At 32.8% G+C, this 57,671-nt stretch carries 58 protein-coding genes (2 of these 58 only partly in view); 19 read left to right on the forward strand and 39 right to left on the reverse strand.

All coding sequences use genetic code 11. The annotated features are described in order from the left end of the window. Nucleotides 1–699, reverse strand: partial view of a sensor histidine kinase gene (locus CXF54_RS00700; protein ID WP_232782558.1) — the 5' portion only. Its footprint begins 351 nt before the window's first position; the window shows 699 of its 1,050 coding nt (coding positions 1–699); the start codon lies at nt 697–699; its stop codon lies off the left edge, out of view. Further along, complete coding sequence (locus tag CXF54_RS00705) at nt 699–1,382, reverse strand: response regulator transcription factor (RefSeq protein WP_101202037.1); 684 nt, start codon at nt 1,380–1,382, stop codon at nt 699–701. Before CXF54_RS00705 ends, CXF54_RS00700 begins: the two co-directional genes overlap by 1 nt. Nucleotides 1,383–1,661: 279 nt before the next feature. Here CXF54_RS00705 and CXF54_RS00710 point away from each other — a divergent pair, with 279 nt between their 5' ends. Then, nucleotides 1,662–2,426: a T9SS type A sorting domain-containing protein gene (locus CXF54_RS00710; RefSeq protein WP_101202038.1), complete on the forward strand. Its 765-nt coding sequence runs from the start codon at nt 1,662–1,664 to the stop codon at nt 2,424–2,426. Between the two features lie 80 nt (nt 2,427–2,506). Continuing rightward, entirely contained in the window at nt 2,507–3,487 is a 981-nt protein-coding gene (locus CXF54_RS00715; RefSeq protein ID WP_101202039.1) for an acyl transferase, read from the forward strand. Between the two features lie 123 nt (nt 3,488–3,610). On the opposite strand, the gene tyrS is transcribed toward CXF54_RS00715, so the two are convergent. Beyond that, nucleotides 3,611–4,921 carry a tyrosine--tRNA ligase gene (tyrS, locus tag CXF54_RS00720; protein WP_101202040.1) on the reverse strand — a complete coding sequence of 437 codons (1,311 nt, stop codon included), beginning with the start codon at nt 4,919–4,921 and terminating at the stop codon, nt 3,611–3,613. 87 nt (nt 4,922–5,008) lie between these two features. On the opposite strand from tyrS, the gene CXF54_RS00725 reads away from it, so the two are divergent. Further along, nucleotides 5,009–6,016 carry an NAD-dependent epimerase/dehydratase family protein gene (locus CXF54_RS00725; protein WP_101202041.1) on the forward strand — a complete coding sequence of 336 codons (1,008 nt, stop codon included), beginning with the start codon at nt 5,009–5,011 and terminating at the stop codon, nt 6,014–6,016. 8 nt (nt 6,017–6,024) lie between these two features. On the opposite strand, the gene CXF54_RS00730 is transcribed toward CXF54_RS00725, so the two are convergent. Genes CXF54_RS00730 through CXF54_RS00740 form a run of 3 tightly spaced genes read right to left on the reverse strand, consistent with a single transcriptional unit; the run spans nt 6,025 to nt 8,537 of the window. Beyond that, a complete protein-coding gene (locus CXF54_RS00730) occupies nt 6,025–6,456 on the reverse strand; it encodes a DUF4296 domain-containing protein (RefSeq protein WP_143067766.1) in 432 nt (143 codons plus the stop codon). Nucleotides 6,457–6,461: 5 nt separating this feature from the next. Next, entirely contained in the window at nt 6,462–7,808 is a 1,347-nt protein-coding gene (locus tag CXF54_RS00735) for a dihydroorotase (RefSeq protein WP_101202042.1), read from the reverse strand. Between the two features lie 3 nt (nt 7,809–7,811). Next, nucleotides 7,812–8,537, reverse strand: coding sequence for a polyprenol monophosphomannose synthase (locus CXF54_RS00740; RefSeq protein WP_101202043.1), 726 nt, complete (start codon nt 8,535–8,537; stop codon nt 7,812–7,814). Nucleotides 8,538–8,645: 108 nt separating this feature from the next. Here CXF54_RS00740 and CXF54_RS00745 point away from each other — a divergent pair, with 108 nt between their 5' ends. After that, complete coding sequence (locus CXF54_RS00745; protein WP_101202044.1) at nt 8,646–9,293, forward strand: DUF4271 domain-containing protein; 648 nt, start codon at nt 8,646–8,648, stop codon at nt 9,291–9,293. Between the two features lie 17 nt (nt 9,294–9,310). After that, nucleotides 9,311–10,060: a uroporphyrinogen-III synthase gene (locus tag CXF54_RS00750; protein ID WP_101202243.1), complete on the forward strand. Its 750-nt coding sequence runs from the start codon at nt 9,311–9,313 to the stop codon at nt 10,058–10,060. A gap of 613 nt (nt 10,061–10,673) precedes the next feature. Here CXF54_RS00750 and CXF54_RS00760 read toward each other — a convergent pair. The 6 genes from CXF54_RS00760 to CXF54_RS00785 all read right to left on the reverse strand — a co-directional run bounded on the left by CXF54_RS00760 (nt 10,674) and on the right by CXF54_RS00785 (nt 15,040). Then, nucleotides 10,674–11,138: a hypothetical protein gene (locus CXF54_RS00760; RefSeq protein WP_101202046.1), complete on the reverse strand. Its 465-nt coding sequence runs from the start codon at nt 11,136–11,138 to the stop codon at nt 10,674–10,676. A 3-nt stretch (nt 11,139–11,141) separates the two neighbouring features. Then, on the reverse strand, nt 11,142–11,456 hold the full coding sequence (locus CXF54_RS00765) for a hypothetical protein (RefSeq protein WP_101202047.1): 315 nt from the start codon (nt 11,454–11,456) through the stop codon (nt 11,142–11,144). A 156-nt stretch (nt 11,457–11,612) separates the two neighbouring features. Further along, a complete protein-coding gene (locus CXF54_RS00770) occupies nt 11,613–12,377 on the reverse strand; it encodes a hypothetical protein (protein WP_101202048.1) in 765 nt (254 codons plus the stop codon). Further along, entirely contained in the window at nt 12,337–12,606 is a 270-nt protein-coding gene (locus CXF54_RS00775; protein ID WP_101202049.1) for a hypothetical protein, read from the reverse strand. The genes CXF54_RS00770 and CXF54_RS00775 overlap by 41 nt, the downstream gene beginning before the upstream one ends. A 349-nt stretch (nt 12,607–12,955) precedes the next feature. Further along, nucleotides 12,956–14,572, reverse strand: a complete 1,617-nt coding sequence (pckA, locus tag CXF54_RS00780) for a phosphoenolpyruvate carboxykinase (ATP) (RefSeq protein WP_101202050.1) — start codon at nt 14,570–14,572, stop codon at nt 12,956–12,958. Between the two features lie 78 nt (nt 14,573–14,650). Beyond that, entirely contained in the window at nt 14,651–15,040 is a 390-nt protein-coding gene (locus CXF54_RS00785; protein WP_090836622.1) for a DUF423 domain-containing protein, read from the reverse strand. Nucleotides 15,041–15,118: 78 nt separating this feature from the next. On the opposite strand from CXF54_RS00785, the gene CXF54_RS00790 reads away from it, so the two are divergent. Further along, nucleotides 15,119–16,483: a saccharopine dehydrogenase family protein gene (locus CXF54_RS00790; protein ID WP_101202051.1), complete on the forward strand. Its 1,365-nt coding sequence runs from the start codon at nt 15,119–15,121 to the stop codon at nt 16,481–16,483. Between the two features lie 219 nt (nt 16,484–16,702). Then, nucleotides 16,703–17,173, forward strand: a complete 471-nt coding sequence (locus tag CXF54_RS00795) for an Lrp/AsnC ligand binding domain-containing protein (RefSeq protein WP_090836626.1) — start codon at nt 16,703–16,705, stop codon at nt 17,171–17,173. 169 nt (nt 17,174–17,342) lie between these two features. Here CXF54_RS00795 and CXF54_RS00800 read toward each other — a convergent pair whose 3' ends face one another. The 4 genes from CXF54_RS00800 to CXF54_RS00815 all read right to left on the reverse strand — a co-directional run bounded on the left by CXF54_RS00800 (nt 17,343) and on the right by CXF54_RS00815 (nt 20,300). Further along, nucleotides 17,343–18,059: a Bax inhibitor-1 family protein gene (locus CXF54_RS00800; protein WP_101202052.1), complete on the reverse strand. Its 717-nt coding sequence runs from the start codon at nt 18,057–18,059 to the stop codon at nt 17,343–17,345. A gap of 80 nt (nt 18,060–18,139) precedes the next feature. Then, nucleotides 18,140–18,850 (reverse strand): zinc metallopeptidase, encoded by a 711-nt coding sequence (locus CXF54_RS00805; protein ID WP_232782547.1) that lies wholly within the window; start codon nt 18,848–18,850, stop codon nt 18,140–18,142. An 82-nt stretch (nt 18,851–18,932) separates the two neighbouring features. Then, on the reverse strand, nt 18,933–19,292 hold the full coding sequence (locus CXF54_RS00810) for a YraN family protein (protein WP_090836630.1): 360 nt from the start codon (nt 19,290–19,292) through the stop codon (nt 18,933–18,935). Beyond that, the gene (locus CXF54_RS00815) at nt 19,293–20,300 is read right to left on the reverse strand and encodes an LD-carboxypeptidase (RefSeq protein WP_101202053.1); all 1,008 of its coding nucleotides are present in this window, start codon (nt 20,298–20,300) and stop codon (nt 19,293–19,295) included. On the opposite strand from CXF54_RS00815, the gene metG reads away from it, so the two are divergent. From metG to CXF54_RS00850, 6 genes are all read left to right on the forward strand, one after another. Beyond that, nucleotides 20,301–22,421, forward strand: a complete 2,121-nt coding sequence (gene metG, locus CXF54_RS00820) for a methionine--tRNA ligase (RefSeq protein WP_090836634.1) — start codon at nt 20,301–20,303, stop codon at nt 22,419–22,421. Between the two features lie 278 nt (nt 22,422–22,699). Further along, nucleotides 22,700–24,127 carry a hypothetical protein gene (locus CXF54_RS00830; RefSeq protein WP_157823363.1) on the forward strand — a complete coding sequence of 476 codons (1,428 nt, stop codon included), beginning with the start codon at nt 22,700–22,702 and terminating at the stop codon, nt 24,125–24,127. Nucleotides 24,128–24,256: 129 nt separating this feature from the next. After that, nucleotides 24,257–24,727 (forward strand): lipocalin family protein, encoded by a 471-nt coding sequence (locus CXF54_RS00835; RefSeq protein ID WP_101202056.1) that lies wholly within the window; start codon nt 24,257–24,259, stop codon nt 24,725–24,727. Nucleotides 24,728–24,732: 5 nt separating this feature from the next. Further along, nucleotides 24,733–25,440 carry an OmpA family protein gene (locus CXF54_RS00840; protein WP_101202057.1) on the forward strand — a complete coding sequence of 236 codons (708 nt, stop codon included), beginning with the start codon at nt 24,733–24,735 and terminating at the stop codon, nt 25,438–25,440. Nucleotides 25,441–25,585: 145 nt separating this feature from the next. Next, nucleotides 25,586–26,056 (forward strand): hypothetical protein, encoded by a 471-nt coding sequence (locus CXF54_RS00845; RefSeq protein ID WP_143067767.1) that lies wholly within the window; start codon nt 25,586–25,588, stop codon nt 26,054–26,056. A 38-nt stretch (nt 26,057–26,094) separates the two neighbouring features. Further along, nucleotides 26,095–28,212 (forward strand): Tex family protein, encoded by a 2,118-nt coding sequence (locus CXF54_RS00850; protein WP_101202059.1) that lies wholly within the window; start codon nt 26,095–26,097, stop codon nt 28,210–28,212. Between the two features lie 56 nt (nt 28,213–28,268). Here the strand turns inward: CXF54_RS00850 and CXF54_RS00855 are convergent, their stop codons facing one another. Together CXF54_RS00855 and CXF54_RS00860 are read right to left on the reverse strand one after the other, a co-directional pair. Then, nucleotides 28,269–28,769, reverse strand: coding sequence for a hypothetical protein (locus CXF54_RS00855; RefSeq protein ID WP_157823364.1), 501 nt, complete (start codon nt 28,767–28,769; stop codon nt 28,269–28,271). A gap of 93 nt (nt 28,770–28,862) precedes the next feature. After that, nucleotides 28,863–29,207 carry a hypothetical protein gene (locus CXF54_RS00860; RefSeq protein ID WP_101202061.1) on the reverse strand — a complete coding sequence of 115 codons (345 nt, stop codon included), beginning with the start codon at nt 29,205–29,207 and terminating at the stop codon, nt 28,863–28,865. A gap of 130 nt (nt 29,208–29,337) precedes the next feature. Here CXF54_RS00860 and CXF54_RS00865 point away from each other — a divergent pair, with 130 nt between their 5' ends. The 5 genes from CXF54_RS00865 (at nt 29,338) to CXF54_RS00880 (ending at nt 32,402) form a co-directional block, all read left to right on the forward strand. Continuing rightward, nucleotides 29,338–30,243: a histone deacetylase gene (locus CXF54_RS00865; protein ID WP_101202062.1), complete on the forward strand. Its 906-nt coding sequence runs from the start codon at nt 29,338–29,340 to the stop codon at nt 30,241–30,243. A 36-nt stretch (nt 30,244–30,279) separates the two neighbouring features. Beyond that, nucleotides 30,280–31,107 carry a helix-turn-helix domain-containing protein gene (locus tag CXF54_RS00870; RefSeq protein WP_101202063.1) on the forward strand — a complete coding sequence of 276 codons (828 nt, stop codon included), beginning with the start codon at nt 30,280–30,282 and terminating at the stop codon, nt 31,105–31,107. Nucleotides 31,108–31,240: 133 nt separating this feature from the next. Further along, entirely contained in the window at nt 31,241–31,408 is a 168-nt protein-coding gene (locus CXF54_RS15670; RefSeq protein WP_157814064.1) for a hypothetical protein, read from the forward strand. A gap of 26 nt (nt 31,409–31,434) precedes the next feature. Then, nucleotides 31,435–31,983 carry a carboxymuconolactone decarboxylase family protein gene (locus tag CXF54_RS00875; protein ID WP_101202064.1) on the forward strand — a complete coding sequence of 183 codons (549 nt, stop codon included), beginning with the start codon at nt 31,435–31,437 and terminating at the stop codon, nt 31,981–31,983. 29 nt (nt 31,984–32,012) lie between these two features. After that, the gene (locus tag CXF54_RS00880; protein ID WP_101202065.1) at nt 32,013–32,402 is read left to right on the forward strand and encodes a plastocyanin/azurin family copper-binding protein; all 390 of its coding nucleotides are present in this window, start codon (nt 32,013–32,015) and stop codon (nt 32,400–32,402) included. A gap of 4 nt (nt 32,403–32,406) precedes the next feature. On the opposite strand, the gene CXF54_RS00885 is transcribed toward CXF54_RS00880, so the two are convergent. From CXF54_RS00885 to CXF54_RS00940, 12 genes are all read right to left on the reverse strand, one after another. Next, nucleotides 32,407–33,150, reverse strand: coding sequence for a LytR/AlgR family response regulator transcription factor (locus CXF54_RS00885; RefSeq protein ID WP_101202244.1), 744 nt, complete (start codon nt 33,148–33,150; stop codon nt 32,407–32,409). Further along, nucleotides 33,140–33,958, reverse strand: a complete 819-nt coding sequence (locus CXF54_RS00890) for a sensor histidine kinase (protein WP_101202066.1) — start codon at nt 33,956–33,958, stop codon at nt 33,140–33,142. Before CXF54_RS00890 ends, CXF54_RS00885 begins: the two co-directional genes overlap by 11 nt. After that, nucleotides 33,940–34,530, reverse strand: a complete 591-nt coding sequence (locus CXF54_RS00895; RefSeq protein ID WP_157823365.1) for a hypothetical protein — start codon at nt 34,528–34,530, stop codon at nt 33,940–33,942. The genes CXF54_RS00890 and CXF54_RS00895 overlap by 19 nt, the downstream gene beginning before the upstream one ends. Before the next feature lie 30 nt (nt 34,531–34,560). Further along, nucleotides 34,561–35,049, reverse strand: coding sequence for a hypothetical protein (locus tag CXF54_RS00900; protein ID WP_101202068.1), 489 nt, complete (start codon nt 35,047–35,049; stop codon nt 34,561–34,563). 71 nt (nt 35,050–35,120) lie between these two features. Next, complete coding sequence (locus CXF54_RS00905) at nt 35,121–35,708, reverse strand: hypothetical protein (RefSeq protein ID WP_157823366.1); 588 nt, start codon at nt 35,706–35,708, stop codon at nt 35,121–35,123. 13 nt (nt 35,709–35,721) lie between these two features. Next, nucleotides 35,722–36,420 carry an OmpA family protein gene (locus tag CXF54_RS00910; RefSeq protein ID WP_101202070.1) on the reverse strand — a complete coding sequence of 233 codons (699 nt, stop codon included), beginning with the start codon at nt 36,418–36,420 and terminating at the stop codon, nt 35,722–35,724. 4 nt (nt 36,421–36,424) lie between these two features. Further along, a complete protein-coding gene (locus CXF54_RS00915) occupies nt 36,425–36,898 on the reverse strand; it encodes a lipocalin family protein (protein WP_090836666.1) in 474 nt (157 codons plus the stop codon). A 57-nt stretch (nt 36,899–36,955) separates the two neighbouring features. Then, complete coding sequence (locus CXF54_RS00920) at nt 36,956–37,750, reverse strand: hypothetical protein (protein ID WP_101202071.1); 795 nt, start codon at nt 37,748–37,750, stop codon at nt 36,956–36,958. 101 nt (nt 37,751–37,851) lie between these two features. After that, nucleotides 37,852–39,618: an OmpA family protein gene (locus tag CXF54_RS15910; RefSeq protein WP_317044426.1), complete on the reverse strand. Its 1,767-nt coding sequence runs from the start codon at nt 39,616–39,618 to the stop codon at nt 37,852–37,854. Between the two features lie 253 nt (nt 39,619–39,871). Next, the gene (locus CXF54_RS00930; protein ID WP_090836674.1) at nt 39,872–40,255 is read right to left on the reverse strand and encodes a hypothetical protein; all 384 of its coding nucleotides are present in this window, start codon (nt 40,253–40,255) and stop codon (nt 39,872–39,874) included. Nucleotides 40,256–40,545: 290 nt separating this feature from the next. After that, nucleotides 40,546–41,427, reverse strand: a complete 882-nt coding sequence (locus CXF54_RS00935) for a DUF5689 domain-containing protein (protein WP_101202072.1) — start codon at nt 41,425–41,427, stop codon at nt 40,546–40,548. A 2-nt stretch (nt 41,428–41,429) separates the two neighbouring features. After that, nucleotides 41,430–44,321, reverse strand: a complete 2,892-nt coding sequence (locus CXF54_RS00940) for a TonB-dependent receptor (RefSeq protein WP_101202073.1) — start codon at nt 44,319–44,321, stop codon at nt 41,430–41,432. A gap of 139 nt (nt 44,322–44,460) precedes the next feature. On the opposite strand from CXF54_RS00940, the gene CXF54_RS00945 reads away from it, so the two are divergent. After that, nucleotides 44,461–45,540: an endonuclease gene (locus CXF54_RS00945; RefSeq protein ID WP_101202074.1), complete on the forward strand. Its 1,080-nt coding sequence runs from the start codon at nt 44,461–44,463 to the stop codon at nt 45,538–45,540. A gap of 46 nt (nt 45,541–45,586) precedes the next feature. Here CXF54_RS00945 and CXF54_RS00950 read toward each other — a convergent pair whose 3' ends face one another. The 9 genes from CXF54_RS00950 to CXF54_RS00990 all read right to left on the reverse strand — a co-directional run. Beyond that, nucleotides 45,587–46,012 (reverse strand): hypothetical protein, encoded by a 426-nt coding sequence (locus CXF54_RS00950; protein ID WP_101202075.1) that lies wholly within the window; start codon nt 46,010–46,012, stop codon nt 45,587–45,589. Between the two features lie 97 nt (nt 46,013–46,109). Further along, nucleotides 46,110–47,765 (reverse strand): choice-of-anchor J domain-containing protein, encoded by a 1,656-nt coding sequence (locus CXF54_RS00955; RefSeq protein ID WP_101202076.1) that lies wholly within the window; start codon nt 47,763–47,765, stop codon nt 46,110–46,112. A gap of 12 nt (nt 47,766–47,777) precedes the next feature. Continuing rightward, nucleotides 47,778–50,312 carry a TonB-dependent receptor gene (locus CXF54_RS00960; protein ID WP_090836681.1) on the reverse strand — a complete coding sequence of 845 codons (2,535 nt, stop codon included), beginning with the start codon at nt 50,310–50,312 and terminating at the stop codon, nt 47,778–47,780. 166 nt (nt 50,313–50,478) lie between these two features. After that, nucleotides 50,479–52,122 (reverse strand): glucose-6-phosphate isomerase, encoded by a 1,644-nt coding sequence (gene pgi, locus CXF54_RS00965; protein WP_101202077.1) that lies wholly within the window; start codon nt 52,120–52,122, stop codon nt 50,479–50,481. After that, nucleotides 52,122–53,441: a M23 family metallopeptidase gene (locus tag CXF54_RS00970; RefSeq protein WP_101202078.1), complete on the reverse strand. Its 1,320-nt coding sequence runs from the start codon at nt 53,439–53,441 to the stop codon at nt 52,122–52,124. Before CXF54_RS00970 ends, pgi begins: the two co-directional genes overlap by 1 nt. Continuing rightward, on the reverse strand, nt 53,399–54,322 hold the full coding sequence (locus tag CXF54_RS00975; RefSeq protein ID WP_101202079.1) for a tryptophan 2,3-dioxygenase family protein: 924 nt from the start codon (nt 54,320–54,322) through the stop codon (nt 53,399–53,401). The genes CXF54_RS00970 and CXF54_RS00975 overlap by 43 nt, the downstream gene beginning before the upstream one ends. 5 nt (nt 54,323–54,327) lie before the next feature. Beyond that, nucleotides 54,328–55,110 (reverse strand): DUF3108 domain-containing protein, encoded by a 783-nt coding sequence (locus CXF54_RS00980; RefSeq protein ID WP_090836689.1) that lies wholly within the window; start codon nt 55,108–55,110, stop codon nt 54,328–54,330. Between the two features lie 144 nt (nt 55,111–55,254). Beyond that, nucleotides 55,255–56,418, reverse strand: coding sequence for a 4-hydroxyphenylpyruvate dioxygenase (gene hppD, locus CXF54_RS00985; protein WP_101202080.1), 1,164 nt, complete (start codon nt 56,416–56,418; stop codon nt 55,255–55,257). A 138-nt stretch (nt 56,419–56,556) separates the two neighbouring features. Then, nucleotides 56,557–57,671, reverse strand: the 3' portion of a protein-coding gene (locus CXF54_RS00990) for a homogentisate 1,2-dioxygenase (protein ID WP_090836693.1). The gene runs 46 nt beyond the window's last position; only the last 1,115 of its 1,161 coding nucleotides appear in the window; its start codon lies beyond the right edge, outside the window; its stop codon occupies nt 56,557–56,559.

The raw sequence follows: 57,671 nt of genomic DNA on the forward strand, positions 1-57,671 counted from the left end.
ACCAACTACCATTATTGGATGCTTGTAATGCATGTCAAACGTTAGTGTGATTTTCTTTTTAGCAGCTTTCATTTCTAACAGCTCAAAAACACTTTGCACTAATTGTATAATATCAAAAGGGGCAACATCTAAACTTAAGTCTCCAACTTCTAATTTAGTTATCATGTCTAAATCTTTGACTATATAAATTAGACGCTCTACTCCTTTATTGGCACGCTCTAAATATTTTCCAGAAACATTAGGATCATTGATTGCACCATCCAACAAGGTTTCTAGATAGCCTTGCACGGTAAATAGCGGCGTTTTAAGCTCGTGCGAGACATTACCCATAAATTCTTTACGGTACTCTTCACGGACTGTTAGGGTTTCGATTTCTATTTTTTTGTTTTTAGCAAATTGATCTATTTGCTGCGTCAACGTTGCCATGTCTGTCGTGATACTATTTTTTCTAAAACTGACAGACTCTAACAATGTTAGGTCTTTATATATTTTATTGATCCGTTTGTAGATAAACTTCTCAACTCTAAATTGGGTAATTACAAACGAGACGCTAAATGTGGCAAATGCAAACAATAAGATCTGCCCAACGTTTAGTGCATACAACACATACAAAAAGACACTCATGAGTAGTGTTAAAAAAACAGTGATTAAAAACGATGTTTTTAATGCAAATTTATACGTCTTTTTTAATTTCAAAATTACTCTACAAATTTATAGCCAACACCTTTGACTGTCTTAAAACTTTGGTCTCCAATTTTTTCGCGTAGCTTACGGATATGCACATCAATGGTACGTCCACCAACAACAACCTCGTTACCCCAAACACGATCTAAAATATCTTCTCTTTTAAAGACTTTACCTGGTTTTGATGCTAATAAAGATAATAGTTCAAACTCTTTTCTTGGTAACACAATTTCGGTTCCGTCTAAAACAATTTTGTACTCTTCTCTATTAATAACTAAGTTACCTATAGTCATTAAAGACCCCGCAGGCTCTTCAGATTTTAAACGTCTTAATAGTGCCTTTACTTTACTAACTAATACTTTTGGCTTGATTGGTTTTGTAATATAATCATCCGCGCCAGCATCAAATCCTGCTACTTGAGAGTAATCCTCTCCTCTAGCAGTTAAAAAAGTAATTAGTGTACTACTAAGCTCTGGCAGTTTACGGATAGCCTCACAAGCTTCAATACCGTCCATTTCAGGCATCATAACATCTAAAATAATAAGTTGTGGCTTTTCTTTTTTGGCTTTTTTTATAGCCTCTAAACCGTTTTTAGCAGTTGATACTTGATAGCCTTCATTGGTTAAATTATAACCAATAATTTCTAAAATATCTGGCTCATCATCGACTAAAAGAATTTTAATGTCTTTTTTGTTCATAGACTGGAAACTTGAATTTAATTTATAGTTATGTTACGGTAAAGATAAAGTTATTACTAAAACTTTTAGTTTTAAAATGATTAATAACATTAACATAACATAGCTATTATTTTTAAGTAATTATAATTTACTCAAAATCAAGCACCAACTACCCTTCTGACTTTCAAAGCTTTAATAACTGTGTTATTAAAATGTAAAACTACAGTCTAAAAAACAAAAGAACGATAATTACTACAAAATTCTCCTTATCTTTAGTACCTAACTTTTTAAATTACAACTATGAAAAAACTTTACACTTTACTTTTTACTTTAACAATTATGATGTCCGCTAACAGTGTTTTGGCACAGGGAATGGAGACTTTTACAAATCTTGGTCTCTCAGGAACGTCTTATGTAGACGGATCTTTTGTGGGTGACGACGCCGTAACTTGGAACTACATCCAATGTAGAGATGAGAACGGAGATAACAACAATTCTGGAATTGACGGTAAAGGGATTATGTTAAGACGTATTTCTGACAACAGTGCAATTTCTGCTCAATCAGGAGCTAATGGTGTTGGCGCTGTTACCTTTAAACTTTACAAAGGTTTCACTGGTGGTGGTGACAGACAAGTGGAATTATTTGTAAACGGAACGTCTTACGGAACCTCAACACCTTTTGACGACTTTACTGAGCATGTTTTTACTGCAACTGGTATTGACGTTACAGGAGATGTTGTTATTGAAATTAAAAACATTACTAGCAAGCAAGTTATTGTGGATGATGTGACTTGGTCTGCATCTGGACAAGCACTATCTACAGATAGATTTGAAGCTACAGAATTTGCGATATTTCCGAATCCTACAACGCAAGGTTTTGTAACTATCAAAACTACATCAAGCCAACCTACAACGGTTGTTGCTTTTGATGTTTTAGGAAAACAAGTTTTAAATACGGTTTTAAAAACTAACCGATTAGATGTGTCTGACTTAAATGCAGGTGTCTATATTTTACAACTAACACAAAACGGAACTACGACAACTAAAAAATTAGTGGTGCAATAATTATTAAACCTTAACATTTTTAAAGCGTTGCTAATAGCAACGCTTTTTTTATTTTCAATACTTTTGTGTTTTATAATAACATGACCCTTACAAACGACATATTTAACATTACTTCAGACGCCCAATTTAAAGCTGCAGCTTTAGAGGTGTTCCGTTTTCAGTTTGAAAACAATAACATTTATCGCTCGTTTTGCGATTTACTGTATGTTAACCCCAGTGATGTTTCAGAATTACATCAGATTCCTTATTTACCCATTCAGTTTTTTAAATCACACGCCGTTTTAAGTTCTAAAGCCCCTATTAAAACAACGTTTACTAGTAGTGGTACCACAGGACAAGTTACAAGTAAGCATCACGTCACTGATTTAAGTGTGTATGAGGCCAGTTTTAAAAAAGGGTTTGATCACTTTTATGGCAACATTGAAGATTACACCATTTTAGCACTATTGCCTAATTATTTAGAACGCGAAGGCTCATCCTTAGTGTATATGGTAGACCATCTAATTAAAGATTCTAACAAACCAAAAAGCGGGTTTTATCTTAACAATTTAGAGGAATTAAAAGACACTTTAATAGCACTAGATACAGCTGGAGAAAAAGTGTTACTAATAGGCGTATCTTTTGCGCTTTTGGATTTAATTGAAGCCCATCCTTTTAGTCTTAACAACACTATTATAATGGAAACTGGCGGGATGAAAGGACGACGCAAAGAATTAATACGACAAGAATTACATACTATTTTAAAACAAGGTTTTGGTGTGGATGCTATCCATAGCGAATATGGTATGACCGAGTTATTAAGTCAAGCTTACTCCAAAGGACATGGTATTTTTAACTGTCCGCCTTGGATGAAACTATTAACTAGAGATACAGAAGATGCTTTAACCGTTTTTGATAGCCCAAAAACAGGTGGTATTAATGTTATTGATTTAGCAAACATTAATTCTTGTAGTTTTATTGCTACTCAAGATTTAGGAAAAACTTACGCCAATAGAGACTTTGAGATTATTGGTCGTTTTGACAATAGCGATATTAGAGGTTGTAATTTAATGGTTTTGTAAGGCCATTAAAAAACCACGACTAAAGACTTATGAAAAAGAAAAATTAGTTTTAGTTGATTAACTGATTTTATAAAAAAAAAGCCTGCTTAAATTTAAGCAGGCTTTTTTTGTGACCAATTATAATTAAATTGCTTTAATTATAAAGGTGCTTTTCTTACCTCTATTAATCACAATATACTTATCGTTAATTAAATCCTGAGTCGTAATTGTATACGCATCTGTTACTTTATCTTTATTTACAGATACTGAGTTTTCTTTTAATGCACGACGCGCTTCTCCGTTACTTCCTAAAAAGTCAGTCTCAGCAGATAATGCCGCAATCATATCTAAACCAGCTTCAATTTTATCCATTGACACCTCAGCTTGTGGCACACCTTCAAAAACGTCTAAAAACAAGCTCTCATCCAGTTGTCTAATTTCATTTTTAAAATCTTTACTAAATAATATACCTGATGCTTTTATAGCGTTATCTAATGCCTCTTTAGAATGTACAAACGTCGTTACCTCTTCAGCTAATCGTTTTTGTAACGCTCTAAATCCTGGATTTTCTTTATGTTCTGCTATTAACGCTTCAACAGTTTCTTTATCTAAAAAGGTAAAGATTTTGATATACTTTTCTGCATCTTCATCAGAACTGTTTAACCAAAATTGGTAAAATTTATAAACACTAGTTTTATCGACATCTAACCAAACATTACCACCTTCACTCTTACCAAATTTACTACCGTCTGCTTTTGTAATTAACGGGCAAGTCATAGCGTAAGCCTTAGCTTTCTCGTCACCTACATTCATACGTCTTACTAACTCTGTACCTGTAGTAATGTTTCCCCATTGGTCACTTCCTCCCATTTGCAGTTTGCAATTCATGGTTTTGTGTAAATGGTAAAAATCGTATCCTTGGATTAATTGGTAAGTAAACTCTGTAAAACTCATTCCTACATTACCTTCTTCTCCTGACAAACGTTTTTTAACGCTATCCTTAGCCATCATATAGTTTACTGTAATACGCTTACCAACGTCACGTGCAAAGTCTATAAATGAAAAGGTTTTCATCCAGTCATAATTATTAACTAAAACTGGAGCATTTTTAGCGGTAGAGTTAAAATCTAAAAATCGTGATAACACGCTTTTAATTCCTGCTACGTTATGGTTTAAAGTTGCTTCGTCTAATAAGTTACGCTCGTCACTTTTTCCTGACGGGTCACCAATCATTCCTGTTGCACCACCAATTAAAGCCACAGGTTTATGTCCTGCTTTTTCTAAATGTACTAATATTATAATTGGCACTAAACTACCAATGTGTAACGAGTCTGAAGTTGGATCAAAACCAATATAGGCAGAGGTCATCTCTTTATCAAGTTGCTCTTCGGTTCCTGGCATGATATCGTGTACCATCCCTCTCCATCTTAATTCTTCTACAAATGCGTTAGCCATTTTAGTGTGGTTTTAGTTTTGAATTGGCAAAGATAAAAATCGTGTTATAAACTACATACAATATCTAATATTTATTACCTTCGGGATATGATTTTAGTTACAGGAGGAACTGGTTTGGTAGGCGCACATTTATTATTTAAATTATTAAATGATAATCAATCTGTACGTGCTATTTATAGAACTGAGAAAAAATTTAAAACGGTTAAACGTATTTTTAGTTATTATACTAAAAACCCAGAGGTCCTTTTTAATAAAATTGATTGGGTTGAAGCTGATTTAAATGACATCCCTTCCTTAACAGAGGCATTTGTAGGTATAGACTATGTTTACCATTGTGCTGCATTTGTTTCTTTTGAACCTAACAAATTTGATTTATTACAGAAAACCAATATTGAAGGAACTGCTAATATTGTCAATTTTTGCATTGCTGAAAAGGTAAAAAAACTCTGTTACGTGAGCTCAATTGCGGCTATTGGAACGCCTCCTATTGCAACTAACCAAATTACTGAAGACACAGAGTGGAATCCAGAATTTGATAATAGTGTTTATGCTATCACTAAATATGGCGCGGAACTAGAAGTATGGCGTGGGACGCAAGAAGGGTTAGATGCTGTAATTGTAAATCCGGGAATTATAATTGGACCTGGCATTTGGAATTACGGAAGTGGCTCTTTAATTACTATGGTTAATAAAGGCATGTCTTACTACACAACAGGAAGCACTGGATATATTGATGTGAATGATGTGGTTAATTGTATGGTGCAATTATTAAATAGTCCTATAAAAAACGAACGCTATATATTAACCTCAGAAATACTTACGTTTAAAGATTTTATATACAAAACTGCAGCACACTTAGGTGTTACACCTCCAAAAAAGGAAGCCTCTGCTGTATTATTAGCTATTGGATGGCGTTTGGATTGGTTAAAACACAAACTAACAGGAAAGCGTCGTATATTATCTAAACAAACAGCACAATCCGCTTTGTCCACCAGTCAATTTAGTAACACTAAAACAACAGCTGCTTTAGACTACACATTTAAAACCATTGATCAAAGTCTAAAAGACACCATAGCCTGTTTTAAAAAACAATAAATACGAGGTTATTCTTTCTTTAAAGGCCCACTTGGTGCTTGTGGCTTTTTTTCAAACTTTTTCTTTTCTTTCTTTAGCTTGTCTTCTTTTATTTTTTGTTCAGCCTTATAACTAGTTCTTAAAACCTCAAGTCTTTTTTTAACAGTAACGTACATCTCGTTATATTTTTCAATATCGTACGCATAATAATTATTACTATTAGCGAATTGAGCGCTATCTATTTTATGTTTATTGTAGATAAAAGTATCAGGAACAATCCCTCTATTTTCTAATTCTCTTTTGTTAATACCTTTAGCCGAAGACATAATTGTTAAATCCAATAAGACATCCACCATTTTATCCTCGCTTAATAAATTTGCAGGTTTTTCTGGCTTTTGCACACCATAACACGACACAAAAAATAAAACGATAAGACTATATAGTAAGATGTTTGGTTTCAAAATAATTATCTATTAAAAGTTAAACGCTTAGCATAATTTGTTTCGTAAAACTTAAAGTTTTTATAAGCCAAACCACCATTTACAAATGTATGTGTAATTCTAGATTTAAACGTCGTACCCTCAAACGGAGACCAACCACATTTATATAATATATTATCTTTATTAACCGTCCATGGATTATTAAGATCTACCACTACTAAATCTGCATAATACCCTTCTCTAATATACCCGCGTTTTTCAACTTCGAATAAAATAGCTGGATTATGACAAAACTTCTCTACAATCTTCTCGATAGATATATCTCCGTCATGGTACATCTCTAATAATGCTGGTAATGCATGCTGTACTAACGGTCCTCCAGAAGGCGCTGATGTATACATGTTAGACTTTTCCTCAAACGTATGCGGTGCATGATCTGTTGCAATTACATCAATTTTATCATCTAATAAAGCCTTTAATAACTGTGCTCTATCATTTTCTGTTTTGACTGCAGGATTCCATTTTATTAAGGTTCCTTTTTCGTCGTAATCTTTATCACTAAACCAAAGGTGGTGTATACAAACCTCCGCCGTAATTTTTTTATCTTTTAACGGTATTTTGTTATCAAACAACTCCGTTTCCTTTGCTGTAGATAAATGGAACACATGTAAACGCGCTCCTGTTTTCTTAGCTAACTCTATTGCTTTAGAAGATGAGATATAACATGCTTCTTCACTTCTAATTATTGAGTGAAAGTTAACCGGGATATCATCACCGTAACGTTCCTTATAGATATCAAGATTTTTTTTAATAGTTGCTTCATCTTCACAATGCACAGAAATTAATAAATCTGTACTTGTAAATATTTTTTCTAAAATCTCTGGATTATCTACTAACATATTCCCAGTAGAAGATCCTAAAAACAACTTTAATCCAGCGACCTCTTTTTTATTAACCTTTAAAATTTCTTCTAAATTATCATTAGTTCCACCAAACATAAACGAATAATTTGCCCATGCTTTTTTAGACGCAATTTCAAACTTATCGTTTAACTTTTCAATAGTTGTTGTTTGCGGATTAGTATTTGGCATCTCAATAAAAGATGTAATACCTCCAGCAATAGCAGCTCTTGATTCGGTTTCAATATTTGCTTTGTGTGTTAAGCCAGGCTCTCTAAAATGAACTTGATCATCTATAGCTCCAGGAATAACATATTTTCCTTCAGCATCAAAAACGTTGACATCTGCTGATTTTGCGCTAATAGACGCGCCTATTTTAGTAATAAACTCACCTTCAATTAAAATGTCCCCATTAAAAATTGTGCCTTCATTAACAATCTTTGCATTTTTAATAAGTGTTTTCTTGTTGTGCATCTTCTAATTGGATTTGAATAAACTTTTAAACTTCATACTAATAACTCCAAAAATAGCTTCAGAAATTATACTAGAACTTAATTTGGATTCTCCTTTTGTTCTATCTGTAAAAATAACTGGTACTTCCACTATTTTAAACTTTTTCAGGTAGGCATTAAATTTCATTTCTATTTGAAATGCATACCCAACAAATTTTATTTGCTCTAAATTAAGTTGCTCTAACACTTGTCTTTCATAGCATATAAAACCAGCGGTTGCATCCTTAACTTTCATCCCGGTAATTAACCTCACGTACATTGATGCACCATAAGATAAAATGACACGTCCTAAAGGCCAATTTACAACGTTAACACCTTTAACGTAACGAGAACCAATTGCTATATCAGCCTGACCAGTATGACAAGCCTCGTACAAACGTGTTAAATCTTTTGGATTATGAGAAAAATCTGCATCCATCTCAAAAATATATTGGTAAGCTTTATCCAAACACCATTTAAAACCGTGTATGTAAGCGGTACCAAGACCTGATTTTTCTTGTCTAACTTCTAAAAACAATCTATCAGGAAACTCCTTTTGTAATGCTTCTACTTTTTTAGCCGTTTGATCAGGAGAATTATCGTCTACCACCAGAACGTCATATGCTTTTGGAAGTGCAAAAACAGCTCTTATAATAGCTTCTATATTCTCAATTTCGTTGTATGTTGGTATAATAACTACAGCGTCCTGCATCAATACTATTTAAAATTTAAGCAAATGTACATTTTTATAAAATTACATAATTATAAAAATTACTTAATTATTTATCGTTTTGATATTAAAAAACAATAATTTTATCCCATGCTTAGAAATAGTAACAGTGTAGATGTTTTAACCCTAACCTTACTAGGTTGCCTAATTATAGTGGCCTTATCTAAGATGTTGTTCCCTAAGCGATTTAACCAATTTGCCACTTTACTTTTTAATAATAGGTATATTAATCAATACAATAAAGACCAACAAATTGTTGACACATTTGAAGAGCTTCTATTTGCAAACCTGATAGTAAACTTAGGTATTATAGTCTATTTATTTTTACAGAACAACCAAATAAGTACTGCACCGCTAAATCTATTTATATATACGGCTGCTATTGGACTATTTATTATTGTCAAAGTTGTTTTAGAAAAACTAATTTCTAACATATTAGCAATAGGTCCAATTATAGATAAATACAACTTCCAACGGATCAGTTTCCGAAACTTTGCAGGACTACTATTACTACCTATAAATGCCCTATTAATTTATACTGTTACACCAAACAACACTATGCTAATAACAACCTTAGCTATACTGTTTTTGATTATTATTTATGGGGTGTTTCTATTTATTAAAAACAATCTTAATACCTTTAAAAAGAGCTTGTTTTATTTTATTTTGTATCTTTGCACTCTCGAAATTGCACCTTATATTGTTTTATATAAAATTATTACAAATAATAAGGTCTAAATTAAATGATACACCATATGAAAGTGAAAACCATTTTAGTCTCACAACCAGAACCTAAAATAGAAAATTCGCCATATTTTGATCTTTCTGAGAAGCAGAAAGTTAAAATTGACTTCAGACCATTTATTCATGTTGAAGGTGTGCCATCCAAAGACATCAGACAACAAAAAGTAGACTTAAATAACTACACCGCTATTATCTTAACCAGTAGAAATGCAGTCGATCACTTTTTTAGAGTTGCTGAAGAAATGCGTTTTAAAGTGCCCGATTCTATGAAGTATTTTTGTCAGTCTGAGGCTGTTGCCTATTACCTGCAAAAATATGTAGTCTATAGAAAGCGTAAAATTTATGTTGGAAAACGAAATTTTGCTGATCTATCCCCTTTAATTAAGAAGTATAAGGACGAAAAATTTTTACTACCTACAACTGATAAATTAAAGCCAGAAGTACCGGAAATATTAAACGGTTTAAAGATAAATTGGAAAGAAGCAGTATTTTATAAGACTGTAATTAGCGATTTATCTGACTTAGAAAATGTTACTTATGACATTTTAGTATTTTTTAGTCCAAGTGGTATAGAATCTTTATTTCACAACTTTCCTGAGTTTAAACAAAACGACACTAAAATTGCCGTATTTGGAAACACAACCATTAAAGCTGTAGAAGAAAAAGGGTTACGTGTAGATATTGCTGCACCTACACCAGAAACACCATCAATGACTATGGCGCTTCAAAAATATATTGACAAAGCAAATAAAGGTAAATAAACCTTTAATTTTTATACATAGTAAAAGCGCTAATTGAAAATTTCAATTAGCGCTTTTTTAGTTAAGATTTCCTTTAAAGGTTTTTAATTGACTATAAATATTAATTCCACAAAGATTCCATCTTAAGGTCCCATACACAACATACTCAATATTATTATTTATAGTATTTACTTGAATGGTTGAAACTTCCCATTTATAACCAACCACAAAACCATATAATGACGTGTATGCTTGATTGGAAAAATATTTACTTGGAAATATATTTACCTTGATTTATATAATATAGAAAATCCATATCAATACTAAACCTTAAATTATTCTCTCAGATTTCACATTGTTTTGTATGGCATCATCTTTTAAAAACACTACAGTATTATCTTTTTTATATGTATTTGTTTCTGATATAATTTGTAATATTCCACAATTACAATAGCAACAGATATACTCTTAAATTTTGGATTAAAAATACGCTTGCCTTTTATTATAAACCCAAATATTAAATAGATAAAATAAAATTGAATGGCTACGTTTAAAATAGACCAAAATAAATATAACATAGGTTAATTTATATTAAAAAAGGCGCAATATCAAATTAATGTACTGCGCTCTTAATTTAATTATTTTTAGTTGAATCTATAATTATATTTGGTTTTCCAAATGTCTTAGATACCAAGCTATCCATAAATTTTTTCCCATCATCAACATTATCCACCTTTATCCCTTGTTTAGGATTTTTACTTCTGTCAATCTCAAAATTAAAGTTTTTATCTTTTCTAAAAATATATTCAAGTTTAAGCATAGCTTTTAACTCACCTTCAGTATATTTATTTAAATAAAAAGAATCAAGTCTTTTTATTAATCTACTTGGTTTTACTTTGTTATTTAACGATTTAGATAATAGAAATAAAATTGAATCTTTTTGTTTTATTTTTTTAAATTGATTTTTATTTACATCTAGTGTACTTTTAATTAGAGAAATACTGTTTCTTTTATCTTTATTAGATGCAAATGGTTCAATTGGTTTACAGTTGAATAACCACATAAATAAAAAAATATAAATAATAAAATTATTTTTCATGATTTAATTTATATTATATAAATAACTTAAATTAGATAAATACTCACTTGTAGAATACTGATACACTAAAGTTATTTTAGATAATTTAACTCCTTTAACTGGGTAACCATTTATGTTGACACCAATTTTTAATCTACCTAAAACACTAATTTTAATTTGGTCATATGCCTCATCTATTTCAACAACAATACCATCTGGATCATTTGGATCCGAATCATCTAGCTGTTCCCAACTAAATAAACTTTCATTTCCTTCTAAATAAGAATTTACAGTAATCACTTGTAAGCATTCAAGATCGTTGTTATCTTCAGGAACCATAAGTTTTACTGCTGAAAAAATTCTTGCTTCAGGAAAACTTGAAATTTCAAAGGGATGAAAGTCTCTTCTAATTGAACCTTCCTCAGAAATAGAAGTTGAATTTTGAGAAGAAACGTTATCGATTAATCCTTCTATAAAATCATTTGCATCCTGAGCTCAAGAAAAATAAGGTAAACTATTCAAATCTAAATCACAATCAATTTGATAATTACCAGCACCAAAAAAAGTAGTAAGTTCATTAATTGCAGAAGAAGGCATATTTAATAAACAATCTAAATTACCAAAAGCAACTCCAGTAGTATTATTAGTTGTGCAACCAGTACTAAGACTGCTAATAGGTTGACTGTTTTGTATTAATGTCCCTGTAACTTCTTCACAACCATCATTATAGTCATAACCACCTCCATTTGTTGTTTCATTACTTCCATCACTTTCATCTGGGAAGCTATCACCAAAACCACCACTTGCGTATACTGTACTACAACCTTCATTAGAATCAAAAAAAAATGGACCATTACATTTAGATGTTCTGATGTGCGGATCTCCATCAGAACCACCTCCTCCATCATTTGTACAATACTGTACAAGAGAAAAAGAACATACTTCCACAAAAGAACCACGTGTATTATCTGGTGGTATTGTAGACCAAACAACCTCTCTGTCTAATGTGTATTTAGTTTTATCACCTTGAAAAGTGGTAACATCTAAAACCAGATCTCCTTCTGGTGTATAATTATTTGAATTTGTAGACCAAGTTGCATCAGGTATATATCTAATAATATAAGCAATATAATCTTGTCCTGTTTCAACCAAATGAAGGTTTTCTAAATACCCTGTAGTTTCAAAATTGGTATCTATATCAAAAGTATAAGTGCTAACATTAGTAGTATTGGTAATTTGGATAATATTTTCTGTTAACACATTGTCTAGTCCTAAAATCTATATTTGAAGTACTGAGTCTTATTCTTTTAATACTTTCGACAATTGGTTTTAATTTTAAAACATTATCTAAAGTGACCGTTTTATAAGTTTCAGCTTGATCGTTGTCAGTAATTAATAAATCGTCTTCTTTTTGACAATTTTGAAATAGAAATACAACACTGAAAAATAAAACAATTTGTTTGAATTTGCTCATTAATTTGCTTTTCATTTAAAATAAAATTTAATTTTAAATTAATTGAAGTCAAAACTATTTTAACTTCAAGCTATATAATTATAATTAGGGAGATGCATTTTAACTTATAAGCGCTTACAAGTTAAAATAATAATTTACTAAAACTAAGTTAGCAAAAATTAAACAAAGTAACTGAGGTTAAAACCACAAGACTCTTGAGGTTTTAACCTCAGTTATCATACATACCGATGCTTTACAAAGGAATAAATTTTTTAAATTTTAGATGAAATGCACTTAATTTTGATCTTTACTTATTTTTTACGCAAAGTAAAAGCGCCAATTGAAAATTTCAATTGGCGCTTTTGTATTAACACTTTATCTATTACTATTCAGCGTAACGTTGTGGTCCACCACGTCTAATTTCTTCGCTTGCATAAGATTCAAACTTCTCAAAATTCTCTCTAAATGCATTAGCTAGTTTAAATGCTGTTTTGTAATATGCTTTATGATCACTCCATGTCGCTCTTGGGCTTAACACCTCATCTGGTACACCTGGACAACTTCTAGGTTGCGCTACACCAAATACAGAGTGGATATGGTAATCTTTATAATTATACAGCCCTAAATCTCCATTAAGCACTGCGCTAATCATAGCTCTAGTATACTTTAATTTAATTCTGCTTCCTACACCGTAAGACCCTCCTGTCCAACCTGTGTTAATCAACCAAACGTTTACGTTTGCATCCTTCATTTTCTTGCTTAACATCTCAGCATATTTAGTTGGATGTAATGGCATAAAAGGCGCTCCAAAACAAGCAGAAAAACTTGGTACAGGCTCAGTAATTCCAGCTTCAGTACCAGCTACCTTTGCAGTATAACCAGATATAAAGTGAAACGCTGCTTGTGCAGGTGTTAATTTAGATATTGGAGGTAATACTCCAAAAGCATCTGCAGTTAAAAAGAAAATATTTTTAGGGTTTTCTCCTGTAGATGGTACTCTAATATTTTCAATATGGTTTATTGGGTAACTAACACGTGTATTTTGTGTAATAGAAGTATCTTCAAAATCTACTTCTCCTTTGTCATTCATGATAACATTTTCAAGGATAGCACCTTTCTTGATTGCTCCAAAAATTTCTGGTTCTTGTTCTCCTGATAAGTTTATTACTTTAGCGTAACACCCTCCTTCAAAGTTAAAAACAGTGTTTTCCGCAGTCCAACCATGCTCATCATCTCCTATTAAACTTCTGTCAGGATCTGTAGATAAGGTTGTTTTTCCTGTTCCAGATAATCCAAAGAAAATAGCTGTATCACCATCTTTACCAACATTGGCACTACAGTGCATTGGTAATGTGTTTTTGTATACCGGTAAGATAAAGTTAAGTGCAGAAAAGATTCCTTTTTTAATTTCACCAGTATAACCAGTTCCACCAATTAAAGCAATTTTTCTAGTAAAGTCTAAAATCGCAAAATTATGTTGACGTGTTCCATCAACTGCAGGATCTGCCATAAAACCAGGTGCGTTAACAACGGTCCATTCTGGATCAAAACCTTTAAGCTCTTCTTCTGTTGGTCTTAAAAACATGTTATAAGCAAACATGTTACTCCATGGATACTCATTAATAACACGAATGTTTAATTTGTAGTCTTCATCAGCACAAGCAAAACTGTCTCTAACAAAAACCTCTTTGTTAGATAAGTAATCTGTTACCTTATCATAAAGTTTTTGAAACTTATCAGAATCAAAAGGGATATTAATATCTCCCCACCAAACTTTATCTTCAGTAACACTGTCTTTTACAATAAAACGATCCATTGGCGATCGCCCTGTAAATTCACCTGTATTTACCGCAATAGCTCCTGAAGAGGCTACTTTACCCTGTCCTTTTTCTAGGATAGCAGCTTGTAATTCTTCTGGTGATAATTGGTATTTTACTTGAGCATTTTTGATTCCGTATTGTTCCAACGCAATCGTTTTCGTAAATTGGGTATGGTCTACCATAATTTATGTTTGTTGTGTATGTGTTGTTTGAGTTGCAAAGTTAAAATTAATAAGATAATAACGCCAAACAAAACTCAATTATTCTGTTTTAAGTCTTAAAAAGTTTGTCAACAGTACTATCCAAGCTATAATTAAAAACAAACCTCCTATTGGCGTCACAAATGCTATAGACTTAAAATCAAAACCGGTTAAAACATTTGTTGCTAAACCATAAATTGAACCTGAAAAAAGGATAACACCTACTAATATTAAATAAAAAATAGTGCTTTTAGCTTTCTCTGTCAGCACTTTTTGGCTAGCCACAATCAAAAGTAACAGGGCATGATACATTTGATATTTGACCCCTGTTTCATAACTTACAATAGACTCCGGAGACACCAAACCTTTCAAGCCATGTGCACCAAACGCACCTAAAATTACACTTAACAATCCAAGGATGGTTCCTAATATTAACATTTTCTTATTCATAATAAATTATATAATTCGCAATTAACCCCGTATAAATTTTCTACATTCGTAATTCAAAAATACTCAACAAATCTCATTATGCGAAAGATTTTAGTCATAGGTTCAGGAAAATCCACTTCATATTTAATTAAATATTTATTAGATAAATCAACCACAGAAAATTTACAAATTACCGTTGGTGATTTAAACATAGAAAGTGCTAAAAAAATGATTGGTACTCATGCCAACGCTTCAGCAATTACTTTAGATGTCTTTGATGCCAACTCTAGAGAAACAGCGGTTAAAAATGCCGATATTGTTATCTCTATGTTGCCAGCACGTTTCCATATAGAAGTTGCAAAAGACTGTGTTACTTTTGGAAAAAGCATGGTTACTGCGTCTTACGTCAGTGAAGAGATGCAAGCACTTGACCAAGCTGCAAAAGACAAAGGCTTAGTCTTTATGAACGAGATTGGTGTAGATCCAGGATTAGACCACATGAGTGCTATGCAAGTTATTGATGGCATACGCGAAAAAGGTGGTAAAATAATCCTTTTCGAATCCTTTACAGGAGGTCTAGTAGCGCCAGAAAGCGACAACAATTTGTGGAATTATAAATTTACTTGGAACCCAAGAAACGTAGTTACTGCAGGTCAGGGTGGTGCTGCAAAATTTCTTCAAGAAAACACGTACAAATACATCCCTTACAACCGTTTATTTAGACGTACCGAGTTTTTAGACGTCGATGGGTTTGGACGTTTTGAAGCCTACGCCAACCGTGACTCTTTAAAATACCAAAGTGTATACGATCTAAATAATGTCAAAACATTATACAGAGGGACCATGCGTCGCGTTGGTTTTTCTAGAGCATGGCAAGTTTTTGTTGCCTTAGGGATGACAGATGACAGTTACACAATAGATGATAGTAAAAACATGAGCTACCGTGATTTTGTAAACGCCTTTTTACCATACAGCCCAACAGACTCTGTAGAGCTTAAATTTAGACATGCTTTAAAAATAGATCAAGATGATATTATTTGGGACAAATTTTTAGAACTAGACATTTTTAGTAAGACAAAAATGGTGGAATTAGACAAAGCAACACCAGCCCAAATTTTACAAAAAATACTATTGGACAGTTGGACCTTAGACTCTAAAGACAAAGACATGATTGTAATGTACCATAAGTTTGGATATGAGCTAAATGGTAAACAACATCAAATTGACGCCACTATGGTTACCCTTGGAGAAGACCAAACGTACACCGCAATGGCAAAAACCGTTGGACTACCCGTAGCTATTGCAACTTTAGCCATATTAAACGGTAAAATAACCACCCCTGGTGTACAAATACCTATTACAAAAGAAGTATACACACCAATCTTAAAAGAACTAGAAGACTACGGAATTACATTTAAAGAAACCGAAGTCCCATATTTAGGCTACAATCCTTTAAACGTATAATAATTGGGCGTTACCACACAAAACTTACAAGGTTTTTGGACCTTGTAAGTTTTATTTAGGTCAGGCTATCCGTTATATCTTTTTTGCTTCTAATGGCAAAAAAGGATGCCACTTCTATCCTTAACGCATCAACCCAAAGGGCGTGCAAAAATCAAAGTTTTAGTTTCAGTTTAAAATAGTTTACTTAAATTTATCTTTTAAACTATAACTTAAACAACTTTGAAAACCACAAACAATAACATTATTATAGACGGTATTGACAAAAAGATACTTCGTGCCTTAATGCAAGATGCCCGTACACCTGTTTTAGAAATTGCACGACAAGTTGGTATCTCTGGCGCTGCCATACACCAAAGGTTACGTAAGTTAGAAAAGTCAAAACTTATTGCTGGATCTAAATTTGTTATAAACCCAAAAGTATTAGGCTATACCACTATGGCATTTGTTGGTATTTACTTGGACAAAGCTATGAGTAACCCAGAAGCTGTTAAACACTTAAAAAAAATACCAGAAGTTTTAGAGTGCCATTACACTACAGGTAACTGGAGTATTCTTATCAAGATATTATGTAAGGATAACGAGCATTTAATGCACCTACTTAACAACGACATACAAAGTATAGCAGGCGTATCAAGAACAGAAACCTTTATATCCTTAGATCAACAGATTGAAAGACAGATAAAAATCTAGTTTTAAATAACCTATAAGCAAAAAAAACACCTCAAAATTTATTTAAAATTTTGAGGTGTTTTGCGTTAAGGATTGAACGGTCTGTCTGAGCTCCTCGCAGAGAGCGAGTAGTGAAAGCCTGACCTATTTTAGCTATTAAAAGCTAAAACAGGTAACGCCCAAATAGTGTTTAGTCTCTTGACATAAATATTCTAAGTACATACCAGAATAATAACATTAAAGAGGCAAATAAACCTAATGCTGCCGGAATATAATCTTCTGTTGTGTACTTGTCTTTTATTTGTGACGTTTGATATAGTATTGATCCTGCTGCTAATAAACACATGGCTCCAGAGAACCATAATCCTAAGTCAAAACCAAATATAGCGCCTGCTATTATTAACCCTAGTGCTATAAAAAACCCGATAGTTAATCCTGCTTTTAAAAACGAAAAATCTTTGTTAGTCAACATAACTACCGCTGTTAATCCTGTAAATAAAGCAAGGGTTACTAATCCTGCTTGTTGCAGTATCTCTGCTCCAGACTCCATATAAGAAGTCGCAATATATATCATAGGGATAAAAATAAAAGCTTGTGCTAAAATGTAAATAGCATAGGCCAAATATTGCTTGTTTTTATCTCCAGTTTTCATCGCTGTACTTTCCGCATAGGTCGTTACAAACATAAACCCTCCTAGTAGTAATAACCATTTGATACCAGTCGCCATAGACATCATGAACTTTACAATAGTATCACTTTGTAATAATAAATATTCAAATAATACAAATGCTAAAACACCACCCGCTACATGGGCATACGTTTTTTTGTAAAATGCAGTTCTGTCTGCGTCAGAAACAAGACTTAAATGTGTGCTTGCGCCTTGATAATTGTCATGATTATTTTCCATAAAATGTTAATAGTATTAATTGGTTACTCAAATGTAAAAAAAGAAACCGAATTTTAATTATGTTGTTGTCTAATTATCTTTTAATCGCGTCTTCCTAAAATTTGCATGGCCCAATATAACAACGATGCTAATGCACCAATAGCTGCTACTAAATAGGTTCTGGCTGCCCATTTAAGTGCATCTTCAGAGCCTTTATACTCTTCTGGCGTCACCATATTTTTAGCCTTTAACCAAGCTAATGCACGGTTACTTGCATCATACTCTACCGGTAATGTTACAAAACTAAATAAGGTTGCAAAACCCATCATTACTAAACCAGCAATGGCTACATATTGTCCTGCTGCGCCCATAGCTTGACTTGCCATTAAGACCAATCCTCCCATAATGACCCATTGTGACATTTTTGATGTGACTTGTACCACTGGCACTAATTTAGAACGCATAGTTAAATAACTGTAAGCTGTGGCGTGTTGTACAGCGTGACCAACCTCATGAGCTGCTACTGCTGCTGCTGCTGCATTGGCATGACCATAAACAACCTCGCTTAAATTAACGGTTTTATTTGTTGGATTATAGTGGTCTGTTAATTGTCCTTTTACAGAAATAACCTCTACATCTCTTATTCCATTATCGGCAAGCATTTTTCTTGCAATCTCCGCTCCTGTCATTCCGTTGCGTAAATGTACTTTAGAGTAAAACGCAAACTTACTTTTAAGTTTACCGCTTACTAAAGAGCTAATTAAACCTATAGCTCCGATTAGTATAAAATACCCCATTTGTCCTGAAAACATATTCTTTTAATTTTAAAGTTGATATTATAAAGATAGCAAAAAGTGAGCCAATGTATTAGCGCGATACTTTGTCAGTTATTGTTTAAAAATGATAAAAGGCATTTTCTAAATGCTCGATATTAAATTGCTTATTCTGTTTTACAATTGCAATAATATCAAAACGGACCTCAACATCTAATTTATTGGATGATACATAGTGATCTACAGCTGTGACTAAACGTTGAATTTGTTTGGGTTTTACAAAGTCTTGAGGATTACCAAAAGTAGATGTTGATCTTGTTTTGACTTCTATTATTGCCAAAACATCTTCTTTTTGAGCGATAATATCAACTTCGGCTTTATTAAAACGGTAATTACGTTCTAAAATAGCATACTTATTGTCTATTAAAAAATCTACAGCTAATTGTTCGCCTTTTTCTCCAAGCTCATTATGACTAGCCATCTATTGGTCAAATACTACTGTCGATTTAGTTTTCTCAACTTTTAATGAGACGTCTCGACCTAGGATTAATGCTCTGTTATCTTTTTCGTGTCCTGCTGGCATATTAAATGCAATCGGAAAATCATAATCGGACAACGCATCCAAAATTAATTGCTCAATAGACGTCCCCCAGAGTGTTGTGTTTTTTCGCATTCTGCTCATATCTCCAACAATTACACCTTTACAATTATCAAAGTACCCTGCACGCTTTAAACTTTGTAACATACGATCTATATGGTACTTATATTCGCCTATTTCTTCAATAAACAAAATCTTTCCTGAGGTGTCCAAACTTTCTTTAGATCCTAACATGGTATGTAAAATAGTTAAATTACCACCTACTAAAGGTCCTTTTGCTTCTCCCGTTTTATTATAGGTAGACCCTTTTAAAGTGTAACTTAAAGGCTGACCAAAAATGGTGTTTTTAAAGGTGGCAATACTTTGTTCAATATCCGATAAATTAGAAGGTAAACTAACAGCCATTATAGCGTGTAAAGTTTGCACTCCTAAATTATGTATTTGATTATGTAGCGCAGTAATATCACTATACCCAATAACCCACTTTGGTTGTTTTAAAAACTGAGTATAATCTAATTTATCTAAAATCCTTACGGTACCATAACCGCCACGAGCAGACCAAATAGCTTTTATTTTAGGGTCATCCAAAGCACTCTGAAAATCTTCGCAACGTTCTTGATCTGTCCCCGCAAAATGATCTGCCTGACTAAATACGTTTTTACCAATTACAACATGAAGCTTCCAGCTTTCTAAAAGTTTTTTAGCGCGATTAACTTCGTCATTTCTATTTTTTAAAACACCAGAAGGTGCAACAATAGCAACAGTATCTCCTGCTTTTAAATAAGGTGGTTGTATCAATTTAGTTTCAGTTTTATTTTGTGCTGACGCTGCATTATTTCCGAAGAAAAAAATAGCACAACACATAATCAGTAGTAATCTCTTTTTTGCCATATTGTAAAATTACATTTTTTTTCTAAATGGCTATCAAATTGCGTATTTTTACGGCTTCAAAAGAAAATAAAGATGTCAAAAAGATATACAATTACTGCTGCATTACCTTACACTAACGGACCAATACATATCGGCCATTTAGCAGGTGTGTACGTGCCAGCAGATATTTATGCTAGATACAAACGATTAACGGGTAACGATGTTGCTTTTATTTGCGGTAGTGATGAGCATGGTGTGCCAATTACTATAAAAGCAAAAAAAGAAGGCGTTACTCCGCAACAAATTGTGGATAGATATCATAAAATTATAAAAGATTCTTTTGAAGAATTCGGTATTACTTTTGACAATTACTCGCGTACATCTGCCAAAATACATCATGATACTGCTTCTGAGTTTTTTACAACCTTATATGATAAAAATGAATTTGTTGAAGAAGTTTCAGAACAATTATATGATGCAGAAGCTAATCAGTTTTTAGCGGATAGATTTGTAGTAGGAACATGTCCAAAATGTGGAAATGAAGAAAGTTATGGTGACCAATGTGAAAACTGTGGAACTAGTCATAACGCTACAGATTTAATTAATCCTAAATCTGCTATCACAGGAAACGTACCAACATTAAAAGAAACAAAACACTGGTTTTTACCTTTAAACAAACATGAAGCGTTTTTAAAGGAATGGATTTTAGAAGGCCATAAAAAAGATTGGAAATCTAACGTTTACGGACAATGTAAATCATGGATCGATGATGGACTAAGACCAAGAGCCGTAACTAGAGATTTAGACTGGGGTATTCCTGTACCTGTGCCTGGAGGCGAAGGAAAAGTACTTTATGTTTGGTTTGATGCGCCAATTGGTTACATCTCATCTACTAAAGAATGGGCTGCTAGAGAAGGAAAAGATTGGGAACCATACTGGAAAGATAAAGACACTAAATTAGTACACTTTATTGGTAAGGATAATATTGTTTTCCATTGTATTATTTTCCCTGCTATGCTTAAAGCAGAAGGAAGCTATATTTTACCTGATAATGTACCTGCCAATGAGTTTTTAAACTTAGAAGGTAAAAAACTATCGACTTCTAAAAACTGGGCGGTTTGGTTACCAGACTACTTACAAGATTTCCCGAACCAACAAGACGTCTTACGTTACGCTTTAACAGCAAACGCACCAGAAACTAAAGACAACGATTTTACTTGGAAAGATTTTCAAGCAAGAAACAATAACGAGCTAGTAGCAATCTTCGGAAATTTTATTAACCGTGTGGTTGTTTTAACTAACAAATATTACGGAGGCGTAGTCCCTACACCTTCTGCTTTTTCAGTAATTGACCAAGAAACTTTAGCAACAGTAAAAGCATACCCTGCAGTTATTGAAAGCTCTTTAGAGCGTTACCGTTTTAGAGAGGCAGGACAAGAGTTAATGAATCTTGCTAGACTTGGAAACAAGTACTTAGCAGATGAAGAACCTTGGAAACTAATAAAAACTGACGAAGCTAGAACACAAACCATCATGTATGTTGCGCTTCAAATAGCTAGCGCTTTAGCAACCTTATCAGAACCATTTTTGCCATTTACATCTACTAAACTAAAAACAATCCTTAATACTACAGAAAATGCTTGGAGTGATATTTCTACTAAAGACGTATTACTACCTGCAGCACACCAAATAGAAAAAGGTGAGCTATTATTTAGTAAAATTGAAGACGAGCAAATACAAGTACAGTTAGACAAATTGGAAGCTAGCAAAAAAGCAAACGAAGCTGCTAATAAAATAGTCGAGCCACAAAAAGAAGAAATTAATTTTGATGACTTTACTAAATTAGATCTGCGTGTTGGAACTATTTTAGAAGCTGAAAAAATGCCGAAAGCAAAAAAGCTTTTAGTATTAAAAGTAGATACTGGTATTGATGTCAGAACCATCGTATCTGGAATAGCAGAACACTTTAAACCTGAAGATGTCATTGGTAAAAAAGTAACCGTTTTGGTTAATTTAGCGCCAAGAGCACTACGTGGTGTTGAAAGTCAAGGTATGATTTTAATGACTGAGAACGCTGAAGGTAAATTAGTATTTGTAAATCCCGATGATGCTACTGTTAATAATGGGTTGCACATTAGTTAATGATCTTAAAACCTGTTTTAGATTTTTTAATTGGTGTTTTTATCTGTGCAATCATTGCACTATTAGGAGTGTTATTTACTAAAATAATAGCGCATGGTTTTGGGTTTTTATTATGCTTACCACTAGCACCAATTAGTGCAAATTATTTTTATAAAAAAAATAAAAAACAAATTGCCTATGGTATAATTTCCGGATTAATACCCATAGGCATTTTAGCTTTTACAATTATATCATTTAGCAAACTTCACTAATACCACATTATTACTAATACCTAAATTATGAGATATTTATTTTTAATCCTTTTTTGTTTGTCAAGCATAAACACCTATGCTCAAAAAGAGTGGCTAATTAGTAATATAAAAACAGAATCTGATTTTTTAAATCCACGTGATATAATCCCTTTAGTAAATGAAGACACAAAAGATATTGTTTTATTTTTCACTAACAGAAAAGTAGTCTTTGGGAAACTATACAACCAAAACAAAGCATTAATTGGATCTATAAATAACATCAAAATTCCTAAAAAAGGAAAAGTTATTATTGGTGCAATTTATAACAATGATACTTACACACTCTTTTTTAGCAACACCAACAAAACGCATTTTAGTTCGGTTTCTATAAATTTTATTACAAATAAATTTAATATTACAGAAGACTTAAATATTAAGCTAGACAAAGAAAAAATAGTTGAATTCCTGGTGCGTAAAAACAAAATACACCTCCTTACAGTTAGTAAAAAAAATGACGTATTAAAAACCTTAACTATAACAGAAAAAGGAGTAATACAATCTTTTGAATATGATTTATCTAAAGAAAACATTGTTAATAATATTGATCAAGACTACCCACTTTACCCATTGCTATTTGGCAATCCGTCTTATTCTACAATAGAGATCATTAATAATAACGTACCTAATAGTTTAGAACAAACAAATGCTATTACTAAACTATATCTAAATAACAATACCCTTACTATAACAAGTAATCTTTTTGATAAATCTACTTATATTATAAGCTTAGATTTAGAAACTAATACTTATAATTTTCAAAATATAATAAACACTGGCTTTAATGATAGTCATAGAGGCGCCAACTCCAACTCATTTATATACAACGACAAACTTTTAACTATCTATTCAACTTTAGACCACTTAAGTTTTAGCGCTTACAATCTAAAAAACTTAACGCTTTTAAAAACGTTTCAAATTAACAAAGAAGATAAAATAGACTTTAAAAACACGCCGATAATTCAAGAAGGAGGCGAGTTTGACAATTACAGAGAACTTGAAAAAAATTCTAAATTTCTAAGAAAAATTACACAATCAAAAATTGGAATTACAGCGTATACAAAAAACAACCAATTAATTATAACTCTTGGTGCTAGTAAAGAAATTGCCGGCAATAATTTTGCAATGGTTAATTTTGGATTAGTTGGCGGTATAGCATTTGGGTTATTAACTAATAACCTTTATAATTACTCACAAACAAAGTCAACACGAATTAGTTGTTTATTTGACGACAATCTAAATCATATAAAAGGACGTATTCCTTTAAACGATTTTGATAAAATTGAAAACTTTAAGCAAGACAACAATGCTTTTAATAATCCTAATTTACAAACTTTATTTAAATACAATTCTAGTTACCTTCTAGGTAATTATGATAAAAAAAACGGTTTGTATTCTCTATTCAAATTTGATTTTTAGTTAAATAAAACTCACCAAAACAAGTTATTACTTTAGGTAAAATGGAAATTATATAAAGCATGAAAATAATCATGTAATACCAAACCTTAAAGAGGGTTGCATCTTTGTATCATAATCAAATCTAATATTATGAAACAAATTGTAACCGTCTTATTTTTAAGTTTACTGTTAAGCTGCGGCGCTTCAAAAACAGTCAAAGAATCAAGACAAACTATAAAAGGAGAATGGGTATTAAACACCATTAATTACAGTCAAGCAGGCACTTATAAAGTATCCCTTTTTAATGATGTATCCAAAGCATGCTTTGAACAAAGCACGTGGCAATTCATTCCAAATAATTATTCTGGGACTTACACTATAGATAAAACAGCTTGTAATGCTGGCACACGCAACTTCAACTTTACTATTCAAGAAATAGATGAAGCAACTGGTTTATACAACTTTCTTTTAAAGCCAACGGATGCAAAAGGTAAAAGCGAAAGCAATCAAGGCTTTAGACTAAAACTAGCACAACTTTCTGACACTACCATGATGTGGCAACAAACAATTACCGTAGACGGAGCACCATTTACAATTAATATGAACTTTTCAAAACTATAAAACCTATGAAATCAATATTTAATAAAATAACAATCAGCGCACTTACACTAGTATTAACAATTAGTTTTACAAGCTGCAGCAGTGTAAAAAATGCAAATAACAAACAAAAAGGAGGCGTGATAGGCGCGACTGGAGGCGCTATACTAGGTGCTATAATTGGTAACAACGTTGGAAAAGGTGGTAACGGAGAACTTGGAGCTGTTATTGGAGGTGTTGTTGGTGGAGGTGCTGGAGTCTTAATAGGAAACAAAATGGACAAGCAAGCACAACAGATCGAAGAAGAAATCCCTGGAGCTGTCGTAGAGCGTGTTGACGAAGGTATCGTAATTACTTTTGACGAAAATAGTGGTGTTTATTTTGACACTGCAAAATATGGTGTCAATGCAAAATCTCAAGAATCACTAAATAAACTTGTTGGCGTTTTTAAAGAGTATCCAGACACTAATATTTTAGTTGTGGGACACACAGATAGTGTTGGTAGCGAAGAAAACAACTTGATATTATCAAAAAACAGAGCTAATGCAGTGACCAATTACCTAACAAGTCAAGGATTGAGTAGTGCCCGTTTTACAACCAATTGGTTTGGAGAACTACAACCAACTAATGATAATAGTACTACCGAAGGGCGTGCAAAAAATAGACGTGTAAATGTGGCTATTTTACCAAATGAGAAGATGATTAACGATGCAAAAATGCAATCTGGCGAAAACTAGAATTAATTTCGATTTTATTCGGAAATTTACACAGAGTTAAATATATTACCAGACCTTATTAAATTTTATAATAAGGTCTTTTTTTGTGTTTAAAAAGCATAAAAAAAAGCCCCCAGTATCAAAAACAAAGCTTAACCTATCTAAGATGAAATTTAAAACAATAATATTACTTGCTCTATTTGCTGTAATGTCTTGTAAAACTAAACAAGAAGTCAAATCAACACCGCCATTCTCGCTATCTGATAATTGGTTATTAAAAACGGTAGCCTATCAAGATCCAAATCTTTTTGACACGATTGTACTTTTTAATGACGCTACTAATCAATGTTTTAAAGATAGTATTTGGGAATTTAAACCAACCAGCAATAGTGGTTCTTATTCTATAAACGATCTTAATTGCTCTTTCGGTTATCGTAACTTATGGTTTAAATTTTTAAAAACAGACCAGCAAACAGGCATAACACATATTACGTTAAGAGCCGAAAACAAGTCAGGAATGATTAAAAACCATAACATAAAAATAACTAAACAGTCTACTACTGCCATGCAATGGAGCTATTCCATTAGTGTAAAAGGTAAACGACGCACCGTTAATATGTTATTTGAAAAAGTATAATTGTCATAATTAACAAGACCAAAACAGCGCCATAATACATGCTAAAATATATAATATCTAAAACCAGACTACCGGAAAAATCTGTAAAAAATACGTTAGACTTGCTTAATCAAGATGCAACAATACCGTTTATTTCGAGATATAGAAAAGAAGCAACTGGAAATTTAGATGAAGTTCAAATTGGAGATATTGTAAAATATAAAGAAGAATTTGAAGCCTTAGAAAAAAGAAAAAAAGCAATATTAAAAGCACTTGAAGAGCAAGGTGTTTTAACTGATGCTTTACAAGTCAAGGTCAAAGCTTGTAATGACTTAACAACGCTTGAAGATTTATACTTACCGTTTAAAAAAAGCAGAAAAACTAAGGCAGAAACTGCAAGAAAAAATGGGTTAGAACCTTTAGCTAAAGTTATCATGTCTCAAAATGCAAACGATGTGGAATCTATCGCATTTAAATACGTAAAAGGCGACGTTAAAACAGTGGACGACGCTTTGGAAGGTGCAAGACATATTATTGCAGAATGGATAAACGAGCGAACAGATATTCGTAATAATTTACGTAACCAATTGGAGCGTCATGCTATGATTTCCACAAAAGTGGTAAAAACTAAAAAAGAGGACGAAAATGCTCAAAAATTTAGAGACTACTTTGAGTGGGAAGAAGCATTAAGTCGCATCCCTTCGCACAGATTATTAGCCATTTTAAGAGCTGAAAAAGAAGGGTTTATTAGAGTAAAAATTGAAATAGATAAAATAAAGGCGTTAGAAAATATTGATAGACGTATTATTAAAAGCGAAAATGCCTGTGCAGATCAGATTGAACTAGCCATTAGCGACGCATACAAACGACTATTATTCCCATCTTTAAGTAATGAAGCGTTACAAAAAGCGAAAGAGAAGGCGGATGAATCTGCTATTTCGGTATTTGCAAAAAATTTAAAACAACTATTATTGGGTTCGCCTTTAGGCGAAAAACGAGTATTAGCAATTGATCCTGGTTTTAGATCAGGCTGTAAAATAGTCTGCTTAGATGCACAAGGGGTTTTATTACATAACGAAAACATATATCCGCATCCTCCAAAAAGTGATAGCATTGGTGCCATAAAAAAGCTATCCACTTTAACTGAAGCTTACAACATTGAAGCTATTGCTATTGGTAATGGAACAGCATCCAGAGAAACGGAAGCGTTAGTTAAAAAAATAAAATTTAAAAATGACATACAAATCTTTGTGGTTAGCGAAGCTGGAGCGAGTATTTACTCGGCTTCAAAAATTGCAAGAGACGAGTTTCCAAACTACGATGTCACTGTTAGAGGAAGTGTCTCCATTGGACGACGCCTGCAAGATCCTTTAGCCGAACTGGTAAAAATTGACGCTAAGTCTATTGGTGTTGGACAATACCAACATGATGTGGATCAAAGCAAACTACAGAAAGAACTAGATGTTGTGGTAGAAAACTGCGTAAATAGTGTTGGTGTAAACATCAATACTGCAAGTACATCTTTACTAAGCTATGTCTCTGGTATTGGTCCAAAACTAGCAGAAAACATTTTTAATTACAGGAATGAACATGGTGTTTTTACTAGCCGAAATGCGATAAAAAAAGTACCCCGTTTAGGCGGAAAAGCGTTTGAACAAGGCGCTGCTTTTTTAAGAATTAGAGAGGCCAAAAATCCGTTAGACGACTCGGCAGTGCATCCTGAAAGTTATAATATAGTCGAAAAAATGGCCAAAGATTTAAAGGTCACTTTAAATACTTTGATTGGCAACCAAGAGTTGCTTAAAAAAATAGAATTAAAAAATTATTGTACTGATACTGTTGGTTTACTAACCTTAGAAGATATTATAAAAGAACTAGAAAAACCAGGCTTAGACATTAGAGAAGAAGCTAAAGTGTTTACTTTTAATCAAAATATTAAAACAATAACCGATTTAGTTGCTGGGCAACTATTACCAGGAATAGTCAATAATATTACTAATTTTGGGTGTTTTGTGGATGTTGGTATTAAAGAAAGTGGTTTAATACATGTCTCTAACCTATCCGACAGTTTTGTAAAAGATGTTAATGAGCATGTCCATTTACACCAACAAGTAATTGTTAAAGTTTTAGAAGTAGATGTGCCGCGTAAACGCATACAGTTAAAACTACATAAATAAAAAAAGCATCAATCTAGGTTATAGATTGATGCTTTTAATAAGACTAATTTAATACGTTAAGATGCCATTTTAGCATTGACAGTAACCTTTAAGTTATTATCAATAATGTCTTTCCAGTTTTCTATTCTTCGTGCTTCATAATCTTCTGTAAAGGCTTCATCTGTATCAAAAAAGCTAATAACTACAGCTTCTTTGTTAGGTGTATAAAACCAGATTTTTAAATCTAAATGCTTTAATCTTGTGACTTTATCTATGTCTTTTTTATAATCAGAAATGACTTCGCATGACTTGATTTCAGACAGCTCAAAATTATACACTTGGTTTTCGTTTGGCTTAAAAGCGACATAGGATAATACTTTTTTATCTTCGGTTAAACCGATAAATTTATTGTTCCAAACCTCTTTTAGATTGTACTTAAACCCATTAGATTTTAGTAGATTTTCTGCTTTATGCTTTGTTTTTGTAGTGTTATTTAAACCTTTAAAGATGAATATAAAAAAAGGTACTAATACGCTTAATGTTACTAGTATAGCTAGTAATGAGAATGAAATTTTCATTGTTTTAATGTTTTGATTTAATGTATAAGAAATCAACACGTTATCTTTACGTAAAAGACAAGCGTTGCAATAGTTAATAAAAACGTATTGCGCTTATGTAAACCAATGAAAAGGGTAAATAATCTGTGTTTTAGACAATCCAACATCAATAGACGTGCTAGTTTTTTGATACACCAAGACATTTTCTTGCTGCTCCTTACTAACTGCATTTACAAAAGCAAGTTGCTTAAAAAAAGTAATGCTGTCTTCTACCTGTACGTTAACTGTAAGATCAATTTGAGTATTTACAATTATACCTTGAGAATTTAAGGCTGCACTTGCTTGTACTGTATGTTGTGGAAAAGTATTTTGCACGACAGCAGCGACCTCAACTTCAGAAGTGAAGAAGGTAGACAACCCTATTAAAAGAGAAATAACTAAAACGCTAAATCTTGCCATGTTATACTTTAATTTAAAGTACAAAGGTATACGATAAGTTGTTAAGAAGGTGCTAAATTTTTAAAACGCACTTAATTTTTTTTTGAACCTACTAAACCCTAAATTTAAAACTTAAACTGTCAATTTACTTATGCTTAAAATAGCCTATCATCCTATTTATTGTCATCCATTACCTGAAGGACATCGGTTTCCGATGCTAAAATACGAGTTGCTTCCTGCACAGTTAAAACACGAAGGCACTTGTACTGAGTCTAATTTTTTTGAACCTAATAGAATGCTAAACGAAGCACCAATACTGGCAGTCCATGATCCCGAGTATTTTTACGACTTGCTTAATATTACATTGGATCAGCGTGCTGCGCGTAAAATTGGGTTTCCGTTGAGTGAGGTTTTAATTGAACGTGAAATAGTAATTGCAGACGGCACCATAAAAGCTAGTGAATTTGCTCTAAAACATGGTGTTTCTATGAATATTGCTGGCGGAACACATCATGCCTATACTAATCGTGGAGAAGCCTTTTGCATGTTAAATGATCAAGCCATTGGCGCTCGATTTCTTCAAAAAAAAGGACTCGCAAAACGTGTTTTAATTGTCGATCTGGACGTACACCAAGGTAACGGGACTGCCCAAATATTTAAGGATGACCCATCAGTGTTTACTTTTTCAATGCACGGAAAACATAATTATCCGTTTAAAAAAGAACAAAGTGATTTGGATATTGCTTTAGAAAATAATGTTGGAGACACGGAATATCTTTCGATTTTACATGACACATTACCCAAACTAATTATCGAATTTAAACCCGACTTTATCTATTATTTATGCGGTGTAGACGTTATTGCTACAGACAAACTAGGCAAATTAGGACTAACCGTGACAGGCTGTAAAGCACGTGATCAATTTGTTTTAGAAACCTGTAAAGCTAACAACATACCAGTCATGTGTAGTATGGGCGGTGGTTATAGTCCAGACATTAAAACCATTGTAGAGGCACATGCCAATACGTTTAGATTAGCTCAAGAAATTTATTTTTAAATGTAATGTAGCCTTACTTTATCAGACTATATACTTATGCTAAAAACATTTACAGAGTTTTCCACTAACGGAACATTAAAAATCTCTGACCAAAGTCTTTTAAAACAGTTTACAACCTCAAAGCAAATTGGGCTTTATACCTTTATTCTTACTGGTAGTAATACCATTACTGCAGAAGTGGATGGCGTCCCTTTGGTTTTAAAACCGCATCAAATATTATCCTTAACGCCTATCCAAAATTTTAAATACATTGATGGGGACGATAGCGTAGTCTATCAATTTAACCAAGAGTTTTATTGCATAAAAGACCATGACAAAGAGGTGGGTTGTGCTGGTGTTTTATTTTTTGGGAATGATACTATTCCGGTAATTTCATTAAACGAAAATGAGCAACACAAATTTAATGTGCTCCATGATATGTTTTTAGATGAAATTGAAACAGAAGATACTATTCAGGCCGAAATGCTTAGAATGTTATTAGCACGATTTATAATAAAGACCACACGTTTACTTAAAAACGAAACACAATCTGCACCACTTAATAAAGCTACTGACGAAACATTAAGACAGTATAACTTATTAGTAGAAACCCATTTTAAAGAAGCCCATCAAGTTAGTTTTTACGCAGAAAAATTATTTAAGTCTCCAAAAACGCTATCCAATAGCTTTGCTAAATCGGGACAAAGTCCTTTAAAGATTATTCATGAGCGTTTAGTATTAGAAACCAAACGTCAATTAATGTATACTGACAAAACTGCTAAGCAAATTGCTTACGATATTGGTTTTGAGGATGCTTCACACTTAAGCAGATTGTTTAAAAAACAAACTAGCATTACCCTTTCTGACTTTAAAAAGGGTTTATAAACTTTATTTAAGGCCTTTATTTCTTCACAAAAATACAATTTGGGAAAAATCGACAACTACTAAGGTAATATCGTCGTTTTAAAACCCGCTTTCGCGTCGCATCTTTGCACTGTAATATAAAAACAACAGCATTATGAAAACGACCATATCTATATTCAATCTAATTGAAATCTTTACAAAAGCAAAAAGAAAGCTAACCAAATCTATCAATCCACAAGAACATTGTGAGCATAAACAATTACACGATTACTATTGTGATGCAGAAATCAACAAAGGAATTATTGACAATTCAATTATATAAAAACACAACATTAAAAACATAAGATTATGACACCTATTAAAGCACTTAAAAGAGACGAAGTAAACGCAACCAATCAAGCTATTTTTGACCAATTAGAAAAAGCTGTAGGATTTGTACCAAATTTATATGCAACGTATGCTAATAGCGAAACCGCTTTAGAAAACTACTTGAATTTTGCAAATGCAAAAACCTCTTTAAAAGCTAAAGAAAAAGAAGTAGTAAACCTTGCTGTAAGTGAAGTAAACAGTTGCATTTACTGTTTATCTGCACACACTGCAATTGGTAAAATGAATGGTTTTACAGACGACCAAATTTTAGAATTAAGAGCAGGAAAAGCCTCTTTTGATACTAAATTTAATGCTTTAGCTGCTTTAGCCAAAAACATTACAGAAACCAGAGGAAAAACAGACGCTACAATTTTAAACAACTTTTTAGACGCTGGTTATAACCACGGAAACTTAATTGATGTTATTGCTTTAGTTGGTGATAAAACAATCTCTAACTACATCCATAATACAACACAAGTCCCTGTAGATTTTCCAGTAGCACAACCATTAGAAACAGTAATATCTTAATTAATTATAAACCTTAAAAATAAATAACAATGAAAAAATTAATCGCAACTTTAGTAATGACATTAACACTTTTAGTATCTGTTAATGCACAAGACAAAATGATGAAACATGATGCTGTAAAAACAGTAGCATTAGAGCAAACTACGGGTGAGTTTACTCAAAAAGGATTAACTATAAGTGAAGGGACTTATATTTTTGAAATAGCAAATAACGCGGTTGGAACAGATGTTGGATTTGTACTAATTAAAAAAGGTGCTGATGCTTCTAACCCAGAAAACCACATTAAAACTGCTTACGTGACTAGTGTTGTTAAGGATGGAGAAACGCAAACGTCTAGCGCAACAACATTAGCAAAAGGAGAATACACATACTTTTGTCCATTAAATAAAACACCACAGTACACATTAACTGTACAGTAATATATCAGCTTTTAAGCTGATCTAAAAATTCCTGTCTGCGATTACGCGAGACAGGAATTTTTGCATTTCCAGTCAAGATTACATAACCTTCATTCAAGTATTTTTCTATATAACTTAAGTTTATTAAATGTGATTTATGTACTAAATAAAAGTCGCTATGCTCTAATAATTTATTAAAATGCCCGATACTATTGGAGCTTAATAATGGCTTACCCTCTTTTAAATGAATTTTAGTATAACCCGCTTCGCCTTCGCAATGCACAATGTTTTCAATTTTAATAAACTCTAAGCCTTCCACAGACGGAATTATAATTTTCTTTTTTTGAAACGTTTGCACCCCTAAGTTTTCAATTAACTGCTTGTTTTTTTGAAGCGCAGATTTATCACCAATATTATTTTCGGCATTAGCCACAGCTTCTACCAGGTCTTTATTATCTACAGGCTTAACCAAGTAACCAATAGCGCAATGCTTTATAGCTTCAATAGCATAATTATCAAAAGCTGTTGCAAAAATGATTTCAAAATCAGGATTTTCAAATTGCTTTAATACATCAAACCCACTTAATTCTGGCATTGCAATATCTAAAAACACCAAGTCTGGTTTTAGGCTTTTAATTAACTCAATCCCTTCTTTTGGGCTTTGGCTTTCTGCTATTATTTGAACATTAGGACATAAACGTTGAAGCTTATTTTTTAAAATAGCTAACGCTTTACGCTCATCGTCTATTAATATGGTTTTAATGGTCATAATCATCTTCATTTAAGCCTTCCTTAAAAATCAAGGTGACTTTGGTTCCTGTTTTATCGGATGTATCTGCACGATCCTGAATTGTAAACGCGACATCCCAATGCTTACTATCCTTTAATAAAGTCAAACGCTCTTCTAACACAAAACTAGAATGTTCTGTATGCGTTTGTTTCTTTTTGGCATTCATAAGTTTAGACTTATTAATACCTATTCCATCATCTGTAATTTCAACTTTAAAACTATAATCATTGATACTCACAAAGTCAATACTAACTTCTCCTTTTCCTTTTTTATGAAAGATACCATGGTTAATGGCGTTTTCTACAATAGGTTGTAAAATCATTGGAGGCAAAAATAAATCTTGTGTATCCAATGCTTTATCTATATTTAATTGAAAGTCAAAATCGTCTTCAAAACGAAGCTTTTCTATATCTAAATAATTTTTTAAAAGCGAAATCTCATGCGCTACCGAAATGCGTTCTTTTCGAGAATACTCAAAAAATTGTCGCATTAATTTTGAAAATTTAGATAGGTAATCTTCACTTTTTTCAACTTCGTTTAGCTGAATATAATATTGAATTGCATTAAGCGAATTGTGTACAAAATGTGGATTCATTTGTGCTCTAAGCGCATTAAGTTCCAGCTCGTGCTGACGTTTTTGATTATTTAGTTTAGTTTCTAGTTGCTCTTGGATGAGTTTGTTTTTACGGTTATTGAATACTGAAAACAAATACACAATTGTAGAAGCAATTAGTATAGCAACTAAAACAAGTACTAATAAAACTATATTTAATTCGTCTTTAGACATAAAAAACTTTTTATTATACTGCCATATAAAATTACATTTAATAGACTAATGATTACTGTATACGAATCTGAATATGTTTCTAAATAAAACATTAATAATTGAATTGGTAAAAATCCGATATAAAAGATAAGTAAACCAGCTATAATCCAAAATGGTTGTGAGGATTTAAAATTAACAACCTCTTTTTTGTTTAAAAAGTTTTTAAAAAAAATGGCAGATGTAATAATTATTATAACAGTACCTGTTGTTAAAGGAATACTCCAAAGTTGATCTACAAACGACTCTCTAAACAAACTAAAAACTACACTTGCCACAAAGACTATCAGGAAGCTATTTATTACTTTTTTATTTTCAATAATAGTATTAAACCAAAACAAGTAAAAAAGAAACGAGGCAACTGTATAGATATTAAAAACAAAATAATTATTAATCTTTAATACTGGCCCCAAAATAGCAGCAAAAACCTCTGAAAACAATACGTAACATAAAAAATGCAAAAAATAACGTTGCTTACTATTTTTATAACTATCCCAATACCTAACTGCAAAAATCACTGTTACAGTTACTATCAAAAGCCTTATTATTATACCAATATTTGCCATTTAGTTACCACCTTCAAATTCTTTAGGAGGCATTCCTGCTGTACCATAGTTTAAAGACTTAATTTTATAAGAGTTATTATTCTCATCATCCCCTTGTCTTGTTGTTTCGCGATTAGTTGGCGTAAAAAACACTGTGTTTTTTAATTTTCCATCTGTTTTTTTTGCTCCAAAATACACTCTAATTCCTGGGTTTTCATATTCTAAATTAGCAGATTCTTCTTTTACAAAGTTTAAATAATTTTGAAGTGTTTCTAAATCAAACCAGATATCCCTGACATCTTGAGGCATAACACCATTATTTGATGCAATTATCTCTGGTAAATTTTGATACTTATTTTTATAATTTTCCTCCAAAGCATCTGCTTCTGTATTTGTTATTAGATCTGTGGGATCTCCAAATGCACACTCTTTATTATTACACTCCTGAAAGAGCAAAAAAGAAAGGACTAAAACAATAATTAGTAGTGATTTTGTTGTTAAATTCTTCATTTTATAGTTGGTTTTAATTAATAGCTAGATTACTAAGGTAGTATTTTAGTTAGTAACATATATTTTTTAACTTAATTTCCTTTTAGATGACAACTCATCCATCCACTTTTATTCTGTTTATGGAAAGAGACTGTTTTAGAAAACAATTCTGGTTTATCTTTTAAATTTGAGACTCTAACAAAATCTCTATCGTAAAATGGTGTTTCTACTTTTTTAAAATTAGCGACAACATCTGCTCTTACCTCGTTTTTGAATGTGATAGATTCAACATCTTGCACTTCACTATAAATTAGATTTACATAAACCGTATTATCTTTTTGTCTAATAATATATTTTTTATTTGCATCTAAAATATCAATATTATAGACTGTATTAATCCTTGTGCTGCTTGACATTTCTTGTTTTGTGGATGATATGGAATCTAACTTTATGACTCCTTTTTTTGCTAATTTTTTCAAATAATTTAATTCGGTTAAACTGGTACCTCCATTATGAAAAGTCATATTACCAACATACATTAGTTTTTCTACTTGGACAGGCCTGTCAGACTCACAAGCTTTTATCATTTCTAGCGCTAAGCTTTTTGTTAATCCGTTAGTTGCATCTTTACAAGACGACAACATTAGGACCATGAGTATTACTGCTGTTATATATTTCATTGTATCAAGTTATTTAATTATTTTGAGAATCAAGAATCATTTTTTGATTTGGCTTTATAGTGATATTAACACGTCTGTTTTTTGCACGCCCATAAGCGGTTGTATTATCAAAAACGGGTTGTGTTTCTCCAAACCAATTTGTTGAAATACGGTTAACATCAATACCTTTATCGTAATGTAAATAACTAGTTACGGACTGCGCTCTAAACTTGGATAACGTAAAATTAGAAGCAGCAGATCCCACATCATCAGTATGCCCTTCGACAAAAATATCTGTATCTGGATATTCTCTTAATACATTTACCAATTTGTCTAAATTTTGTTTTGAAGCAGTGTTTAAATATTTTTCTCCAGTTTCAAAATACACTCCACTATTTTCGTCAAATGTAATTAGTATTGCATCATCAATACGCTCTACTGTTGCACCTGGAATTTCTTGTTCAATCTTCTGTGCTTGTTTATCCATTTTATTACCAAGCAACACGCCTGCAACGCCACCTAAAACACCTCCAATAATTGCACCTTCTGTCCCTTTGCCACCACTCCCTATATTATTACCAAGTATCCCTCCAACTACAGCGCCTCCAGCTGCACCAATTACAGCGCCTTTTTGTTTGTTATTAGCATTTTTTGTTGCGTTGCAACTTGTAAAATTTATAGTTAACACAACTGCTATTATAAACATTATGCTTTTGTTTAGTATTGTTTTCATGATTTTATTGTTTTAAAAAATTCATATTTAGTGTAAATGGTTTTCCGTCAACATTAATTGTTTGTTGCCACTGCATGTTAGTATCTGACAATTGCGTTAATGACATCCTAAAACCGTGATTGGTCTGGCTTTTACCTTTATAGTTTGTAGGTTTTAGCAGAAAATTATAAAGTCCTGTCGTTTTATCAATCTCCTTTATAGTAAAAACAAAATATCTAGCTTGATCACCACAACTGGTATTACTTAAACTATAATTACCCGAATTATTATTGGGTACAAATTTCCAAACACTACCTTCAAAACAGTCTTGTGTGGCGTCATCCAACAACGCTATTTTATAGTTTCCTTTTTGATTATGTGTGACTTGACTAAGCACCCAATTTCCTTTTATTACTTTTTTTGATTGCCTTACCGTTTTACTACCACCACAAGACATGGCGAATAGCGTAAAAAGGCATAATGTTAAAATATTTTTCATTTTATTAGGATTTAAAACTCAAGACTAAAACCTATAATAGCCTTGAGTTTAGTTAAATTAGTTAGTACATCCATTACAAGCGTTACATACAATATCTCCAAAGACATTGTTGTCTACATAGTAATTTGCTGGCAAAGGGAAGCTATTAGTTGCAAAAAGCAACCCTCCTGTTTGTGTTGTTAAATCTGAATAGTTTTGTAAAATTGAAGCCCCTAATCCTTGATACGTTAAATAATTTGAGAATACAGTTACACTATTACTTTGAGCTCCTAAAATGGCATTAGCAGTAGATAAATCTTCATTAGCGGTATCTCCTCTTGGACTTGAACCATCCAACTCCTCGTCACTTATGTAAAAAATAGAACGACAAGCACCGTCTCTCCAATCAAAATAATTAGATAAATCGTCTACCGCATTGGCGCCTTGCTCTCCTAAAAATCCTGAAGGTGGTAAATCTGCAGCTAAAGGAAATGGAGCTCCTGGTAACGCATTTAAATAATCTCTATGCGAAGTCGTGAAATTTGTACTATTAAATGTACCATCAACGCCAAGATACATGACTCTTAAATCCGAGTCGCAATCTGCTAAAGCGGCATCAATACCTGCTTGAGCCTCATTACTAACTTGAGTTGCAAACGCACCCATAGAGCCACTTGTATCTATTAAAATTATTAAATCGACCATTGGTCTAGTGGCTGAGCCTCCACACGGATCATAAGTATTATACTCACAATCACTATCACCGCAAGCCATTGCTAATAGTAATATCATAGTTACTCCGACTGATTTTAATACTGCGAAAAACGCTGATTTCAAACCGTTGTTTTTCTTTTTTAAATATGTGTTTTTCATAATTTCTAATTTTTAAAATAAGTCAAGACCGTTTACTTTTTGTAAGCGTCACAGCCTTGACTTGGGATTGACTAATAGCCTCTTTTGTATTGTTAAGTGGTTTATAAACACACTACTTTAAATTCGGTTCTACGGTTAATGGTATGTTCATTTTCTTCGCACGTTACGCCATCTGCACAACGGTTAAGCAACTCTGATTCTCCAGCTCCACGAGCAATTAAACGCGCTCTAGAAACACCTTTAGACATTAGGTAGTCTACTGAAGATTGCGCTCGTTTTTGAGACAATTCTTGATTGTATTGATCGCTACCTCTAGAATCTGTATGAGATGACATTTCTACTTTTATTGTAGGATTATCTTGCATTAATTTTACAACATAATCTAAGTCTGGACGTGCAGCAGGAAGAATATCCCATTTACCTAAGTTGAAAATAATATTATCTAATTTTATAGCTTGACCACAAGGGTTAACACACATTTCAAAATCTATAAACAATGATTTATTTCTGTCCTCCCCATTTGTAGTCAACTCGACTTCATTAGAAAAATAACCGTCTTTATTTCCGTTTAAAGCATACGTTGATGCTTGTTTTAAATGAAAGATAAACTCACCTTTAACATCAGACAATGTGTTTTTTTGACCAGCATTTAATTTATCTCTTAGTTTTATATCCACACCTTGAATACCAACGGTAGTATTACACTCTACCACATTTCCTTTTAAGATGAAATTTAAATCGCCGTATTTAATAACCTTTTGTATGCTATTACCATCTTTCTTACAGGCCTTAAATTCGTCCTTAGAAATACTAGTTTCCTCTAAACTAATATTGTATAATTTTCCTTTTACAATTAAATCGTCCTCTGCAACATCATTAAAAACAACCACTCCATAAGTATTAGTAGTTCCTGATTGTACAATATTCCCGTTTAAATCTGCTAGTACAACATCTGTAAAAGGCAAGGTTTCGTTTGTAAATTTATCTCTAGCGGTTACTGTAACACCACACCCACAAGTTGCACAACATCTTGGCATATGATCTTCTCCACATACCTCGCAAACATCTACTTTTTCTTTTTTATTGAATTTAAAAGTCACACCTGCAAACAGTCCAACCGAAGATATATCACAATCACATGGCTCTGTTCTAGTTTGTGCGTTACTAAAATCGACCGTATTACTTGGTTGCCCATTTGCTAACGTTCCAGCAACAACAGGATTATATCCAGCAGACACTACTAAAGGTGTGTCAAAAAGTTCTGTTGCTCCAAAATGACGCATGTAATACGCACCAGCATTAATACCAAAATTATCATTTAAATAATATGTAAAACGAACTTGTCCTTTAAACGTAAACACACTAGACGCATCATAACCAGCATGGAAATTTAAAGGATAGGCAGGAGAAGGTGCAACACTTTGTAAATAGGTACGACCTCCTTTAATAGATGCTAATCCAAAACGAGTGTTAATCTCTGTCGTAAATCTTTTAGATTGACTTCTAAACTGAATATTTGGTCCTATACCGTAAAAAATTCTAGTTATCTTATTTTCGGTTAAGCTAAAATCTGAAATTGGTAAAGTCCCATCTGTTAAATTATCTGTTGGGTATGTGCTTTCTGGTTGATTCTTGATATAATCAAAATCAAACCCTAAACCAAACCAGTTCCAATAATAGTCTAAAGACAAGCCTAAATCTAGACCTCCTTTATAATCTATATAAGGGGTATTATTGTCATAACTTGGAAAGTCATAACCAATTCTTGGAGATAACTGAAAGTAATTAGTATCCTCCTGTTGTGCATTTGTTATAAATGCCGAAGCAAATACAAAAGCGATTAATAGAAATTTGAATAGATTTTTCATGATTTACATTTTTAAGTTTTAGTTATATACACTTACATAAAGAAGCGGTCTATTTTGTTACCCTTCCTTTTAAAATATGCAGTAATCAATTACTTAGGAGAATTAATATATACCCAAAGATGTACAAGAAAAGTCACACCAAATAGCAACAATAAACCAATAGACGTTTTGAGTCCATGAAGTGTCAACTACAATTGATAACAAAAAAAAGCCCGCTATAGTTAGCGGGCTTTTTTATGATAATAAAAAAATATTATAAACTTTGAAGTAGTATTACAGCTAGTACTAAACACACAAAAGGCAAACTTAACAACAGTGTTAAATTATGATCTTTCGCTTTACTTTTATTAAACTTAGCATTTAAAACCTTTCTAGTCTTACCATTATATTTTAGCCAGTTTTTAAAATGAATTGCAATAGCAGACAACACAAATAATGTCCAAGCTTTTTCGCTTGATATTGTGGACGCATTCATTTTAGTTAAAAAAGTAGCAATAAAAACACCTAGTAAAAAACACAATGTTATTTGTAAAGCCGAAAGATAAAACAAGGCTATAGTATTCGCTTTTTGCTTATAGCGTGTTTTAAAAGCTGTAAAAACCGTAAAAAAAAGCTGATCGAATGTATTAAGAGTCATAAATTATTAAAGTTGTTTCCTGAATGCACAAAAGTAACATATCCTACTATAGTATAAACCAGTATTTTTTTATCAGAAAAAAAAACTAAACCAATTAAACAAATAAGTAGTTAAAATTGAGAAGTATCGGTCTTCCAAAATATGCCGAAATATAACCTTTTATTGTGTGATGAACAGCATTTAAACAGTCCTGTTCTGTAAAAAAATTTAACAAATTACTATCCAAAATTCAAGTAGTACCCATAGTAAAAATCACATTATGCAACTATAAATCAATCAGATAAAACCATTTATAGACAAGGATCTGGATTATCAAATTGTATTGTTTCGGGCGAATTAATATAAATGGTGTAAAAATCGTCATAATAATCGCGAGTTAAAACACCATCAATTGTCCCGCCATCTGCAGGTAATAACAAACTTTTAAAGTCTGAAAATGTACTTGTGCTTAAAATAACTGAATGACCTAAACAATCTAACATGCTACGTTCTCCATTAAAACTATCACTATTTTCTGAAGCAAAAGTCTGACCAACTACAGCGTCATCAAACCTAATATTGCTTAATCTAATATATTGACTTTCTAATGCATTAGAAAAATCTTCAATAGTAACATCTTTGGCCACAATTGGAACGACTTGATTAGACCTAATTATATGTTCGGATACTTGCGTACTAGGTATTCTTGCTATTTGACCATCTTCTAATCGACCTAATTGGATTACACCATTACTTTTACCTACGGATAAACCATTGAGCTTAATAAATACTTTTCGACCAAACTCGTATTGCGTAAACATTGGGTTTTTATCCACTTGAATACTTATGGCGGCTGTAGGGTTTTCTGGTGTATCTTGTATAATAAGTTGCTTATAAAAATTCCCGCCTTCATCACTAGACACGACATAACCCATGGTATATTTTTCAGAAACAGCATCTCCCGACAATTCATAAGTAATAGGATCACCGAAACCTGTTCCATAATTTCCTAACACAGCATCTATAGTATTAAACTGTGCCTGATCATTTGGATACGTTTCAATACCGGAAAGACCTGTTGGAATTTCAAAATCATCATCTTGAACACAACCCAAAAACACAAATACACTTAGTATTACAAAAGTTATTTGATAAGGATTAATTAGTTTGTTAAGTGTTTTGTTTCTATTCATAATTAAAATCTTACGTAAATATTTAAATAATAAGTGGTTCCGTTTCCAAAAAAATAACGATTACCAAACACTGGTCCACCCGTATTTGTTTGTTCCGTTAGCTGACTTCTATAATCTACCCGTCTTGATTGTTCAAAACCACCACTTTTATATTCTTGATTAAACACGTTATTTATAGTCGCAAAAAAACCAGCAAAATAATCCCCTATTCGCCATGATTTACCACCAATTATATTAACTAACATATAAGCATCAAACTGTTCTTGTTGCAATAATTGCTTTGCAACATCAGGATTTACATTATTAATCTGACCACCATCTAAGACATACAAATTACCACCGGCTGTACCATCTTGAAACTGTGTATTGGTATATAATTCTGGATCGGTAACAAAAGCAACACTTCTTTTTAGTGCACTACTATTGACATAAGCATTAGAAAACTGATTAGCTGTAACTCCAATATTCCAATAATCAGGGTCACGATACTCAAACCCTAATTGAAAAGCCCGTTCTGGTCCACCCGAAATATGCACGTTTTTAAGATTAGTTGTTCCGTCTCCAAACACTGCACGTCCCACACCAAACTCTTGACTATAAAAAGTGATATTTGGGTTGTTATTGTAAGTATACTGCCCAACTGATGCAGCGCCTTTTAATTTTATTGTTGGTGTAACCTGAGCTTCTATACCTAGTTCTGCTCCAAAACGTTGCGTATCTATACCGGTAATTGCTTCTTGCACTAAATTATTACCCACACCTTCACTGTAATAAAAACCTGTTTCTGTTCCTTCTTGAATTGTAGAATAAAACCCCGTTAGTCGTGCTTTAACAATGGGTGATCTAAAAATATAACTTGCATCCAGACTGGCAATAATTTCGCTATCAACATCATCAATAAGCATATTTGATTGTCTAGAATTAGCAAACGTATTTCTAATATTTGGTGCTTTAGTCATATATACACCATTAAAATCTAATACGTGAAGCCCAGAAATTTTATAAGTAGCGCCCGCTTTTACACCTATATTTATAAACTGAACTTTTTCGCTCTTTCCAAAAGAGTTCCCCACAAAATATCCATTTTCAAACAAGCCTTCCCTTTGATATCCTGTTTGCGAAACATTACCGGCTAAATAAAAATCAATCTTATTATATTTAAAGACAGACTGGACAAAAGCACTGACAACATTAGCATTAATAATATAATTATACTTATAGCGCTCGCCTTGATTGACAATTCTATTTGGATTTCTTACATCAGATTGTGCTGTGGTTAATGTACCGTCAATAGACTCTGTAGTTTCATCAGAAAAGAAATCGACATCTAAATAACCCGTACCACCCAACATATCTGATAAGACAGCAAAGTTTTCGCTTTTTAATTTTCTATAATTGATTGCTGCATTTACTCTGATATTATTATTAAGCTCTGTATCAAAAAGAATATTAGCCATTAATTGTTTATCATCTATTCTATCTTCCTGAATAGCATAAATAGCATTATAACCTTGATTAGCAGCATCTACATTGGCAGTATAAAGTGCGTCCCAATTAAACTGTCCATCCGCTTCAAATGCTTCTTCTGCAATATAAGCTTGCTCAAAATTATAGGCAGTTGGTCCGCCATCTACATTTAAGTAATAGCTTGGCAGATTTTGATAATATGTTGGATCTGTATTACGCGCTCCTCCAAGATAACTATCTTGACCTTGAAATGTCACAAGACGTGTCCCGCCATTATCAACTCTAGTATTTCCTGAAGACCCAAATTGATATCCAATATTTGTATTAATAAGTGCTTTTTCTGTGACCTTCCAAAAGTGGTTTAACATGACTATAGGTTCTTCACTTTTACGAATTCTAGAGTTCCGAATCTTACCATTCTGATTGCCCCAAAACGGATTATACTGTCGTCCTTTTAAATTAAAAATTTCGTCCGTTAGAGCCGTACCTTTTCCTCTTCTGTTTTGAGCATAAATAGCCATTAAGTTAAGACTATGCTTCTCATTTATTTGTTTTTCGGCAGAAGCCGTAAAAGAATTAGCGTCATACAATGTCCCGTCCACATAGCCTTCGTTTCCAAATCTTCTAGACACTAAAACGCTATAGGCCCAATTATTTTCCATTAATCCAGAACTATAACTAAGCATCATACGACCTTGATAACTTCGATTTGCCGATGCTAGAGACAAGCGTCCACCTTTACGGTATTTGGAAGCCCTCATAACTATATTGTTTGTTCCCGCTAAGTCTCCAAAACTATAGTCGTTAGCACTAATACCCATTGAAAATTCTTGATTACGTTGTAGATCATTAATCCCGCCCCAATTACTCCATTGTGGCCTACCTGTATTTTGTTTATTTAACTCTAACCCATTTATTAAAACTTTACCATTAGCACTACCTAGACCTCTTGGTCTAAAAAAAGTAGCACTAAAATCATAAGCAGCTGCACTTAAAAAAGCATCTTTAGAAGACTGTAACAATCCAGATATATTACTTGTTAATCCATCGGCTTCGCTATTTAATTCATCATCAGAAATAGAAATAACAAACACATCTGTTTTATTAATAGTTTTAAATGTTAAAGTCATATCCTGTATGTCTATTGTTTTTCCTTGACTTACAATTATTGGATAATACTTAGTAGCATAATTTAGTTTTTCAATTTTTAACATCTGCTCTCCTAATGGTACATTTTTATCGAATAGAAACTGTCCAAAAGCATCTGTTTTTGAAGATAAACCAGAGTCTTGAATAGAGACAATTACTTCTAGAATGGGTTGATTGGTTATGGCATCATTTACACTTCCTTTTACAATGGTTTCTTGTCCAACAAGGCTAAACACAGTATTTAATTGGACTAAGAGAATCAATAAAAATCTTTTCATAAATTACATTAAAATTGAATCCTTGATATTATGCTAAATATTGATTTTTAAGGACTTAGTATTTTGTGTTATATTTAATAAATATATAGAATTGAAATTCATTCTACAAATAACAACGTAAAATACAACCCTTTAAAGCATGATGCATTTAAAATACAGACTGATAATCCTATTATTGATAGTGTCTGTAAACGGAATTAGTCAAGAGCAAAAAAACTACCGTATACATACCATCGCATTTTATAATCTTGAAAATTTATTTGACACCATCAACGATCCAACAAAGTATGACGAAGCAAGCCCAATGATGGAAATAAAAGCAAATCGTTCTAAGATTTATAAGAAAAAAATACGCAATATGGCACGTGTTTTATCTGACATTGGAAGTAGTGTAACACATAACAGCCCTGCACTAATTGGAATTTGTGAAATTGAAAATGTTACGGTAATCGAAGATTTAGTAAACGACCCCATACTTATGGAAAAAGATTATGGCATAGTTCATTTTGATGGCCCTGATAACAGAAGTATAGATGTTGGCTTATTATATCAAAAATCGTTATTTCAAGTCGTCTCTAAAAGTACGCACACCTTAAAAATATATGATAGTGATACACATGAACGTCAAAATACAAGAGACCAATTATTGGTTACAGGAACATTGGAAGGAGAGACCATACATATAATAGTCAACCATTGGCCTTCTAGACGCGGTGGAGAAGCCAAAAGCAGACCTAAACGTGTATCTGCTGCCAAGCTTAACAAACGCTTAATAGACAGCTTACAATCGATAAATCCCTATGCTAAAATAGTGACGATGGGAGATTTAAATGATAACCCAACAAATAAAAGTGTCAAAACCATTTTAAAAGCGAAAAGCAAAAAAGAGAACGTGCCCTTTAAAGGTATTTACAATCCTTTTATAGACCTTTTTAAAAAATCAGGATTAGGTACGACTGCCTATAGAGATTCATGGAGTCTATTTGACCAAATCATGGTTACTAAACCCTTTTTGGAAAAAGACTACTCCAGTTGGATGTATTACAAGTCTGGCATTTTTAACGAAAACTACTTGGTGACTAATAAAGGACGTTACGAGGGATATCCTTTTAGAAGTTTTGCCGATGGTGGATTTACAAATGGTTTTAGCGACCACTTTCCCGTCTATATGTATTTGATAAAAGAAGCTGAAGACAACAGTTCTAAAACAAAACAATAAATGACACACATAAAAAAAGCGACCAATTGGTCGCTTTTTTTAATTTCTATAAGTTAAACCATGCATTCCATGGTAATTTTGCTAGTACTAAAACTAATGCTAAGGTATAAAATATAGCGATAGGCTTTATTTTTCCTGCTGAAGTTAATTTCTTTTTATGTTTAGAGTAACCAATTGTAATAAAGGCTACAGCTAATAGCATAGCAATAGGATGCTCTACAGCGTTAGATCTCAATGCTGAGTTACTCATAACTTCTTTTATGGTACTTTCTCCAAAATAATCTTGTGTAAACCACAAAACGATACCAATTAGTAACTGTATGTGCGATACTATTAACGTAAATAAAGCAATACGAAAATCTATAGGCTCATATTCCTTTTTACCAAAATGCTTAATTAAAGCATTTACAGTTGCTATTACCATCATTAAAAATACTAGATAAGCCCAATACGAGTGCAACATTTTAATCATAAGTCTTGTTTTATTAGTTATACCACAAATGTAGTAATTATTAAGCATAAAAAAACCGCTTCTTTTCAGAAGCGGTTTTAATATTATTTAATAATGCTTAGTTATTATCAACCCAAACACCACCTTCTTTAATTAATTTAAACTCTTCAATACCACTACTTCCGTCATATATAGCGAAAGATAACACGTACTTCTGACCGTCCTCTGCACCAGGTGCAAGACTATTATCTAAAAGACTAGCAAATGCAGTTGCTAACATTTCATCACTCCAGTATGCATCATTTGATGGTCTTCTATCAAAATTAGAATACTGAGCCACACTTGCAGTTGGTGCTTCAAAACCAGATACTGCAGCAAAAGTAGAAGTAATATAATCGTAATCTGAACCATCTAAATCATGACGAATAGTGTTGTCTGGTACCCAAACTCCGTTATCATATCCAAACTGTAAAGACGACTCTATTGTAGACTCATGCGCATTCCACATACCATCTGTAAATGTGTATAAGTTACCTCTTCTTTGTGCTCCTGTAGAACTAGAGAAGTAATCGTAGATTACAAATAATTCTTGATCTTCTTGACCAAAAGGGAAATTTAACTCTAAAAACGTTGGTAAGTAATTGTCTGGAGATGTTGAGCTACTAAAGTTGTTGTACTGTCCTGGTTGTCCAGAAGCAGTACCCATAGAGTCATAATCAGCAGAAGTTAAATAATAAATATCTTCTACTGCTTCCCAGCTTCCACCTGTATACATAAAGTACTCTCCTTTAGAATCTGTTGCTCCTGTAGCACCTAAAGTCTTAATAGACATGTCAGCAATTCTCCAACGAGATGCATCACTATCTGTAGACTCATATTTAAACGCTACGTTAATTTCTTGACCATCATAAGCAGAAAAGTCATAATCTTCAGAAGAAGCCATATCTCCTGTTGCAGGACTAGCTAAAGTAATTTCATCCCATGTTGCAGTTAATACATCACCAGCATAATCTGTAGATACTAAAATTTTAACTAATGACGCGTCAGTAGCAAAATCAAGTTCTTGAGTAATTTGAAACTTAAGGTTATCCTCACCGTCTAAATCAATAGCTGGAGATACTAACCATTCGATATTTGCAATTTGAGTTCCGAAGTATCCGTTACCTCTAATATTTCCAGTTTCAGTAGTCCAAACTACATCATTTCCAAATTCTTCTTGACTAACCCAACCTTCAAAACTTCCAGCAAAGTTATACTCTACTAAACTAGCTAAACCTACAACAGGTACTTCTGTATACTGCTTGTATTTAGCTAAAACAATTTGTCCTTCTGTTGGCGTTGCAATTTGCGCATCCAATACATCAGGAATTTGAGAAGTAGCATCTACATTTGGATAAAATCCAAAAGCGTCACTTCCTGTCGTTGCGTAATCTGAATTTGTAAAAGAATACACATCAGAACTAGTAAAATCACTTACTCCTTCTGCGTTACCAATGTAAAGGTTATAGTTTACTAAAACTGAAGACCCCTGCCCATATAATGGATAGACATCAGATAATAAAGCTGGCACTAATTCTTTAACTTGTAATTCTGAATCAAAACTTCCGAATCCTAATTCTAATGCAGAATAGTCTTCATCTGTAACTGTGTACTCAAAAGATCCAACATTAGGATCCTGAGGTAATGCATCAATTTCATTATTGATGTCTTCTAGTGGATTACAACCAGTAAAGACTGTAGCCACAACAACTAATAAATAAATTACTTTTTTCATTTTTCTTTTTTTTTAAAAATTAAGTTTCATTCCAACACTAAACGTTCTTCCGAAACCGTAATATACACTTGAAGAGGCAGCATCTCCACCATCTTGTGCATCTGCAATATATTCTGTATCAAATACGTTGTTCATTCTTGCAGTTAAAGTAGCATCTAAGCTACCAAACTTAAATCCATGTCTAATAGCTGTATCAAAGATACCGTAAGAAGGCACTTTCCATGCTTCTGGTCCAACTGTACCTCTATCACTAGGGTCAAATTCTGCATATAGATCAGCAAAATAATTGTAGTCAATAGTAAATGTAGTTTCTGGAGAAAACTTGTATACTGTACCTATAGCAAACGTTGTTTGAGCAGCATCACCTACATGTAAATCTTCAATTATAAGATCTACTGTATCCACTAACTCATTAGCTTCGTTAAAAATTTGAACATTTTCAACATTGTTTTGCCATCTCCAGTCTCCTATAGAAGCCATACCTGTAACTGTTAAGTTATCAGTAGCCTTATATTTTAAATCTAATTCAACACCTTGATGCACTGCGTTTACTCCTAAAATATTTGCAAAAGCAATAGATTCATCCTGTAATTGGAATCTAGCAACTTCCGTTCTATCTTTCCAAGTTGTGTGGTATACGTTTATGTTAGCAGATAACTTTTCGCTTCTGTAACCATATCCTAATTCGAAACTAGTAATTTTTTGGTTTTCTGCATCATCATTTACATCCACGTTGTTTCTGTTAGCAAAAACTGCGCTAAAAAATGGAGCTCTTTCGATGTAACCTAAGTTAGCAAACACGTTATGGTTTGTATCGATATTGTAGTTAGCTCCTCCTTTTACACCATACGCAAAAAAGTTGTAAGCATCAGTTTCTTGTAAATCATCACTATCTAAATATAAGAAACGATCTACTCTTCTGTAACCTGTAGTTGATCCAGAAACAGATAAAAATGTTGATAATTTATCTTTAGAATACTCTGCTTGTGCAAAAGTACCTAACCAGCTTACTTTACCGTCATTGTCATAAAAAATTCTATCTCCAACTTGCGCTTGATTATTTGGGTTATTAACATTTGCATTATCTGCAGCATATTGTCCTCCTAATAAATCTGTTACTTCTGTAAAGTGAATCCCTTTATAACTTCTAAAATCAACACCTCCTAATAAAACGATGTCTTCAGTTAAATCTGTCTTTAATGTCGTTAAAACACCAAACCATTTGTGGTCGTTTCTAGATGCTCTTAAAAAAGACTCAGAACCGTTAACTCCTGCAGCTTCATTTTCTGCTACAATCTTATCAAAATCGATAGTACCTAAAGTTCCAATTCTATAATCGTCATTGTTGATAGAAAACTTACTTCCATCACCACCGGTTCCACCTCCACCACCAGATCCGAAAGATGCATAAGCAGCAGTAGATAAAGAAGTGTTATCAGAAATATTCCAATAGTGGTTTAAAGAAATTTGAGGTTTGTGGTAAAAGTTATCTTCTTGAGATGTTACTTGACCATCTTTATAACCCCAATCAGAGTTAAATTTTCTTCCTCTTTCACTTGCTCTGTAAGTCGCAATTGAGTGACGGTTTTGTCTTTGACCGTGACGTTGTTTTGCACCAAATGCAGTAAAAGAGATTTTATGATCGTCATTAATTTCTTTAGATAAGTTTAAGAAATAAGAGATTGCATTAAAATCTGTACCATCTACGTATCCATCACCATCTGTTTTAGACGCAGATACTGTTGCAGCAAATCCTTTATCAGAAACTCCTGTAGAATATGTTACACCAAATTTTTGAAATCCGTCATTACCTAAAGTTGTATATACATTACCTCCTGCTTCAACATCTGTTGTTTTAGAAATAATATTAATTGTTCCTCCAATAGAAGGTACCGCTACTTTAGAAGCTCCAAGACCTCTTTGCACTTGCATAGAACTTGTTACATCTCCTAATCCAGCCCAGTTTGACCAGTATACCTGACCATTTTCCATATCATTTACTGGTACTCCGTTAATCATAACAGCAACGTTCTCTGAACTAAAACCACGTAAGTTAATACGTCCGTCTCCGTATCCACCACCACTTTTAGTAGCGTAAACTCCAGGAGTTGATTTTAACACCTCAGGAAATTCTTGAGTTCCTAATTTTAATTCGATGTCCTTCGCTCTAATTGTAGATACAGCTACTGGTGTTTTTCTATCAACTGCTACAGAAGCAATAATAGAAACTTCCTGTAAGTTAAACTCACTTGGTTGTAAAACAACCTCACCTAAGTTTTTGTTTCCACTAATTTCAAACTCTTGGTCTAAGAAACCAACATAAGATAAAACTACAGTAGTTTTGCTTGATTTAGTTGTTAATGAGAATTTTCCGTCAAAATCGGAAGATGTTCCATTAGATGTTCCTGATTCAATAATGTTAACTCCTAATAAAGGCGTTTTTGTCTCAGAGTCTACTACTGTTCCAGTAACAGTACTTTGAGCCATTGTAAATGCAGAAAACATTAATGCCACTGCAAAAAACATAACTTTAATTGTGTTTTTCATTGTAATTAATTAAGATTTGTTAGTTTCAAATTTGTGCAAAAATACGACTAATTCTAATTGTTATATTAACTTAACGTTAACAAATGCACAAAAACGAAATTACATAAAATATTCCAAATCTCAATTAACTGTTAATCAAAACAATAAAAAAAATTATTAACATAAATTATCTTAATTTCTTGTATAATTCTAATAAATTTAAGGTGGAAGCATCATGATTAGCAAAACTAGAATTATCAAATTCTTTTAAAATCTTATTGGCTAATTGCTTCCCTAACTCGACTCCAAATTGATCATAACTGTAGATATTCCAAACAATCCCCTGTACAAATATCTTATGCTCGTACATCGCGATTAATTTTCCTAAGCTCTCTGGAGTCAGTTTTTTTATGAAGATTGTATTTGTAGGTTTATTCCCCTCAAATACTTTAAAAGGTGTTAATTCTTTAATTTTTTCTGCTGAAGCATTTTGACTTTTTAATTCAGCCTCAACGTCTTCTTTAGTTTTACCGTTTAACAACGCTTCGGTTTGTGCAAAGTAATTAGACATCAATTTATCTTGATGATCATGATTACCATATAGTGATTGCGCAAAACCAATAAAATCTGCAGGTATTAATTTTGTTCCTTGATGAATTAATTGAAAAAAGGCATGCTGAGAATTGGTTCCAGGCTCTCCCCAAATTAATGTTCCTGTTTGGTAATTTACTGACACACCATTACGGTCTACACTTTTACCATTACTTTCCATTATACCTTGCTGCAAATAGGTTGCAAACTGAGTCAAATATTGTGTATACGGAATAACAGCTTCACTTTCTGCTTTAAAAAAGTTGTTATACCAAACACTTAATAGTGCTAAAACAACTGGGATATTTTGATCCAAATCCGCCGTTTTAAAATGGGTATCCATTTTATTGGCACCTTCTAAAAGCGAATCAAAATGCTTGTAACCTACAGATAAACTAATAGTTAGTCCAACTGCACTCCATAATGAAAAACGACCACCAACCCAATTCCACATCGGGAAGATGTTATTTTCGTTTATCCCAAAGTCTTTTACTTTTTCAATATTAGTAGATACAGCTACAAAATGCTTAGCCACATCTTCTTGCTTAGCCTGTTTTAAAAACCAAGTTCTAATAGTATTGGCATTTGACAAGGTCTCCTGTGTTGTAAATGTTTTTGAAACGATTACAAACAATGTTGTTTCAGGATTTAATGTTTTTAAAACCTCATTAACATGGTCACCATCTACATTGCTTACAAAATGAGTGGTTAAATGATTTTTATAATACTGAAGGGACTCAACTACCATAGCTGGTCCTAAATCACTACCACCAATCCCGATGTTTACTACATCAGTAAATGGCTTATTTGTGTATCCTTTTAATTGTCCCGTTATAACTTGATTAGAAAACGTTTCAATTTTTTGTTTAACCGCTATAACTTCTGGCATTACATTTTTACCATCTACTATAATAGTATCTGTTGCTTTTGCACGTAAAGCCGTATGTAAAACTTCTCTTCCTTCCGTTTTATTGATGATTTCTCCAGAGAACTGTGCCTGAATAGCCTCTTTTAACTTAACCTCTTCCGCTAATTCTAAAAGCAAAGACATGGTCTCAGAAGTGATTCTGTTTTTTGAATAATCTACATAAAAATCGTCCCAATTAATAGTCATTTGATTTGCTCTTTCTGTATCCTGAGCAAACAAATGTTTCATCTCTAAACTTTTTACAGTTTTAAAATGAGCTTCTAAATTTTTCCAAGCTTTTGTACTTGTTGGGTTGATTGAAGGTAGTGCCATTAGTTAGTGTATGTAATTGTGTTTTCTGAAATAGTTTGAATATCTAAAATCTGATCTTCTTCGATAGGAGAAATAAACTCTATCCCATCCAATTGTGTTTTCAACGGTTTTATAAACTTTAAATATTCAGTTTTTAAGCTATCCGAAATAGGTTCTGCTTCCGGTAATTTTTGTTTAAAAGGATCTACTTGTTTTCCATTTTTCCAAAAACGATAACAAACATGAGGTCCTGAGGTATTACCTGTCATACCCACATACCCAATAACATCTCCTTGTTTTACAAAGTCACCCACTTTAGATTTACGCTTACTCATGTGTAAGTATTGCGTTGTATAAGTTGAGTTATGTTTAACTTTTACATAATTACCATTTCCACCACGCTTAGCAGACTCGATAACCGTACCATTTGCTGTTGCACGGATTGGTGTTCCAACGCTTGCTGCAAAATCAGTTCCTTTATGGGGACGCACTCGGTTTCCATAAAGTGCAATTCTTCGATTTAAATTAAATCTTGATGAAATACGCTTATATTCTACGGGTGCTTTTAAAAATGCACGACGTAAGTTTTTCGCATCTTCAGAAAAATAATCTTTTAATCCTTTTATAGTATCTGTTTCAAACTCGAAAGCATAAAAAGGCTCGTTGTTATGCAAAAAATAGGCTGCTTTAATATTATCGATTCCTGCATAGATAGTGTCATCAATATATTTTTCGGTGTAAACCACTTTAAACTTATCATTTTTCTGAAGTCTAGAAAAATCGATAGTCCAAGCGTAGATATCCGACATTTTATAAGCTAACAACACACTTTTACCTTGCTTTGCAAAAGACTCAGAAATATTAGACTCTATAATACCAGACACTTCTTTTTCTACATATTTTATGGGCTTTGTACTTGAATATGCGTGAATAGAATCTTGGAAGTTTATAACAACATAATCCGTTTTTGTAGGTTGGTAAATAAAACATTTTGGCTGCTGTAGCGAATCGTTAGAACACAACAAAGTATAAGGCTTACCAACTTGCAAGCGTCTGATATCAAAACTATCCTTTGTTTTTTCTGCGATTTGAAAAATCTTAGAGTAATCTATTTGATTACGCTGTAGAATTTCGCCAAAACTATCTCCTTTTTTGATAGTGTCACGTTTTACAATATAATCATCTAGTTTAAAACCAAATTCATAAAGCTCTTGTGGCTCAATAACCTCAACGCTTTCTACTGGTGTTTTATCTTCTTCTTTACAACTAACAATTGCTAATGTAAACGCTAAAAGCACTAGACATTTTTGCCCCAATCTTGCAACTCTTGTTTGCTCCATAGGTCTGGAAAAAATATTCGTCTTTGATACTTTGGATGCATGTATTTTACCCATTCACTTCCTCCTGTTGCTTCAGCTGTTTTACCACCAATATTTAAATAGTGATTAGCTGTGTTATAATGTGCCATTACCCACGTAATATTTACTGTGTAATCGTAATGACGCATTGCTTTGATTAAATCCTTGTCTTCTCTAACCTCTATTGGTAAACTTTTAAAGATAGTCCACAAATTATGTGTGTTATAGAATTCTGCAAATCTAATAAATTCGTCTTTGTATTTAGCTTCAAAAACTGTTAATGTATAGCTTTTTTTGCCCGTTTTGTAGTCCTTTCCTGCCGCTTGCCAATATAAATGCTCAAAAGCGTGCTCAAAAGAAGTGTCTCTATCAATAGTTTCTCTAAACCTATTGTCAATTAAATTGATCAACTCAGTTGAAGCAAACTCTATTTTACGGTATTGCGCTGACTGAAAACCACTTGCAGGCGTTAAAGTGTTTCTAAACTTATTGTATTGCTCCACATCCATACCATCTTTCATTACTGTAAATGATGACGTTAAAACATCAAAATAACGACTGATACGCATGATTTTTGTTTCAAAAAAAGAAGCGGTTATAGCATCTGCCTTAGCGACTTGCTCTATTTCCCACAAGATCATTTTAAACAACAACTCATTTACTTGATGGTACATTAAAAACACCATCTCGTCTGGTAACGTTGTACGTTGCACTTGTAAATTTAAAAGCGCATCGGTTTGTATGTAGTCCCAATAATCAATTGGTTTACTATGCAATAAACCTTCTAAATGGGTATTTAGATTTTGGCCTAATCCATCGTACTTTTCTTCTAATTGCTTGATTAAATTCTGGTCTACGCTCATTATAATTAGTCTGCAATAATTTTAAAACTATGTTTCAACCCTTTAAAAGCTTCTAAATCTGCCCTTAAAGACCCCACTGCTAAATCTGCCTTGATACGTAAAGGTATTTTATTTTTATCATTAGACACCCAAAGCGTTAAACTTTCTTCTTCCTTAAAAACACGACCAGCCATTACATATGGTCTAAACATTAACGTCTCTACAGTCCCAAAGCTTGTATCTAAATTTTCTTTACCAAGGTATTTTAATTTAAAACCATAGTTTTCTTCGTCAAAAAACATGTCTAACTTTATCTCATCCCCTTCCTTAAGATTCTTAGTATCTAATTTATTTCTAAGAAAATAAAAAGTAGACACCATGTCTTGCACATTAGGCTTGGTGTTTATTGTCTTTTTAGTATCGTGCTTTTTGTTATAAACTAATGCTTTTTTATTTGGTTGATCAAACTCTATTTCGATGTTTTTTTTATGTCCACCTTCATCTATATTTCTAATAAATTTGTACGGTAAAATTGTTGATTTATCAAAGTAGCTTTCATAACGATCTTCTACTTTAAAAAACCATTTAATCATACCTGTTGTCCATCCTTTTCCAACAACGTGAAATACGGGCTTACCGTTTAGTGTTGTTTCTTTTACTTGAAGCGTGGCGTTACCTGCTTTCATCCAACCACTATAACTCATTTTAAATTTAAACCACTCGCCATCCTTAAAAGCAGGCTCTTGTTGCACTGCATAGGATAAACCGGCAGTAAATATGGCTATTAGTAGAAGTATATGTTTTTTCATAACTGGTATTATTACAAGACTTAATTGTTTAAGCTATAGGTTATTTATAACTTAGTTTACAATTACTATTCCAAAAATATAAAACAAAAAAATGCCATCAGTGTATTTGATGGCATTTTTTTGTTATTAAATTATAAAGTTTAATTAAAGTGTCCCTCTTTTAGCTTGTTCTCTCTCAATAGATTCAAACAATGCTTTAAAGTTTCCTGCACCAAAACCTTGCGCCCCCATACGTTGTATGATTTCGAAAAACAAGGTTGGTCTATCTTCTACTGGCTTTGTAAAGATTTGAAGTAAATACCCTTCCTCATCTGCATCAATCATAATTGATAACTTTTGAAGCTCGTTAATATCTTCCTTCATCATTTCCATGTGCACACCTAAGCGGTTTGGAATATCATCATAATATGCTTGTGGTGGTGGTGGTAAAAACTCGATACCTCTAGCTTTAAGCTGAGATACTGTTTTTATAATATCATCCGTTGCTACTGCAATATGTTGTACTCCTGAACCTTCATAGAAATCCAAATACTCTTCAATTTGTGATCTTTTAGCTGCTTTTGCTGGCTCGTTAATCGGGAATTTGATACGCCCATTACCGTTACTCATTACTTTAGACATTAAAGCCGAGTATTCTGTGTGGATTTGCTTGTCATCAAATGACAAGAAATTAACAAACCCCATAACGTCTTCATACCATTTTACCCAAGTATTCATTTCTCCCCAACCTACATTACCAACCATATGGTCGATATATTTTAACCCTACTGGCTCTGGGTTATAGTCACTTTTCCACTCTACAAATCCTGGTAAAAATTGTCCGTTATAGTTTTTACGCTCTACAAACATATGTACAGTTTCTCCGTACGTATAAATTCCGGCTCTTACTACTTCACCAAATTCGTCTTTTTCAACGACTGGCTCCATGTATGATTTTGCACCACGTTTTGTAGTTTCTTCGTAAGCTTTTTTAGCATCTTCAACCCATAACGCCACAATTTTTACACCATCACCATGTTTTACAATGTGATCGTTAATTGGCGACTTACTATTTAATGGTGTTGTTAATACTAAACGAATCTTGTCTTGCTTTAACACATAACTTACCGAATCTTTTGATCCTGTTTCTAATCCTTTGTATGCATGAGATTGAAATCCGAATGCTGTTTTATAAAAATGCGCTGCTTGTTTTGCGTTACCCACGTAAAACTCTACATAATCTGTTCCTAAAAGCGGCAAAAAATCTTGTGCACCTTCAAATATTTTTTCTAAACCGTAGTCTACTGATTTTACTTCTTTTTTACTCATAATACTTTATATAGAAGAAAGAATAAAGCGACAAAAACAAAGACTTTAGAATCTGTTAAATAACTCCGTGTCAATTTTTTAAATTCTTGAATCTCTATTTCAATCTTAATTAATTATTGTTTTGAAATCTATTTAATACTAATGTTCTAGCCACGATTTATAGTAGTCTTCGTCAGCTATTTTAAGTGCCTCCTCAGTTACCATTAATGGTTTAAACGTATCTACCATTACTGCTAGCTCATCCGTTCTCACTTTCCCGATGCTACGCTCTGTTGCTCCTGGGTGCGGACCATGTGGTATTCCTGCGGGATGCAAGGATATGTGCCCTGCATCTATATCGTTTCTAGACATAAAATCTCCGTCTACGTAATACAAGACCTCATCACTATCTATATTACTATGATTGTAAGGTGCTGGAATACTATCTGGATGATAATCGTATAATCTTGGTACAAAACTACAAACTACAAAAGCATCTGTTTCAAAAGTTTGATGTACTGGTGGCGGTTGGTGGATACGTCCAGTTATAGGCTCGAAATCATGGATTGAGAACGCATATGGATAGTTGTAACCGTCATAACCTACAACATCAAAAGGATGTGTTGCATAAACCATTTCGAAAATATCGTCTTGCTTCTTAACTTTCATTAAAAAGTCTCCTTTTTCATTATGTGTTTCTAACTCTTGTGGCTGTCTTAAATCACGCTCGCAAAATGGAGAATGTTCTAATAATTGTCCAAAATAGTTACGGTAACGTTTTGGTGTATAAATTGGTCTTTTAGACTCGACAATAAACAAACGATTGTCTTCTGTATCAAAATCCATTTTATAAATAACGCCTCTAGGTACTAATAAATAGTCTCCATATTTAAAGTCTAAATTACCTAAGTGTGTGCGCAGTTTCCCTGTTCCTTTATGGATAAAGATAAGCTCATCTGCGTCTGTGTTTTTATAAAAATAATCTGTTGTTGATTGTTTTGGCGCTGCTAAAATGATACTACAATCGCTATTTATAAGCACCGTTTTACGAGACTCTAAATAATCGTTTTCTGGCTTGACTTGAAACCCTCTTAAACGGTAAGATTGTATGTGGTTTTTTTTAGCAATTTTAGGTGCAACACTGTATTGTTTTCTGATTTCCTTTACCTGTGTTGGTCTATGCTCGTGATAGGAATTTGTTGACATACCGTCAAAACCTATGGTACCAAATAACTGTTCTGCGTACAATGTGCCGTCCGCTTTTCTGAACTGGG

The sequence above is a fragment of the Olleya sp. 1-3 genome (assembly GCF_002836085.1).
In the GTDB taxonomy this organism is placed as follows: Bacteria; Bacteroidota; Bacteroidia; order Flavobacteriales; family Flavobacteriaceae; genus Olleya; species Olleya namhaensis.

Bases quoted from the DNA above. Each gene is read 5' to 3' on its own strand.
- CXF54_RS00705 (WP_101202037.1), bottom strand. From the start codon at position 1,382: ATGAACAAAAAAGACATTAAAATTCTTTTAGTCGATGATGAGCCAGAT.
- CXF54_RS00710 (WP_101202038.1), top strand. From the start codon at position 1,662: ATGAAAAAACTTTACACTTTACTTTTTACTTTAACAATTATGATGTCC.
- CXF54_RS00715 (WP_101202039.1), top strand. From the start codon at position 2,507: ATGACCCTTACAAACGACATATTTAACATTACTTCAGACGCCCAATTT.
- tyrS (WP_101202040.1), bottom strand. From the start codon at position 4,921: ATGGCTAACGCATTTGTAGAAGAATTAAGATGGAGAGGGATGGTACAC.
- CXF54_RS00725 (WP_101202041.1), top strand. From the start codon at position 5,009: ATGATTTTAGTTACAGGAGGAACTGGTTTGGTAGGCGCACATTTATTA.
- CXF54_RS00735 (WP_101202042.1), bottom strand. From the start codon at position 7,808: ATGCACAACAAGAAAACACTTATTAAAAATGCAAAGATTGTTAATGAA.
- CXF54_RS00740 (WP_101202043.1), bottom strand. From the start codon at position 8,537: ATGCAGGACGCTGTAGTTATTATACCAACATACAACGAAATTGAGAAT.
- CXF54_RS00745 (WP_101202044.1), top strand. From the start codon at position 8,646: ATGCTTAGAAATAGTAACAGTGTAGATGTTTTAACCCTAACCTTACTA.
- CXF54_RS00750 (WP_101202243.1), top strand. From the start codon at position 9,311: ATGAAAGTGAAAACCATTTTAGTCTCACAACCAGAACCTAAAATAGAA.
- CXF54_RS00760 (WP_101202046.1), bottom strand. From the start codon at position 11,138: ATGAAAAATAATTTTATTATTTATATTTTTTTATTTATGTGGTTATTC.
- CXF54_RS00765 (WP_101202047.1), bottom strand. From the start codon at position 11,456: ATGGTTCCTGAAGATAACAACGATCTTGAATGCTTACAAGTGATTACT.
- CXF54_RS00775 (WP_101202049.1), bottom strand. From the start codon at position 12,606: ATGAAAAGCAAATTAATGAGCAAATTCAAACAAATTGTTTTATTTTTC.
- pckA (WP_101202050.1), bottom strand. From the start codon at position 14,572: ATGGTAGACCATACCCAATTTACGAAAACGATTGCGTTGGAACAATAC.
- CXF54_RS00785 (WP_090836622.1), bottom strand. From the start codon at position 15,040: ATGAATAAGAAAATGTTAATATTAGGAACCATCCTTGGATTGTTAAGT.
- CXF54_RS00790 (WP_101202051.1), top strand. From the start codon at position 15,119: ATGCGAAAGATTTTAGTCATAGGTTCAGGAAAATCCACTTCATATTTA.
- CXF54_RS00800 (WP_101202052.1), bottom strand. From the start codon at position 18,059: ATGGAAAATAATCATGACAATTATCAAGGCGCAAGCACACATTTAAGT.
- CXF54_RS00805 (WP_232782547.1), bottom strand. From the start codon at position 18,850: ATGTTTTCAGGACAAATGGGGTATTTTATACTAATCGGAGCTATAGGT.
- CXF54_RS00810 (WP_090836630.1), bottom strand. From the start codon at position 19,292: ATGGCTAGTCATAATGAGCTTGGAGAAAAAGGCGAACAATTAGCTGTA.
- CXF54_RS00815 (WP_101202053.1), bottom strand. From the start codon at position 20,300: ATGGCAAAAAAGAGATTACTACTGATTATGTGTTGTGCTATTTTTTTC.
- CXF54_RS00830 (WP_157823363.1), top strand. From the start codon at position 22,700: ATGAGATATTTATTTTTAATCCTTTTTTGTTTGTCAAGCATAAACACC.
- CXF54_RS00835 (WP_101202056.1), top strand. From the start codon at position 24,257: ATGAAACAAATTGTAACCGTCTTATTTTTAAGTTTACTGTTAAGCTGC.
- CXF54_RS00840 (WP_101202057.1), top strand. From the start codon at position 24,733: ATGAAATCAATATTTAATAAAATAACAATCAGCGCACTTACACTAGTA.
- CXF54_RS00845 (WP_143067767.1), top strand. From the start codon at position 25,586: ATGAAATTTAAAACAATAATATTACTTGCTCTATTTGCTGTAATGTCT.
- CXF54_RS00850 (WP_101202059.1), top strand. From the start codon at position 26,095: ATGCTAAAATATATAATATCTAAAACCAGACTACCGGAAAAATCTGTA.
- CXF54_RS00855 (WP_157823364.1), bottom strand. From the start codon at position 28,769: ATGAAAATTTCATTCTCATTACTAGCTATACTAGTAACATTAAGCGTA.
- CXF54_RS00860 (WP_101202061.1), bottom strand. From the start codon at position 29,207: ATGGCAAGATTTAGCGTTTTAGTTATTTCTCTTTTAATAGGGTTGTCT.
- CXF54_RS00865 (WP_101202062.1), top strand. From the start codon at position 29,338: ATGCTTAAAATAGCCTATCATCCTATTTATTGTCATCCATTACCTGAA.
- CXF54_RS00870 (WP_101202063.1), top strand. From the start codon at position 30,280: ATGCTAAAAACATTTACAGAGTTTTCCACTAACGGAACATTAAAAATC.
- CXF54_RS15670 (WP_157814064.1), top strand. From the start codon at position 31,241: ATGAAAACGACCATATCTATATTCAATCTAATTGAAATCTTTACAAAA.
- CXF54_RS00875 (WP_101202064.1), top strand. From the start codon at position 31,435: ATGACACCTATTAAAGCACTTAAAAGAGACGAAGTAAACGCAACCAAT.
- CXF54_RS00880 (WP_101202065.1), top strand. From the start codon at position 32,013: ATGAAAAAATTAATCGCAACTTTAGTAATGACATTAACACTTTTAGTA.
- CXF54_RS00885 (WP_101202244.1), bottom strand. From the start codon at position 33,150: ATGACCATTAAAACCATATTAATAGACGATGAGCGTAAAGCGTTAGCT.
- CXF54_RS00890 (WP_101202066.1), bottom strand. From the start codon at position 33,958: ATGTCTAAAGACGAATTAAATATAGTTTTATTAGTACTTGTTTTAGTT.
- CXF54_RS00900 (WP_101202068.1), bottom strand. From the start codon at position 35,049: ATGAAGAATTTAACAACAAAATCACTACTAATTATTGTTTTAGTCCTT.
- CXF54_RS00905 (WP_157823366.1), bottom strand. From the start codon at position 35,708: ATGAAATATATAACAGCAGTAATACTCATGGTCCTAATGTTGTCGTCT.
- CXF54_RS00910 (WP_101202070.1), bottom strand. From the start codon at position 36,420: ATGAAAACAATACTAAACAAAAGCATAATGTTTATAATAGCAGTTGTG.
- CXF54_RS00915 (WP_090836666.1), bottom strand. From the start codon at position 36,898: ATGAAAAATATTTTAACATTATGCCTTTTTACGCTATTCGCCATGTCT.
- CXF54_RS00920 (WP_101202071.1), bottom strand. From the start codon at position 37,750: ATGAAAAACACATATTTAAAAAAGAAAAACAACGGTTTGAAATCAGCG.
- CXF54_RS15910 (WP_317044426.1), bottom strand. From the start codon at position 39,618: ATGAAAAATCTATTCAAATTTCTATTAATCGCTTTTGTATTTGCTTCG.
- CXF54_RS00930 (WP_090836674.1), bottom strand. From the start codon at position 40,255: ATGACTCTTAATACATTCGATCAGCTTTTTTTTACGGTTTTTACAGCT.
- CXF54_RS00935 (WP_101202072.1), bottom strand. From the start codon at position 41,427: ATGAATAGAAACAAAACACTTAACAAACTAATTAATCCTTATCAAATA.
- CXF54_RS00940 (WP_101202073.1), bottom strand. From the start codon at position 44,321: ATGAAAAGATTTTTATTGATTCTCTTAGTCCAATTAAATACTGTGTTT.
- CXF54_RS00945 (WP_101202074.1), top strand. From the start codon at position 44,461: ATGATGCATTTAAAATACAGACTGATAATCCTATTATTGATAGTGTCT.
- CXF54_RS00950 (WP_101202075.1), bottom strand. From the start codon at position 46,012: ATGATTAAAATGTTGCACTCGTATTGGGCTTATCTAGTATTTTTAATG.
- CXF54_RS00955 (WP_101202076.1), bottom strand. From the start codon at position 47,765: ATGAAAAAAGTAATTTATTTATTAGTTGTTGTGGCTACAGTCTTTACT.
- CXF54_RS00960 (WP_090836681.1), bottom strand. From the start codon at position 50,312: ATGAAAAACACAATTAAAGTTATGTTTTTTGCAGTGGCATTAATGTTT.
- pgi (WP_101202077.1), bottom strand. From the start codon at position 52,122: ATGGCACTACCTTCAATCAACCCAACAAGTACAAAAGCTTGGAAAAAT.
- CXF54_RS00970 (WP_101202078.1), bottom strand. From the start codon at position 53,441: ATGGAGCAAACAAGAGTTGCAAGATTGGGGCAAAAATGTCTAGTGCTT.
- CXF54_RS00975 (WP_101202079.1), bottom strand. From the start codon at position 54,322: ATGAGCGTAGACCAGAATTTAATCAAGCAATTAGAAGAAAAGTACGAT.
- CXF54_RS00980 (WP_090836689.1), bottom strand. From the start codon at position 55,110: ATGAAAAAACATATACTTCTACTAATAGCCATATTTACTGCCGGTTTA.
- hppD (WP_101202080.1), bottom strand. From the start codon at position 56,418: ATGAGTAAAAAAGAAGTAAAATCAGTAGACTACGGTTTAGAAAAAATA.